Raw genomic sequence first — 57,671 nt, forward strand, 5'->3', positions numbered from 1 at the left:
GGGTCAGCGCGGGGGCAAAATGATGGATGACACGCCCTAGACCTCGGTGGAAGCTGCGCCCGGCAACCAGGCACGAAACCTGATCAGAGCCAGCTACCGGCCGTTCACTGTTTCATTTTGTCCTTGTTCCCTGTCTATTCTTCCTGGATGTGTCCCATGCGGTATCTCGCTGTTTTCTTGCTGGCTGCGGTGGCGCCTTTTGCCCAGGCGGCCAATTTCGTCTCGCTGCACCAGTCGGCGCTCAGGATTGCGCTGCCCCCGGCGGCCGGCTCCTACAACTACAAATTCGATACCAAGGTCGGCTTCAAGCAGCAGTACGCACCGCAAGGCGCCACTGGCTGCGTGATCGGCTATGCCACGGGCGGCTGCGCCTTTCCGGGCGGCGGATCGCTGGCGCTGCCCGAGTTCACCGGCTACCAGCTGCAGTACAAGGAATTCAAGATCTTCATCCCCGCAGGGACGCGTTCGTTCATGTTCTCGGGCTATGCGGCGCAGCGTACGCAATCGGCCTTCGTTCTGCGCTACGGCTCGGCGCCGGTGCGCGAGGCGGCCCTGAGTGGGGCGGAGTACCAGAAAGCCCAGAGCGGTGAGCGCATCGACAGCGCGTTCTCGCGCCTGGTCAATGAGCGCAGTACCGACCAGCTCGTGGTGCACGACGGCGGCGGCACCTTGCGCTTCGTGGGCGGCCAGCTCGGTGCCAACCGGGCAAGCACCAGCGAAGGCAACTGGCTCTACGTGCGCCAGCTGAGCGGTGCCCCTCTGTACGACGTGCAAGGAGCCATCGACGTGGACATGGCCCAGTACGCAGCCGGCTATGCAAAGATCGTCTGGACCACCAGCACCTATCCCGACCCCGTGGATGCAGCGAGCCCGGGTACAGGAACGGGCACGGGTACGGTCACCCCGCCGGGCAATGCGACGACCTTGCCGGTCCCGGCCACGGTGGCCACCTCGGTGGCGTCCGCTGCCGGCCAGCCGCTGCGGCTGGACATCACCCTGGCGCAGGCGGCATCCGATGTGGCTGCCAACCCGAAGATCAGCACCTGGGTGGCGGCGTTCGTGCCGGCCAATGGCCTGTCGTTCCCGGCGGATGCCTGGTTCTTCCGCCTGGCCAACGGCTCCTGGGCCAGCCAGGTACCGGCCGACGTGGAGGGCATCGCCTTCGCCAGCCAGGTGGCGAACGCCGCCAGCCTGAAGTTCACGCCCGCGCTGGACTTCACGGACGCCGAGCTGCGCGCGTTCAACGTGCAGGTGCACTTCGGCTACAAGACCAGCACCGGTGGCTTTGTGAGCAAGGGCAAGATCTGGCCGCAGTGATGACTCACGGGGCGATTTCGTCATGAACTCATGCGGAATGTGGCGTTGGAGGAGGGGCGGCTGGCCTTTAAGCTGGCGCCCTGTCTGTCCGCCGGATTCTCTTGCATGCCCCATCATTTCGACACCATCGTCATCGGCCTCGGCGCCGTAGGCTCCGCCACCCTGTACCAATTGGCCCAACGGGGCGCCAGCGTGCTCGGGCTGGACCAGTTCCAGCCGCCGCACAGCCTGGGCTCCTCGCATGGCCAGACCCGCATCACGCGGCTGGCCGTGGGCGAGGGCGATGAATACGTGCCCCTGGTGCGCCGCTCGCACGAGATCTGGCGCGAACTGGAGGCGGCCACAGGCCAATCCATCTACACCCGCACGCATGGCCTGGTGCTCGGGCCGCGCGACGGGGCGCCGCTGCACCAGGGGCGCCGCCTCGACTTCGTGCACAGCACCATCGAGATTGCGCGCCGCCATGGCATAGAGCACGAGGTGCTGGACCATGCCGACCTGCGCCGGCGCTACCCGCAGTTCCAGCTCAACGACAACGAGTTTGCCTACTGGGAGCGCGATGCCGGCTTCGTGCGGCCCGAGGCGGCCATCAGCGCCCAGCTGCAACAGGCCCAGGTGCACGGCGCCACCGTGCAGACAGGGGTGCGCGTGACGGGCCTCGCGCGCGAAGGCGACCATTGGCGCGTGGTGACCACCCAGGGCAACTACAGTGCAGGGCAGGTGGTGCTGGCCGCCGGCCCGTGGCTGCCGGGCCTGCTGGGCCAGGAGCTGCAGCATGCCTGGGCGCCCCAGCTCTCGGTGTACCGCCAGGTGATGTTCTGGTTCGACGTGGGCGCGGCCACGCCATCGTTCGGGCCCGGGGCGTTCCCGGTCTTCATCTGGACCTTCCGCGACGGGCCGGACGATTCGATCTATGGCTTTCCGGTCGCGGATGCGGGCGCACCAGCCTTCAAGGTGGCCACCGCGCAGTACCTTCAGACCACCACGCCCGATACGGTGGACCGCGCCGTGGCAGATGCCGAGAAGGATTCGATGCTCCAGCGCCATGTGCTGCCGCGCTTTCATGCGCCAGGTGCCCGCTGTACCGATGCGCGGGCCTGCCTGTACACGGTGACGCCGGACCATGGCTTCGTGGTGGACCGACTGCCAGGGTGGCCGGGCGTACACGTGGCCTCGGCCTGCTCGGGCCATGGGTTCAAGCACTCGGCCGCGGTGGGCGAGGCCCTGGCACAGCAGGTACTGCGCGAAGCGGGCGGTGTGGACCTGCGGCCCTTCGGCCATGCGGTGCGCGGGCTCGGTACTGCAGGGGACGGCGGGAATCCACGGCAGGAGCTGCAGACCCAAGCCTGAAGCGGCACCAGGAGCAGGGCGCGCCGGGCGGCCGTTGAACTTTGGGCGCTTGGGCCCCTCAGACCAGGGCACGCGCCAACGCGGGGACGTTGTTCAACGTCGCCATGGCGCACATTTCTCCGGTTCACCTGTGAGAAATCCTGTGCAACCCACCCTTTTTAAGATGGGCATCCATGGCGACGAAACAGCGGTCGAAGGCAAAGCCGGCGTTGGGCAGAAGGCCTGCGGCGGGCATCGAGATGAGTTCCGCCGACAGGGCGCTGGTGCTCCAGGGCGGCGGGGCGCTGGGCTCCTACCAGGCGGGCGTCTATGAAGCCTTGTTCGAGAAGTTCCAGCACCTCGACTGGGTGGCAGGCGTATCCATCGGGGCCATCAACGCGGCCCTGATCGCAGGCAACGCGCCGGAGCACCGCGTCGCGCGGCTGCGCGAGTTCTGGCACCAGGTCTCCTCGGGCTTTGGCCAGCAGGTGCCGGGCACGGCGGGCGAACGCACCGCGCTCAACCAGTGGAGCGCGGCGACGGCGGTGCTGTTCGGCATTCCGGGCTTCTTCAAGCCACGCCTGGATCCGGCCTTGTTGCTCGGTGCTGCGGCGCCCGTGATCAGCTACTACGACACGGCACCGCTCAAGCTCACGCTGGAGCGGCTGATCGACTTCGACCGCATCAACCACCGCAGCATGCGCCTGAGCGTGGGCGCGGTAAACGTGCGCACCGGCAATTCGGTCTATTTCGACAACATGACGGACACGATACGCGCCGAGCACATCATGGCCAGCGGGGCGCTGCCGCCCGGCTTTCCGGCCGTGCACATCGATGGCGAGGATTACTGGGACGGCGGCATCGTCTCCAACACGCCACTGCAGTACGTGCTCGACGTGCACCCACGCACGCGGCCCCTGGTGGTGCTGCAGGTCGACCTGTTCAGTGCGCGCGGCACCATGCCCCGCACCCTGTCGGAGGTGGCGCAGCGGCAAAAGGACATCACCTATTCCAGTCGCACGCGCATGAACACCGATGCGCTGTCGGCCAACGTCAACCTGCAGCAGGCGCTGGCCGATCTGATCGACAAGCTGCCGCCGCAACTGCGCGACGACCCGAGCGTGACCGCGCTGTGCGCGCAGATGACGCACAAGCCCATCGACATCGTGCACCTCATCTACCGCAACAAGCACTACGAACTCGATTCGAAGGACTACGAGTTCTCGCGCACCACGGTCAACGAGCACTGGGAGGCAGGCATGCGCGACATGCGCACCACGCTGTCGCACCCCGAATGGCTGCAGAGCGAAACCCAGTACGGCGTGACCACCTTCGACCTGAGCGAGCCCGGCGCCCTGCGCGTGCGCCGTCCGGCACTCGACATCCGGGGAAGCCAGCCACGCAGGGCCCAGCCGGTGCCGTGAGTTCTGCTCGTGCCAGGTCCGCTTAAGCGGGGCCTAAGTCTTGGCGCAAAGACTGGTATCTGCCTTCAACGGATTGCAAGGGAGTTCCACACCATGAAGATCGACGACGTCAGGCGCCAGGCCTTTGCCATGCCGCTCACCAGCCCGGCATTTGCGCCGGGGCCCTACCGCTTCATGCGCCGGGAGTTCATGGTCATCACCTACTGCACCGACCTCGATGCCCTGCGAGCCGTGGTGCCCGAGCCGCTTGAAGTGGTGGAGCCACTGGTCAAGTACGAGTTCATCCGCATGCCGGACTCCACCGGCTTCGGCGACTACACCGAATCCGGTCAGGTCATTCCCGTGCAACTGCGCACCGACAAGGGCGTGGAGCAGGGCGCCTATGTGCACGCCATGTACCTCAACGACCACCCGCCCATCGCCGGCGGGCGCGAACTCTGGGGCTTCCCGAAAAAGCTGGCGTCGCCGGTGTTCGACTATGAAACCGATGTGGTGGTCGGCACCTTGGACTACGGCAAGGTGCGCGTGGCCACGGCTACGATGGGTTTCAAGCACCAGGCGCTCCCGCCTGGCCCGGTTCTCGCGGGCATCGCCCAGCCCAACTTCTTGCTCAAGATCATTCCGCATGTGGACGGCACCACACGTATCTGCGAACTGGTGCGCTACCACATGGTCGACGTCACGCTGCATGGCGCGTGGACCGCGCCCGCCTCGCTGGAGCTGCATCCCCATGCGCTGGCGCCCGTGGCCGACCTGCCCGTGCTGAAGGTCGAATCGGCCGTGCACTTCATTGCAGACATGACATTGGCGCTCGGTACAGTCGAATACGACTATCTCGACGCGAAGTATTGATTCGCTCTCTCCCTCCATCTCCACACAAGGAAACTTCATGCAGCTCAAGGACAAGGTCGCTTTCATCACCGGCTCGGCCAGCGGTATCGGCAAGGAAATCGCCATCGTGTTCGCGAAGCAGGGCGCCAAGATCGTCATCGCCGACCTGAACAAGGAGGCCGCTGACGCGACGGCCGCCGAACTCAAGGCCACGGGCGCCCAGGCCATCGGCGTTGCCGTCGACGTGACGAGCGAAGACCAGGTCAACGCGGCGGTCGAGGAGGGGGTGGCCGCCTTTGGCGGCATCGACATCCTGGTCAGCAACGCCGGCATCCAGATCGTGCACCCCGTCGAGGAATTCAGCTTCGCCGACTGGAAGAAGATGCTGGCGATCCACCTGGACGGCGCCTTCCTCACCACCAAGGCCTGCTTGAAGCATATGTACGCCCAGGGCCGGGGCGGCAGCGTGATCTACATGGGCTCCGTGCACTCCAAGGAGGCCTCGATGCTCAAGGCGCCCTACGTCACCGCCAAGCACGGCCTGATCGGCCTGTGCAAGACGGTGGCCAAGGAAGGCGCCAAGCACGGCGTGCGCGCCAACGTCATCTGCCCAGGCTTCGTGCGAACCCCCCTGGTGGAAAAGCAGATCCCCGAGCAGGCCAAGACCCTGGGCATCACCGAAGAGGAGGTCGTGAAGAACGTGATGCTCAAGGAAACGGTGGATGGCGAGTTCACCACTACCGACGACGTGGCCCAGGTCGCGCTGATGTTCGCGGGCTTCCCGACGAACGCGCTGACCGGCCAGTCGCTGGTGGTGAGCCACGGCTGGTTCATGCAGTGATCCGTAGCGCGCACAGGCTGTGAAGATCAGCCTGCGTCGGCCGCAGGGGCGTGACAGGCGGCCGGAAGGCTCCCTGTCAGCCCACCCTAAGGATGATTTGGTTTTATAGAAACCAGTTTTTATTCTTTTGGGTTTTATGGGAAGGGTTTTAAAGTGGGTGCACGTTCATAGCAGCCCCACACAAGAGGGCTGCCAAACCTAGCCTCAAGGACCCCTCCATGTCTTCATCCGCCATCCGGGACACCCAGGGTACCCAGCTCGCACAGGAATTGGAATCCGCCCGCTCGGTCGCTCTGGCCTCTGGCCTGCCCTATGCGGGCGGTGTGTCGCCCACCGTGGCGTGGAAACTCGTGTCCGCTGGCGACGCCGTGCTGGTGGACGTGCGCTCCGCCGAAGAGCTGAAGTTCGTCGGCCACGTGCCAGACAGCCTGCATGTGCCATGGGCCACGGGCACGGCACTGCAACGCAACCCGCGTTTCGTGCGCGAGCTCGAGGCCCGCCTGGCCAGCCATGGCGGCAAGGAGGCCACGGCGCTGCTGCTGTGCCGCAGCGGCAAGCGCTCGGCCCTGGCAGCCGAAGCGGCGGCCAAGGCCGGCTTCACCCAGGTCTTCAACGTGCTCGAAGGCTTCGAGGGCGAAATCGACGAACGCCAGCAGCGCGGCGGCTCGGATGGCTGGCGCTTTCACGGCCTGCCCTGGATTCAGGATTAGCCTGACCCCTGCTGCCACGGCCGATCCCACGACTGAACCACTGCACCCCACACCCTCCATGGCCGTCTTCAACATCGAACCCATCGTGCAGTCGCTGCACGCCGTGCGCCGCGACTGGCGCAGCCTGCAAAAACGCTCGCAGGAGCCAGGCGGGCGCGAGTTCCCCTCGCGCGATGCACTGGCCGACATCGTGGAGCAGCTCAAGGGCGTGCTTTTTCCCATGCGCCTGGGCCCGCCCGACCTGCGCCAGGAGAGCGAGGACTTCTATGTGGGCCACACGCTGGACGCGGCCCTGCACGGCCTGCTGGCGCAGATCCGGCTGGAGCTGCGCTACGTGCACCGCCACCAGCCGGTGGAAGAGCAGAACATCGAAAAGCGCGCCGTGCAGGCGGCCCGCAGCTTCGCCGCATCGCTGCCCGACATCCGCAGCCTGCTCGACAGCGACGTGCTCGCCGCCTACCACGGCGACCCGGCCGCACGCAGCGTGGACGAGGTGCTGCTGTGCTACCCCGGCATCCTGGCCATGATCCACCACCGCCTGGCACACCGGCTGTACCAGCTGGAGCTGCCGCTGCTGGCGCGCATCGTGGCCGAGCAGGCCCATTCGCTCACCGGCATCGACATCCACCCAGGTGCGCAGATCGGCGCGGGCTTCTTCATCGACCATGGCACGGGCGTCGTGATTGGCGAGACGGCGGTGATCGGCGAGCGCGTGCGCGTGTACCAGGCCGTCACGCTGGGCGCCAAGCGCTTTCCCACCGACGATGACGGGCACCTGCAAAAGGGCCTGCCGCGCCACCCGGTGGTGGAAGATGACGTGGTCATCTATGCCGGTGCCACCGTGCTGGGCCGGGTGACCCTGGGGCGCGGCGCCACCATCGGTGGCAATGTGTGGATCACGCACGACGTGCCTGCAGGCGGCAACGTGACACAGGCCCTGTCGCGCCACGATGCCAGCCGCAATGGCGACTCTTCGGGAACGGTGGCGGCATGAGCGATGTGCTGGTACGCAGTTTCGGCACCGCCGTGCGGCGCCTGCGCGAGGCGCGCGGCTGGTCGCAGGAGCTGCTGGCCGAACATGCCGACCTGAACCGCTCGTACGTGGGCGAGATCGAGCGCGGCCGGGCGATTGCCTCGCTGGTCACCATCGACAAGCTCTCGCAGGCCCTGGGCGTGAGCAGCGCGACCTTGCTCGGGCATTGCGATCAACTGACCAGTGCGAATGTGCTGAAAGGGCAGCCATTGGCGGCTATAGCATGTTGAAGCGGTAGCGGGGGCATCCGACACTGGCTGGGAATCGATACCTGTTCGTTTACCAACCTTTCTGATACGGAGCCTCACATGACGGCAACAGTGGGCGGCACGACCGCCCTGGGCGACAACGCAGCACGGCAACTCGCCAATGCGACCAAGACCACCGCACAACTCTCGACCATCTCGCCACGCTGGCTCACGCACCTGCTGCAATGGGTGCCGGTCGAGGCGGGCATCTACCGCCTCAACACGGTCAAGAACCCCGAGCTGATCAAGGTCACCTGCACCGCCCGCGAGGAAGAGAACCAGCTGCCCCGCACCTTCGTCGATTACGAAGAGAACCCGCGCGAGTTCTTCCTGAACGCCGTGAGCACCGTGCTCGACGTGCACACCCGCATCTCCGACCTGTACAGCAGCCCGCACGACCAGATCAAGGAGCAGCTGCGCCTGACGATCGAGACGATCAAGGAAAACCAGGAGAGCGAGCTCATCAACAACCCCGACTACGGCCTGCTGGCCCAGGTGACCGAAGAGCAGCGCGTGTTCCCGCTCACGGGCGCGCCCACGCCGGACGACCTGGACGAGCTGCTCACCAAGGTCTGGAAGGAGCCCGCCTTCTTCCTGGCCCACCCGCTGGCGATTGCCGCCTTTGGCCGCGAAGCCACGCGCCGCGGCACGCCGCCGCCCACGGTGAGCCTGTTCGGCTCGCAGTTCATCACCTGGCGCGGCATTCCGCTGATCCCCTCGGACAAGGTGCCCGTGGCCGATGGCAAGAGCAAGATCTTGCTGCTGCGCGTGGGCGACAAGCGCCAGGGCGTGGTCGGCCTGTTCCAGCCCGGCCTCCCGGGCGAGCAGAGCCCGGGCCTGTCGGTGCGCTTCATGGGCATCAACAACCATGCCATCGCGTCCTACCTGATCTCGCTGTACTGCTCGCTGGCCGTGCTCACGCCCGACGCCCTGGCCGTGCTGGACGACGTGGAGATCAACAAGTACCACGACTACCCTGACACCTACAAATAAAGCGGCCGCGTGGTGACCACTCCTTCTTTCACCCCTGCCGGCGTGCCCGCCACGCTGCAGCCCCCCATCGACACGGCGCTGCTGGCCAGCCTGGCGACGGCGCTGTTTGCCGCCGCCCCTGGCGAGCAACCCCGCTTCGCGGGGCCGGCGGGTGCCTTGCCGTCCACGCCACCAGGCTCGCCACCAGGCTCGCTGCCTGGTGCAGGGCAGGGTACGCCCTGGCCGCCCGGCGTGCAGGCGCCCGTCAACATCGCGCCGGCCGGCTCGCCCCTGGTCAGCCCTGCGGGCTTCGGCCCTGGCGTGCCCGGTACGCCCATCCCGCAAGGGCTGGTGCCGGGTGCCAACCTGGTGCCTGCCTCGCCCACACCGCTGGCGCACCGCGCGCCGGCCCTGCTGCCGCATGCGGTGGCGGGCAATGGCGTGCCCGATTCGGTGATCAGCACCTTGCCGGCCTACGAGCCGCGCTTTGGCAGCGCCGTGCTGGGTGTGCCGCAGGCCGCGCACCCGCAAGCGGCCCTGCCTCCGAGTCCATCCGCGGCAGTACCAGCCCAGGGTGCATCGCCGTACTACTTTCTCGGCGATCGCCACGGCCATCCGCTGGCGGCAGACCGCGCGCCCAGGCTGACCCCGCCCGACGGGCATGGCGCCGCTCCTGGCGGGCTCGATGCCTTGGCACGCCTGCCGTTCGCGGCGCCCGAAGTGCCGCGCGTGGGCTCGCCCACGGCCGGTACCGGCGTGCCCAGCACCGTGCCATCGACCGAACCCCGGTTCTACTTTGCCGACGCCGTGGTGCTGCCCGGCGGCTACACCACGCCTGGCCGTGCCCCTGCGGCCAGCAGCAATGTCCCCCATGCCGACCGCAGCGCCCACCCGGCGTTCGACGTGCATGCGGTCCGCCGCGACTTCCCGGTGCTGCAGGAGCGGGTGAACGGCCGCCAGCTCGTCTGGTTCGACAACGCGGCCACCACGCACAAGCCGCAGTCGGTCATCGACCGCATCAGCCACTTCTACGCACACGAGAACTCCAACATCCACCGTGCGGCGCACGAGCTGGCTGCGCGCGCCACGGATGCCTATGAGGGTGCACGCCAGCGCGTGCAGCGCTTCATCAACGCGCCCGACGTGAACGAGGTGATCTTCGTGCGCGGCACCACCGAGGCCATCAACCTGGTGGCCAAGAGCTGGGGCGCGCAGCATGTGGGCGAGGGCGACGAGATCATCGTCAGCCACCTGGAGCACCATGCCAACATCGTGCCCTGGCAGCAGCTGGCGGCCGCCAAGGGCGCACGCCTGCGCGTGATCCCGGTGGACGACTCGGGCCAGGTGCTGCTCGATGAGTACCAGAAGCTGCTCAACGACCGCACCAAGATCGTCGCCGTCACCCAGGTCTCCAACGCCCTGGGCACCGTGGTGCCGGTCAAGGAGATCGTGGCGCTGGCCAAGCGGGCGGGCGCCACCACCCTGGTCGATGGTGCGCAGTCGGTCTCGCACATGCGGGTGGACGTGCAGGACCTGGGGGCCGATTTCTTCGTCTTCTCGGGCCACAAGGTCTTCGGGCCCACCGGCATCGGTGTGGTCTGGGGCAAGCGCGCGGTGCTCGAAGACATGCCGCCCTGGCAGGGCGGCGGCAACATGATTGCCGACGTGACTTTCGAGAAGACGGTGTTCCAGCCCATCCCGAACAAGTTCGAGGCCGGCACCGGCAACATCGCCGACGCCGTGGGCCTGGGCGCCGCCATCGACTATGTGAACCGCGTGGGCATCGAGAACATCGCGCGCTACGAGCACGAGCTGCTGGTCTACGGCATGCTTCACCTCTCCGCCATCCGTGGCGTGCGGCTCATCGGCACGGCCGACGACAAGGCCAGCGTGATGTCTTTCGTGCTCGCCGGCTACTCGACCGAAGAGGTGGGCAAGGCGCTCAACGAGGAAGGCATTGCCGTGCGTACCGGCCACCACTGCGCCCAGCCCATCCTGCGCCGTTTCGGCGTTGAGACGACGGTGCGGCCATCGCTGGCGTTCTACAACACCTTCGACGAGATCGACCGCCTGGCGGCCGTGGTGCAGCGCCTGGCGGGGCAAAGGCGGGCGGGGTAAGCAGGAGGTCTCAGCCCTTGGCGCAATTGCTATACAAAATATAGCAATTGCGCTGAGGCTGCTTCATCCTCAGGCCACGGTCTGTGGCTATCATGGCAAGCGCTTCGTGCTGCAGGGTTGGGAGACCCTGCAGTGCTTCTCTCCGTGTCGTCCCACTCACAAGGAGTTTCCATGAGCAATGTCCAGATCGCCGTCATCGTCGGCAGCCTCCGCAAGGATTCGTTCAACCGCAAGCTGGCCACCGCCATCGAGCGGCTGGCCCCGGCCGATTTCCAATTCACGCACCTGCGCATCGATGACCTGCCCCTGTACAACCAGGACGACGACGGTCAGCAGGCGGCATCCGTGCTGCGCCTCAAGGGCGAGCTCAAGGCGGCCCAGGGCCTGCTGTTCGTGACGCCCGAGTACAACCGCTCCATCCCCGGCGTGCTCAAGAACGCGCTGGACCACGCCTCGCGCCCCTACGGCCAGAGCGCCTGGGGCGGCAAGCCCGCCGGCGTGATCGGTGCCTCGGTGGGCGCCATCGGCACCGCGCTGGCGCAGCAGCACCTGCGCAACGTGCTGGCCTACCTCGACGTGCCCACCCTGGGCCAGCCCGAGGGCTTTATCCATGCCAAGGAAGGCCTGTTCGACGCCGACGGCAACGTGGGCGAAGGCAGCAAGAAGTTCCTGCAGGGCTGGGTGGATGCCTATGTTGGCTGGGTCAAGAAGCACATCTGAGCTTCTTCTGAACGCTCCATGAAAAACGCCGCCCTTGAAGGGCGGCGTTTTGCTGTGTGAACCGTTGGCCGGATCAGGCGGCCTGTGCCACTTGTGGCTGGTTGGCGGGCACGGCGGTCTGTGCTGCGATGTCCTTGTCGGCATTGGCAAAGGCCAGGGCCTTGGCGTCAGGGCCCATGCCCACGCCTTCGGCGCGCACAAAGCGCACGTCGGTGATGCCGAAGAAGCCGAACACCACCTTCAGGTAGCTTTCCTGGTGCTCCATGGCCTGGCCACCTTCGCTGGTGGAGTACACGCCGCCGCGGCTCGATGCCACGATCACCGTCTTGCCGCCGGCCAGGCCCACGGGGCCCTTGTCGGTGTACTTGAAGGTGCGGCCGATCTGGGCCACGCGGTCGATCCAGGCCTTGAGCTGGCTGGGGATGGTGAAGTTGTACAGCGGGGCGCCGATCACGATCACATCGGCCGCCAGGAACTGGCTCACCAGGGCTTCGGACAGGGCGTTTTCGCTGCGCTGCGCATCGGTCGAGGCTTCCTGGCCGGTGCGGAACCCCATGGCGTCGGCCGTGAAGTGGGCCGGGGCCTGCGCAGCCAGGTCCAGGTACTGCACCGTGGTGTTGGCGTGGCCGGCCTTCCAGGCGGCGACGATGCGGCGGGTGAGTTCGCGCGAAACGGATTGTTCGCCGGTGATGGCCGAGTCGATGTGAAGCAGTTGCATGAGGGAATCTCCTGTGGGTGGCAGCCACAGCGTGTGGCCATGGGTGAATTGTGGAGACGCACTCGTTTGTTGATAAGGCATTGAACTTGCGATAGATTGTCCTATCAGTAGAACGGTGTACTTTATGCAAGACCTCAACGACATGCTGTATTTCGCCGAGGTGGTCGAGCGCGGTGGCTTTGCCGCCGCCGGCCGCGCCCTGGGCATTCCCAAATCGCGCCTGTCGCGCCGCGTGTCGGACCTGGAGGCGCAGCTGGGCGTTCGCCTGCTGCAGCGCACCACGCGCAAGCTCTCGCTCACCGAGGTGGGCGAGGCCTACCTGCGCCACTGCCAGGCCATGCGCGAGTCGGCCCAGGCCGCGGCCGACACCGTGGCCCAAGTGCAGACCGTGCCGCGCGGCACCGTGCGGGTGAGCTGCCCGGTGACCCTGGCGCAGACGGTGCTGGCCGAGATGATGCCCCCCTTCCTGGCGCGCTACCCCGAGGTGCGGGTGGACATGATGGTCAGCAACCGCGCCGTGAACGTGGTGGAGGAGGGCATCGACGTGGCCCTGCGCGTGCGCCCTTCGCTGGAGGACAGCGGCAGCATGGTCGTCAAGCGCCTGGACATGACCAGTACCATCCTCGTGGCCAGCCCTGATTTGCTGATACGCCAGGGCACCCCCACCACGCTGGAAGACCTGTCCCGCATGGACAGCGTGGCCATGTCGGCCCCCGATGGCCGCGCCACCCTGAACCTGATGGGCCCCGGCGGCGCGCACCAGGTGGTGCACCACACGCCGCGCTACGTGGCCGACGACCTGCTCACCCTGAAGTTCGCCGTGCTGGCCGGCATCGGCATGGGCTGGATGCCCGACTACATGTGCCACGAGGAGATGCGCGAGCGCCGCCTGGTGCGCGTGCTGCCCGAGTGGGTGCCGCCGCCGGCCATCGTGCACGCGGTGTTCCCCTCGCGGCGCGGGCTGTCGCCAGCGGTGCGCAGTTTTCTCGACTACCTGGGCGAAGCCATGCCAGGGCGCAACAGCCTGACTGCGCGCGATGGTGGGGCAGGTCTGGATGGGGCCGGGATATAACACGCGCAATACGCCATGTGGCGAAGTCCGCCAAGCGCGCGGGTCTCTGCCGAGCGGGCGTTTTCAGGCCACAATGCAACCAGTTGCAACTGACCGGTTGCCTGCGCGCCACCCCTGCGCAGGTGCCCAGGGCGCGCCGTGAAAACCTCCCATCCCATCGACACCCACCTCCAGAAGGCCCGCGTCCACCCGTCCGTGCGGGCCATCGTGATACCGCCGTGCCCGGAATCCCTGGTGCGGCTGCAGCAGATCGTGGCCGCGCCCGAGCTCGACTCGGGCGCGCTGGAGCAACTGGCCTCGTCCGACGTGGCCATGGCCGCCGCCCTGATGCGCCAGGCCAACAGCCCCCTGTATGGCCTGGCCCAGCCGGTGCAGACCATCGGCATGGCGCTCACGGTGCTCGGGCTGAACCCGGCGGTGGAGCTGCTCTCGGCCTTCATCACGCGCAACGCGCTCATGGTGCGCTCGCCGCTGCTCGAGCATTTCTGGGAAAGCTCGCAGCGCCGCGCCATTGCCTGCGAGCACATCGGGCGCCAGCTCTACAGCTTCGACCCCGGCCTGGGCTACAGCTTCGGCCTGTTCTGCCACGTGGGCATGCCGGTGCTGGTCAAGGCCGTGCGCGGCTATGGCTCCACAGTGACCGAGGCCCTGGCCCGCAAGGACCGCACCTTCACCCAGACCGAAAACGCCAACCACCACACCGACCATGCGGTGATGGGCGCCATGGTGGCGCGCACCTGGCACCTGCCCGGCGACGTGGCCCAGGCCATCTGGCTGCACCACGATTTTGCGGCCCTGCAGGACGAGCGCTTCAACCCCACCGTGCGCCACCTCGTGGCCCTGGGCCTGCTGGCCGAGTACCTGGTCAACCACCATGACAACCTGCAACCCACCCGCGACTGGCTGCAGCACGGCCAGGCCTGCATGGACCACCTGGCGGTTTCGGAGGAGGAGCTGGACCACTGGGTGGACGAATTGCATCCTGCCTTCGAGGCCGTGCGATTCTGATCCGCACGCCGGCCCGTTAGCATGGCGGCACCATGCTTGCCGCCAAACCCTATCTCCAGAGCGTCTGCATCCGCCCCGATGCGGAGGTGGATTTCGACAGCTACCCGTACAACATCCCCGCCATCCGGGAAATGGGCCTGGTGGAGTTCCACCCGGACGTGACCTTCCTCGTGGGCGAAAACGGCTCGGGCAAGTCCACTCTTCTTGAAGCCATTGCGGTGGCCCTGGGCTACAGCCCGCAAGGCGGCACCCGAGATTTCATGGTGGGCACCACCAAGTCCGTATCTCCGCTGCATGAGTCACTCAGGCTGGCGCGGAGCTTTCGCCAACCCAAGGATGGGTACTTCCTGCGGGCCGAGAGCTTCTTCAATGTCGCCACCTTTGTGGACGACAACGGTGTTCCCGACGCCTACGGCACCCATTCGCTGCATGGCATCTCGCACGGCGAGGCCTTCATGTCCCTGCTCGCCCACAAGTTCCGCGGCAAGGGCCTGTACCTGCTGGACGAGCCCGAAGCCGCGCTGTCGCCCAACCGCCAGCTGGCCGCGCTCTCGGCCATCCACCAACTGGTGGAAGACAAGTCGCAGTTCATCATCGCCACCCACTCGCCCATCCTGCTGTCCTACCCGCACGCCAAGATCATCCAGTTCGACGGCACCGGCCTGTCGGAAGTGGCCTTCGAAGACACCGAGCACTACGCCGTGACCCACGACTTCCTCAACAACTACCGCGAACGGCTGGATCGGCTGCTGGGAGACGAAGACTGAGTTTGTCGCGCTTCGATAGACGTTTTTGCGATTAAGTCAGAACAATATATTCGTTTGGGTTTTAAAGACCGGCTCGCAGAATGGCTCCAACAGACATTGAAGGAGCATCTCCATGGCCACTTTGCGACTCGGCGACACCGCCCCCGACTTCACCCAGGAATCCACCGCCGGCCCCATCCATTTCCATGAGTGGGCGGGCGACTCGTGGGTGGTGCTGTTCTCGCACCCCGCCGATTTCACGCCCGTGTGCACCACCGAGCTGGGCAAGACGGCCGCCCTGGCCACCGAATTCGCCAAGCGCAAGGTCAAGCCCATAGCCGTGAGCGTGGACCCCGTCGATTCGCATAACCGCTGGGTGGGCGACATCAACGAGACGCAGAACACCACCGTCAACTTCCCCATCCTGGCCGATGCGGACAAGAAGGTGGCCGACCTGTACGACATGATCCACCCCAACGCATCGACCACGGTCACGGTGCGCAGCGTGTTCATCATCGACCCCAAGAAGGTCATCCGCACCACCTTCACCTACCCGGCGAGCACGGGCCGCAATTTCGACGAGATCCTGCGCGTGATCGACTCGCTGCAGCTGACCGACAGCCACAAGGTAGCCACGCCCGCCAACTGGAAGGACGGCGACGACGTGATCATCGTGCCCAGCCTGCAAGACCCGGCCGAGATCGCACAGCGCTTCCCCAAGGGCTTCAAGGCAGTGCGCCCCTACCTGCGCATCACGCCGCAGCCCAACAAGTAAGTAAGCAAGCCCGGCTGCGGCCCCTGCATGCCTGCCGATGCAGGCCATTGCAAGGGCCGCGCCAGGCGGTACACCTGTGAACCCCACTTCCATCATCATCGTCCCCGGCTGGCGCGACTCCGGCCCCGGCCACTGGCAAAGCCTGTGGACCGAGCGCTTGCCCGAGGCGCGCCGCGTGGTGCAGGACGACTGGATCACCCCCACCCGCAGCGCCTGGGTCGGCACGCTCGAAAAGACCGTGCTGGCCGCCCCGCACCCGGTGGTGATCGTGGCGCACAGCCTGGGCTGCATCGCCACCACGCACCTGGGGCCCGAGGCGGCGGCGCGCATCCACGGCGCGCTGCTGGTGGCGCCGGCCGACCCGGAGCGCCGCGCCATCCTCAACGACTTTGCACCCGTGCCCTACGCGCAACTGCCTTACCGCAGCGTGGTGGTGGCCAGCAGCAACGACCCGTACTGCCCCATCCGCCTGGCCGGCGCGTACGCCCGCGCCTGGGGCAGCGAGTTCGTTCGCATGCAGCAGGCTGGCCACATCAACGTGGAATCGGGCCATGGCGAATGGCCTTTGGGCTGGGCGCTGTTGCAGTCGCTGACGGGTGAGCAGGGCGGGGTGGGTGCCCCGGCCCCCGCACCCACGGCCTGGCAGGCCACAGCCTGAGGGGCTGCAGGGCTGCTGAAGGGCAGCCCTTGTCATTTCTATATTCCAAAAACAGCTTAATTAACAAGAATGTATTCTTTTGAGTTTTAAGGCGCTGTGTGGACAATGGGGCATCTTCTGCTTTTCCTTACAGGCTACGCCACATGACTTCTTTGAAACTCAAGACTCTTCTGGCCACTCTGGCGCTCACCGCCAGTGGCATGGCGCTGGCCCAGGACTCGCTGCTCAACGTGTCGTACGACGTGGCCCGTGAGTTCTACAAGGACTACAACGCCGCCTTTACCGCGCACTACAAGAAGACCACCGGCAAGGATGTGAAGATCGACCAGTCGCACGCCGGCTCCAGCGCCCAGGCGCGCGCCGTGAACGACGGCCTGGCGGCCGACGTGGTCACCATGAACACAACCACCGACGTGCAGTTCCTCGCCGACAGCGGCGTGGTGGCCAAGGACTGGTCCAAGAAATTCCCCAACGACGCTTCGCCCACCACCTCGACCATGCTGTTCCTGGTGCGCAACGGCAACCCCAAGGGCATCAAGGACTGGGACGACCTGATCAAGCCCGGCGTGCAGGTCATCGTGGTCAACCCCAAGACCGGCGGCAACGGCCGCTATGCCTACCTGGCCGCCTGGGGCGCCGTGCGCGAGAAGGGCGGCACCGAAGAGCAGGCCGCCGAGTTCGTGGGCAAGCTGTACAAGAACGTGCCCATCCTGGCCAAGGGCGGGCGCGATGCCACCGCCACCTTCCTGCAGCGCAACCAGGGCGACGTGCTGATCACCTTTGAATCCGAAGTGGTCTCCATCGACCGCGAGTTCGGCGCCGGCAAGGTCGATGCGATCTACCCATCGGTGAGCGTGGTGGCCGAAAACCCCGTGGCCGTGGTCGAGCGCACCGTGGCCAAGAAGGGCACGGCCGCGCTGGCCAAGGCCTACCTCGATTACCTGTACTCCGAAGAAGCCCAGGAAATCGCGGCCAAGCACGCCATCCGCCCGCGCTCTGAAACCGTGCTCAAGAAGTACGCCGCCACCTTCAAGCCCTTGAAGCAGTTCACCGTGGCCAAGTACTTCGGTTCGCTCAGCGATGCACAGAAGGTGCACTTCAACGACGGCGGCCAGTTCGACAAGCTCTACACGCCCGGCGCCAAGTAAGCCATGACCGCTGCGACCTCTGTGGCCGCGCGGGGTGCCATGACGGCCCCTGCGCAGGCCGGCCGGCGTGCGTCCAAACGGGTGCTGCCCGGCTTTGGCCTGACGCTGGGCTACACGCTCTTCTACCTGAGCATCATCGTGCTGATCCCGCTGTCGGCACTGATCTTCAAGACCTTCACCCTGACCTGGGAGCAGTTCTGGGCCGCCATCAGCGCACCGCGCGTGATGGCCTCGTACCGGCTGACCTTCGGCGCATCGTTCATCGCGGCCCTCGTCAACCTGTTCTTCGGCCTGCTCATCGCCTGGGTGCTGGTGCGCTACAAGTTTCCCGGCAAGAAGATCGTCGATGCGCTGGTGGACCTGCCGTTTGCGCTGCCCACCGCCGTGGCCGGCATCTCGCTGACCGCGCTGCTGGCCAGCAACGGCTGGGTGGGGCAGTACCTGGAACCGCTGGGCATTCAGCTGGCCTTCAAGCCCGCAGGCATTGTGATCGCGCTGATCTTCATCGGCCTGCCCTTTGTGGTGCGCACGGTGCAGCCGGTGCTCGAAGACGCCGAAAAAGAGCTTGAAGAAGCCGCCACCTGCCTGGGCGCCACACGCCTGCAGACCTTCACCAAGGTCATCCTGCCCTCCATCACCCCCGCGCTGCTCACCGGCTTTGCCATGGCGTTCGCGCGGGCGGTGGGCGAATACGGCTCGGTGATCTTCATCGCCGGCAACATGCCCATGATTTCCGAAATCACGCCCCTCATCATCATCGGCAAGCTCGAGCAGTATGACTATGCCGGCGCCACCGCCGTGGCGGTGGTCATGCTGGTGATTTCGTTCATCCTGCTGCTGGTCATCAACGCGCTGCAGGCCTGGCAGCGGCGCCACGCGGGGGCACCATCATGAGCGCAGCGCTGAACCGCTTCAAGCAAGCTCGCACCGCAGTGCGCAGCACGGAGGTTTCCCAATGAGCGGTGCGAACTCCCGCACGGTGCGCCGCGCCCGCGCCGGCACAACCGAGGCGCCCTGGGTGCGCTACACGCTGATCACCGTGGCGCTGCTGTTCATGCTGCTGTTCCTGGTGCTGCCGCTGGCTGCGGTGTTCGCCGAGGCGCTGCGCAAGGGCTTTGGCGCCTACCTCGATGGCCTGCGCGAACCCGATGCCTGGTCGGCCATCAAGCTCACGCTGATCACCGCGCTCATCGCCGTGCCGCTGAACCTGGTGTTCGGCGTGGCGGCGGCCTGGTGCATCGCCAAGTACGAGTTCAAGGGCAAGGCCTTTTTGACCACGCTGGTGGACCTGCCGTTCTCGGTATCGCCCGTGGTGGCAGGCCTGGTCTACGTGCTGATGTTCGGCGCGCAGGGCTGGTTCGGCCCCTGGCTGCAGGCGCACGATATCAAGATCATCTTCGCCGTGCCGGGCATCGTGCTGGCCACCGTGTTCGTGACCTTCCCCTTCATCGCGCGCGAGCTGATCCCGCTGATGCAGGCCCAGGGCAACGACGAGGAGCAGGCCGCCATCGTGCTCGGCGCCACCGGCTGGCAGACCTTTTGGTACGTCACGCTGCCCAACATCAAGTGGGGCCTGCTGTATGGGGTGATTTTGTGCAACGCCCGCGCCATGGGCGAGTTCGGCGCGGTGTCGGTGGTCTCGGGCCACATCCGCGGCCAGACCAACACCATTCCGCTGCACGTCGAAATCCTCTACAACGAATACCAGTCGGTCGCTGCGTTCGCAGCCGCCTCGCTGCTGGCGCTGCTGGCGCTGGTCACCCTGGTCATCAAGTCGATTGCCGAGTGGCGCAACGAGCAGCAAATGAAGGCCGCAGCCGAGCTGCCGCCCGAGCGCCCCGCGCCCGCCACCGCCCCCTCTGCGCGCTGAAGGAAGAAGAAAGCACACCATGAGTATCGAAATTCGCAACGTCAGCAAGCAGTTCGGCGACTTCCATGCCCTGCGCGACGTGAGCCTGGACATCGCCTCGGGCGAGCTGATCGCACTGCTCGGCCCCTCGGGCTGCGGCAAGACCACGCTGCTGCGCATCATCGCGGGGCTGGAAACGGCCGACGTGGGCACCATCCACTTCTCGGGCGAGGACACCACCGACGTGCACGTGCGCGAGCGCAACGTGGGCTTCGTGTTCCAGCACTACGCGCTGTTCCGCCACATGACGGTGTTCGAGAACGTGGCCTTCGGCCTGCGCGTCAAGCCGCGCAGCGAACGCCCGAGCGAGGCCCAGATCAAGAAGAAGGTCACCGACCTGCTCAAGCTGGTGCAGCTCGACTGGCTGGCCGAGCGCCACCCCTCGCAGCTGTCGGGCGGCCAGCGCCAGCGCATTGCGCTGGCCCGCGCCCTGGCCGTGGAGCCCAAGGTGCTGCTGCTCGACGAGCCCTTCGGCGCCCTCGATGCCAAGGTGCGCAAGGAGCTGCGCCGCTGGCTGCGCCGCCTGCACGACGAACTGCACGTGACCAGCATCTTCGTGACCCATGACCAGGAAGAGGCGCTGGAAGTGGCCGACCGCGTGGTCGTGATCAACCAGGGCCGCATCGAGCAGAGCGGCTCGCCCCAGCAGGTATGGGACAACCCGGCCAGCCCGTTTGTCTACGGCTTTTTGGGCGACGTGAACCTGTTCCAGGGCCGCGCGCACGAAGGCCTGGTGCACCTGGACGGCATGCAGCTCGACGCCCCTGAGCATGCCGATGCGCAGGACACCAAGGCCTTTGCCTATGTGCGCCCGCACGACCTGGACGTGCAACGCTACGCCCCGGGCGCCGGCATCGACGCCGCAGGCCGCCCCCGCGGTATCGTGGCGCAACTGAGCCGTGCCATCGTGGTCGGGCCCATCGCACGGCTGGAACTTATTCCTTCGGACGATCACAAACCAGCGGACAATTCGAATCCCGAAATGCTGATCGAGGCGCAGATCCCCGCGCAGCAGTTCCGGGAGATGGGTTTCAAGGAGGGCGAGACGCTGGTGGTGACGCCGCGGCGCGCCCGGGTTTTTCTGGACCACGCTGCCAACATCTGACGCTTGTCGCCCCGTGCCCCTTGCGGGCCGGCGCAAGCCGGATGCTGGGGCTCAAGGGATGATAAGAATATGGTGTTCAAGTGGATCGACAATGCGCCGCGCCGCATCCTCGGGCTGATCAGCCTGGCCTGCGTGGCCATGCTGGCCTTCGGCATGTACCTGCAGCATGCGGTGGGGCTGGAGCCATGCCCCATGTGCATCGTGCAGCGCTATGCGCTGATCGGCGTGGCCATCTTCACGGGCCTGGCTGCTGCGCGTGACTCGCGCGGCTGGTGGATGTCGCTGGCCGGCATCGCGGTCCTCATCGCTGGCTTTGGCGCCTTCGTGGCCGCGCGCCAGAGCTGGCTGCAGTGGTACCCGCCCGAGGTCGCCACCTGCGGGCGCGACTTCTACGGCATGATCGAAAACTACCCCATCAGCCGCGCCATCCCCATGATCTTCCGCGGCTCGGGCGACTGCGCGGCGATTGACTGGACCTTTCTGGGCGGCTCGATTGCCAATTGGTCGTTTGTCTGCTTTGTGGGCTTTGGCCTTGTGATGCTCGTGCTGCTGGCGCGGCATCTCAAGGGTGGGCGCCGGGGTGGTTCGGGCTACTCGATGGCTTGAGTTTTCTCTGCATGCATGACAAAGGCGCTCCTCGGAGCGCCTTTTGTTTTCTGGTCATGGCGGCTGTCCGAAAGAGCAGCTAACGCACGGATACAGCGGGCGGGCTCCACGCACTTCATTCTCACCTCACACACGCTCGCCATACTTTCGCGCACGGCCTCGCCTCGCTACTTCAGGATCGGCCGGGGTTCGCAGCCAAGCCGCCCAGGCGGCTTTTTCGAGGTACCCATTCGCGCGCGAGGAACCCCATGCTCCCAGCTTTGACGTTCGCCCTGCTGCTTGCCATGTCTTCAATCCCGGCACTGTTGCCACGCCGCAAGCACGCGGCAATTGGCCTTGTTATGGTTTTCGGGCTTTGGATCGCAGCCGGTGCCTATCTGCTCAATGACCTAAGAAAGAACCCAAGCGGTGGAGATGGACCTGCCTTCTTCGCCATTGCATTTTTGATTGGCCTGGGCAAGGGGGTGGTACTGTTGTCGCTCGCCGGGCGCGTCCTGGCAGAGTTGCTGGTGTCAAGGATCGCACAACCCGATGCCAGCCAGTGATCGGCGCTCTGCTGGGCATCGCGTCGGTGTCCGTGGCGATGGCGGTGCTGTTTTGGCACTACCCGTTGCTGCTGGGCCTGGCGACGGTTGCGAGTTTTCCGTTCATCTGGCTGAGTATGGCCATGGCACTGCTGGTCAACCGCGCTTCCAAGCAGAACCTGCTTCGTGCGTGAACGCACCGCGGCCACCCTGCAAGAGGCGCGCTTGGGAGCGCCTCTCGTTTTTGCGAGAGAGCGGCCAACAAAACTCAGCGAAGCGGTTCTGCCCAGGCGCTGCGTAGCAGGCAGTACGGCCCGTACGACAAGACGCAGCAACGACGCTAGAAGTGTCTCGTTGGCGGACCGTGCGCATCGCGCGGGGCAAGCTCGGTCGGCTGGATGTAACTAACTTCGCTTGACCCATCTTGATAGGCATGCGATATTCATACACCATAAAACCGATTTCAGCACATTTGGAATAATTATAGGTGCATTACGGCGAAAATCGCAAAATGGTTCAACACCGAGATCCTATGATAAAAAGTACGGAAAATAATGTTGAAAAATTGCCTGGAACGAGGATCCCAGATCTGGCGCCGGAATTTATTATCGGCGTAACTGGAACAAGCGGGAAGACGACGTCCACCTTTCTGATCAACAGCATTTTAATGGCCCATGGAAAAATGACGGCACTTGTTGGTACTATCGAAAATAGAATTGGGGCGACCAGATTCATAACCAACTACACAACGCCCCCTGCAGAAGTTTTTCGTCAACTTACTCGTCAGATGGTTAGTCAAGGCGTCACACACCTTGTTGCAGAGATTTCATCGCATGCCCTCGTCGAAGGCAGAGTCGACTGGCTAAATTTTGACGTTGCCGTATATCTCAATCTCTCGCATGAGCACCTCAGATTTCACAAATCCATGCAGGCGTATGCAGAGGCGAAAGCAAGGCTATTCAACCGATTGCTTCCTGTAAGCCAGAAGGAGCACAAGGTCGCAATCGTCTGTGTTGACGATGACTGGTCGTCGACGATGTTGGAAGGAATCCCAACCGGCGTCGAGTTGGTGACAATATCGACGAGGCGTTATGATAGTTCGGCGTTCGTCCGCGAGGTCTCGACAGCGTCAACGGGGATTTCGCTGCGGGCAAACGTGATGGGTGAGGATTATGTTGTGCGATCAAAGCTAGTTGGCCGTCATAACGCGGGAAACATCTTGGCTGCATTGACAGTTGCTCACATCATGGGTATTCCTCGGGCGATCATTTGCCAAGCGATTGAAGCAGCCGAGCTACCGCCAGGCCGATTGCAGTGCATCGGGCGTGGTCGACCAACTGTGTTCGTTGACTACGCGCAAACACCTGCAGCGCTGGCTGCAGCTTTGCAGACGATGCGAGAGCTTATTCCAACTGGAGGTAGGCTCATTACAGTGATCGGCTGTGGGGGTGATCGCGATCCCGGCAAGCGACCGATGATGGGGAGCCTTGCCGCAACTCGGTCGGATCTAGCCATTTTCACAGCCGACAATCCGCGATCAGAAAGCGTCCAGATGATCATTAACCATATGGCGAGTGAGCTTGATAGGAGCAGTAGCACTATAAAAATTCACAGTCGCTCGAGAGCCATCAGATGGGCAATAAAATCAGCAAAAAATGAGGACATTGTTTTGGTCGCTGGAAAGGGGCATGAGTGCGTGCAAGTGCTGCGCTCCAGCCAGCGGTTCTTCAGCGACGAGGTGGAAGTCCGTAGGCGCCTGATGCTCAGGGCTAGCCTACGAGTTCACTGCTACGATGTTCCCAATAGTTTGCAAATGGACTTGGGTGAATTGCAGCGGCTTGTTGGTGGTCATAGTCAAGCTATTGAGACAGACAAGATTTTTGATTCCATCGGTCTCGGACTTTCGGTGCAACCTCATCGTGTGGCAATCCTGTCTCCTCGCAGGCCGGCTAGCTACGCAGAGACCTTCATCGGACGTGCATTGCACCTCAACGCAGTTGCGGTGGTGGTGCCGCGCCAGCTAATGACTTGGTATCGGAGTGTAGGGAGCGGTGTCCCACAACTGTCGATCATAGAAGTCGCGGATGTCGTTATCGCAATTGAAAAAGTGGAGCGGCGATTTGGGCGAAGGTTGTGGAGTCAAGCAGGCTCCCATGCTCTTTCGGACAACTCCAATCTGGCGTTTTGAGGAGGGCACTGCTTTGGTCACGACAGAAACTGTGCGGCTTGTCGCTGGTGGCGATGTGGAATGGTCCGGGATGGTTAGTCGTAGCCCGTTCGTCTTTGACCGTCGCCGACCAGAAGGTGACACATGGCCGGCTATGCCGCGGCTGCGAACATCCATTCCCCGTCGAGAGATGACCGAGTTGGCCGACCGCACTGACGCGCACTATCACAGCTCGATTCTTAATAGAAAGGATTTTGGGCGGTCTGAGCGTATGGACCAAAACCCGTTAGAAGGGGTGGCAGCTGTCTTCCGCGCTGCAGACATTGGCTTTGTGAATTTGGAGATGCCTTTGGCTAGTGCCGTCCGTCGAGTCGGGGACTTTCAGGGGGATCCCCAATTTTCCGTCACCCTCGCAAAGGCTGGTGTGACTGTAGTGTCACTGGCCAACAATCATGCGTTAGATGCGGAAGGCGCCGGATTGGATAAGACTATCGCAGCACTTCGTGGAAGTGGCATCAATCCAATTGGCGCTGGTGTCGATTTGGAGCAGGCACGCCTCCCATCGATTATAGAGTGCAACGGGATTTCTATAGCGATTTTGGCTTATACGCAAATCCCTTGCGAACAGTCAGGCGCAAGCTTCGCGACTTCCTACCGATCAGGTATGGCACCCTTAGATCCAGTTCTTATCGCGGCAGACGTGCGTAAGTGGCGGAGGGCCGTCGACTTTATTGTGCTGTCTTTTCACTGGGGCATTGAGGGCTCATCTCAAGTACACCCGCGCGCTAGAGAGATAGCGAGGTCCGCGGTAGAAGCAGGTGCATCACTTATATTGGGGCATCATCCACATTTGCCGCAAGGAATCGAGCGAATTGGAGATGCCTTCATCGTTTATTCAATGGGGAATTTACTATTTGGACATTCGCATGACTATTGGAGCGATAATATTTTGATGGATGTTATTTTCAATAGAAATGGGATTTGCCACCTGCAGGTTTGGCCAATCGCTGGTGCGGGCCGAGAACTATTCAGACCAAGGGTCTTGGAGGGTGAGCGAGCTGTACGATTACTTCGGCATATTGCCAACTTGAGCCGTCCTCTGGGGGTGCGCTTCCGAATGCACAAGGGTTGCGGAGTTGCGGTCTGAACGCCACACAAATGCCTTGGTCCGATACTTACTGGAGGAACGAATGCAACACGCTGTCGAGAAAATACTGTTTGAGGTTTCGTCGCTCGCTGAGCCACTCTTGGAGGCCGTTGGCCAAGCCAAAGTTCGGCCCCTGACTGTGCGGCAATCGCACGATGCTGTGCTTGCGTACTTGGATCAGTTTCAAGACAACGCACTTATCGACGCTGTGCTGGAAGCTTCCAAAGTGCAGAAACTTCGGGATCGGCTCGTACAAGCCAATGCGCACTTCCACTCTAGTGTTGAAAAGGAAAAAGCTCGCTCGTTCTTGGCCAGTGAACGATTGGACCCTTTTGAGGGTTCATGGATAAATAAGGGCTTTACTGACTTGCTACAGGGCCAGTTAAGTCAGTGGGCGCGATGCGGAGTTAATTTCAGAAGCCCCGGATTCTCTATTGCCATAGTTGGAGGTGGCGCCCTGCCTCAGACGCAAGCGTTTTTACACCGTGCGCTGGGGTGTCGGGTGGTCGGAATCGATTGGGATCCAGAAGCCACCGAACTGTGTGCAGGTGTGTTAAGGAGGATCGGCATGGGCCACCTCGAAGCAGAGACTGCGGACGGCGCCACTTACGACTACGCGGAGTTTGACATGGTGATTGTGGCCACGTTGGTCACTGACAAGGCGAGCATCGGTCGGACGGTGGCCAGCGCAGTTAACGCAGCGGAATTCTGTCCTCGAATCCCAGTGCGGATGCATCGAATTTGGCGCGAATCAATTGATTTGGAAAAGCTCTGTTCAACTATGGACTTGCTCGACACCTTTGCGCCGGAGGGCTCTAGTGTGGGGTCGTTGCTGTTAAGGGCTCGCCGCGGGAGGCGCATGTGAGCTTAGTAGCGCAGTGTGTCTTCATCGACCCCGATGTACGGTGGATTTTGACGATAGCAAAGGCGCGGGAACGGGGCTTTTTGACAACTGCTGTTCACTCTGCACTCTTTGGCACAGTTTATCCGACGGCAACGCGAAGCGCTGACCGTGCAGCGCTGGCTCAAACAGACGACATCGAATCCCTAACAGAAGTATTTTGCATGCTCTTGAAGCAGGGGCCGATATGTGCAGTCTTGGTTGGACGGGATGCCGTCATCGAGCAAGTGGCACGCGTATGCGAACTACTTGGCATACCCTTCACACCGACCGCCTGCCTAGATGTGACTCGCGACAAGGTGGAGACGCGTAAATACTTGCAGGCGGCGGGGTTACCCAACGCTCAGTATGCCCATGCTCCTGATGTGGAGGCTTTGCACAATGCTGTCGAACGACTGGGATATCCCTGCGTCATAAAGCCGGTCAAAGGACACGCTAGCATTTTGGCTTTTCGAGTTCGCAACGAGTCCGAGCTGTTAGGCGCAGTGCGAAAAATTCGCTTGTGGGTAAAATCGGCCGATCCTTCGGAGCTTTGGATTCTTTCGCGAGGGTTTATTTGTGAAGAATGGCTACGCGGCCCAGTTATCTCTGCGGAAATATGCTGCTCACCCAGTGGGCATGTGCCAGTGACTTTGGCGATCGGAACTACCTATCGGCAAAATATATGTTCCGGCTACGGTAACATTATTCCATTTGTGCCGGACTACCATCTCCAAGAGGCTTGCTTCGACTACGCCATCGCAGCATGTGGCGCAGTTGGTGCGACATTTGGCATGTGTGACGTTGAGATGGTCTACACGACGAGCGGCCCCATACTTCTTGAGATCAATGCTAGAAAAATGGGAGGCGAGATGGTGGATGCCTATGAATTAGCCACGAAGTGCGACTTCAGCGACATATTGCTCGATGCCTATCTAGGACATGCCGCGCGAATTCCTTGTAGCGATGGGAGCCGTTCTACCGTTATAAGGAAAGTAATAGCTCGACGAGGTGGGACAGTTGTTGGGCTGCCTACCCGTTGGCTTCGGAGTTTGCGCGATAGGTATCCTAATGTATTGTTCCGAAACTATAGTCTGGTGCCAGGCAGGACCGTGCGCCGTGGGCAGGTAGTAGCTCGCTTCCTTGTTGCACACCATGATCCGAAGGAGGCATTTAAGTTTGCCGATTGGGCGCTGGAGCGGCTAGAGAAGGCTTCACAGATCCCGATGATACGTGGTAAGCTCCCTACGCTGGCGCGCCGCCAGTGCAATTCACCAAATGGAGGCGAGATGAGTACACCCGATCCAACCCCTGTTATGTCACCAGCCAAGAAGAAGGCAAAAACCCCAACTAAGCGAGCTGCAACCTCGCCAACGAAGAAGAAGTAACAGCCGTTCAGCACAATTGTGACTTGGGGAGCGTCATCAATGGCCTTTGGATTGTAAACCTAACGCCTAGGCGCTCAACTCTTTGCCTAGTCAATCAATTTACATGGAACTGCAAATTCCACTCGCGACCCGCTTTCCGTCGGATCGGGCTGCGATTTATTCTATAGACAACTTCTTGAGTGTTGGGGAATGTTCGCGGCTCTGCCGGATTGCATTCGCGCATCTTTCTCCTTCGGCTACTACATCGGGTGAGACTGGTATCCAATACAGACGTAGTAAGACAGCGCACCTCGGTCTTATAGACTCGGTTCTCGTCGCTGATGTTGATCGACGCGTAAGCGAGTTGCTCGGATTAAGTGGGTCTCCGTCGGAACCGCTTCAGGCCCACGTTTATCAACCCGGAGATGAATTCAAGCCGCATACGGACTACTTCAAGTCGATTGAATTGAAGCGTTTTCGGCTCACTCCAGGACAGCGTGTGCTGACCGTCCTTATCTACGTTCAGGAGCCCGATGAGGGTGGGGAAACTGTCTTCACAGAGATCGGCTTGTCGATTCGTCCAAGGCAAGGGAGTGTCCTCATTTGGTCCAATCTAGCATTGGACGGAGAACTAAACCCGTATACGAGGCATGCCTCTGCCCCTGTTATTAGGGGTCAAAAGGTTGTATTGACCAAATGGTTCAATCAACGCGAGGAACCTTTAGTTGTATCCAAGGATCCGGGTGAGGAGCTTCTGCCGCTTACCCGTTCTGGATTTGTAAAGCGTTCGATTCCTAACGGTTTATGGCGGTCAATTATTGACTGGTACACGCTGAGTTGCCATTTGGCCAAGCCTGAGCGCGCTGCGCGACGTTACCTGCAGCAGACGCCCGGTGGTGAAAGGTTGCCAAGCAAACTTCTTGAGTTGCCGGGCCACCTTCGAGAGAGAATTAAGCTAGAATTGACCCCGATTGTGGAGGATTGGTGCTCTTCAAGCGTTAGGCCTACTTGGGTGTATGGAGCTCGAATCTATCGCCGTGGGGTGAAATTGCTTGCCCATCGAGACAGGCTAGATTCTCACATTCTGGGTGTGACGATGAACATCTGTCAGTCAGACAGCTCCAAATGGCCCATCAGAATTCAGGATCACGTATATCGATGGCACTCAATATCTTTGAGTCCAGGACAAATGATCCTCTTCGAGAGCGCTAAGTTGCTGCATGAACGCTCTCAGCCACTTAGCAGCGATCATTATGTTAGTGTTTTTTGTCATTTTCTACCAGTTCCCAAGAGTTAATTGGCGGACTCTAATTGATGCAAATTTGCAACAAAATTTTGAGGGCCTCTTGAGGGCACGTTATGTTAAATCAAGCTACGCCAAGCTACCATCAGTTAGCTACGCCTCAGGCTAGGAGTTCAACGTGTGGTCGCCACTGACCGCCCCCCGCTGCGAAGCAGTCGCTCTGCCCGGGTCGCAAAAGGTCCGGTTGGGCCGAGGCTGCGTGAAACGCACGTTACACTCTGGAATTGACCCACTCATAAGTCAACTGCCCAGATCGTCCTACACGTAGGATCTCGATGCAAGCGAATGGTTGAAATAACCTCGCAAAAGTCCTCCATCGACGTTTTCACAAAGCATAGGCCCGACGCAGACGTAAACGCCACCTGTAAAAAAACGCTCTTCGGAACGACTTTTTTGCAAACCGGCAACTTTACCGATCAAACGCCGCCTGCAACTCCGCCTTGCTGACCTTGCCCTGGTGCAGCATCAGCATGAGCAACAGCCGCGCCTTCTGAGGATTCAGGTCACCGGCCATCACCGCTCCCGCCTCGAACGTGGTTTTGCCGCCGCCCGGGAATCCATACAGCGGATAGGTGCGGCCGTTGTGCACGCGGGTAGAGATAACCACCGGCACACCCTTGGACAGCGCGTACTTCACCGCCTCGAACATCGAGACGTTCATGTTGCCCATGCCCACGGCCTGCACCACGATGCCCTTGGCGCCCTGGTCCACGGCGTAGCGCATCAACCCACCGTCGGCGCCGCCGAACATGGCCAAAATTTCGACGCGGGGCATCTCGGCAGTGCCGATGTCGATGTGCTGGCGGCGCAGCGGTGCGCGCGAGAACACGACCTTGTCGTCCCACACCTCACCGAGGAAGCCGAAGTCGCCCGATTTGAAGGTCTCCACGTTGCCGGTGTGCGTCTTGGTCACACTGCGCGCGGCGTTGATCTGGTTGTTCATGGCGACCATCACACCCTTGCCCGTGGCCTCGGGGGTGGTGGCGATGCGGATCGCGTTGAGCAGGTTGCGCGGGCCGTCGAAGTCGGGGGACGATGCATTGCGCTGTGCGCCGATCATGACCACGGGCTTGTTGGACTTGACGGTCAGGTCCAGCCAGAAGGCCGTTTCTTCCATCGTATCGGTGCCCTGGGCGATCACCACGCCGCTGACTTCGGGCCGGGCCAGCGCGTCGTCCACGGCCTTGGTCAGGCGCGTCCACCACTTGGCCTCGACGTAGTTGGCCGACATGGCGGAGAAGTTGTTCACCTCGATGGTGGCGTACTTGCCGGCATCGGGCACGGTCTGCATCAGGTCGTCACCGGAGATCGCGGGCACCACGCCCTTGGTGACCGGGTCGACCTTCATGGCGATGGTGCCGCCGGTGGCGATGAACTGCACCACCGGTTTGGCGGGGGTCTGCGCAAATGCCGCGCCGCAGGCGAGGCACAAGGCGGCGAGGGTGGCGATGGAAGGGCTCAGTGTCATGGTCGTTGTCTCCAGTCTGTTGTGGAAAGCGAGGGGGGGCCGGGGCTGGGCACCTGCGCAGCAGGGGGCTGCTGCGATTGTGCCGGGGCAAGGCTTCGTCGCAATCGCCGTGCCAGCAGGCGCATTGCTGCGGTGCGCCGCCGGGCGCAGAGGGCCGCGCAGGCGGCTTCCGGGAGAAAGGCCGGTATTTCCGCCGGAACGCGCTGCCCTGGCATGCACCCAAGGCGACTGCATTGGCCGGAAAACCGGAACCGGGCGGCGAACCTGTGCGGAATTCCGCAACGCCGGCTGCCCGGTTCCGGTTCCGGTGCCCTCAGCGCTTGGCAGAGAGCGGGGCGCTGCAGATGCCGCCCTGGCGCGGCGGCGCCTTGCACAAAAGCACCATGCGGGCCGAAAAGCTGCCGTTGCCCACCCCGCTGGACGAGGCGCGCAGCCACGGCGCCTGCTGGCCGATGCGGGCGAGTGCGGCCTTGGCATCGACCTCACCGGCGCGGCCTTCCAGCAGCACCTCGCCGCCTTCGCGCAGCTGCAGCCGGGTCAGCTCTACCTGCGCACCCAGCAGGGGCAGCAGCTCGCCGCGGATCTGCTCTTCGGTGTAGGCACTGCTGCCACCGTTGCCTGGCAGGCAGACGCTGGGCTCGCCCGGCGCCTGGCAAGCCAGGTCGACCAGCACCCGAAAAGTCACTTGCGCACCCTGGGGGCGGGTGTAGGCCACCTGGGCATAGATCACATCGGGAGAGCGGCCCAGCGACTGCACCAGCGTGCGCACGGCCGCCACGTCGGGTGCGGTGCCTTCCATCGCGCCGCCGGCCTTGTGCAACTGCACCGAGGCCAGTTCCACGCCGGGCGGCAGATAGGCCTTGAAACCGTCGGCCACCAGCTGGCGCGGTGCGGTGGCTACCGGCGCACCGGGCGCCAGCGCGGCTGGTTCGGGTGACGGCAGCACCGGCGGTGGGCCGGCACGGCCCAGCACCTCGTCGCGCAGAGCCTGCGCCTCGTGGCGGATGTCCGGCGTCAGCGCCATGGGGTGCACGCGGCTGGCGGGTACGTCCAGCGCCTCCAGCGCGCCGTCGATCCAGATCGGGTACAGCTCGGCCAGCTTGCCGGGTGCGCGGGCGGGCTGGTAGTAGCCCGCCTTGGTCTCCGGGCCGATGCGGATGGAGTAGCGCGCCCTGGTGGTCAGGCTGCTCACGCCGATGTGCCGGGCATTCACCTCGTGGAACAGCATCGCGGTGCTGCTTTGGGTACTGCTCAACTGCAGCCACTGCACCTGGCCGGTGCCGCCCGCCAGTGCACCGGCGTTCGACTTCAGGCTGAGCAAGCCCATCTTCACGTCTTCAAACCACACGCGCAGTTGCGAACTGGGGTTGAAGTAGATGCGCATCGCCGGCTGCTCCACCCGGTCGAACAGGTAGGCCGCGTGGTCGCCGCTGAGAATGAGGTCGTCGGCCGTGGCCAGCTGGAGCGTGAGGCAGGGCGTGCCACGGGGCTGCTGCGCACCGCCGCGCACGCGCAGCACCACATCGCGCGGTACGGCCTTGTCGCCCGGGTTGTAGCGGTCCTCGCCCACCTCCACCTTGTCGCGGGGGCCGATCAGCCGGTTTTCCGGCCCCGATACCACGCGCACCGTGCAGCCGTCGGCCACGATGCGCAGCTGCCTCAGGTTGCCCAGCCGCCCCGAGGTGGGGTCCCACACCCGGTCGCGCGATTCGCGCAGCAGGCGGGACTTCTCGATCAGGGTATCTGGCATGTCAGGCAGCGGCGCCGCGATGGCGGCCAAGCCGCTGCCCAGGGCCAGTGCCGCCAGGCCGGCGCGCGTGAAGGAAAGGAGAGGCATGCCGGCATTGTGTGCCGTTGCCGGGTGTTCAGGCGCCGCCGGTGGGCGGCTCGGTGCCCTCGGGGTGCGGAAACACCACACCCTTGGTGCCATCCACCCAGGCGGGCAGCTTGGGCATCACACGTTCGAACAAAGTACCGGCCTGCCATTGCACAAGCCAGGCCTGCAGCCGGGGCCAGGTTTGCGCGGCCCACCAGTCGGCATCGATGCCGGCGAACTGCCGCACAAAGGGCGCAATCGCCATGTCGGCCAGCGCAGCGTGGTCGCCCAACAGAAACGGCTGGCCGGCCAGCCGCGCCTCCAATCCCTGCAGCCATTCCACAGCCTGCGCATGTGCCTGGACCGCATCCGCCTCGGGATACCGGCTCGGGTACTTGCAGCGGTCCAGCGCCTGCTTGAAGGGACCATCGCATTCGGCGATCAGCGCCAGCATGGCTGCCTCGGTGCCGTGGCTGGGCGTGAGCCAGCCGGCGGGGTCGTTGCGGGCCAGCGCCCAGCGCATGATGTCCAGGCTCTGCTCCAGCACCTGGCCATCGGGCAGCACCAGCACGGGCACCGTCGCCTTGGGCGATGCCTGCAGCAGGCCCTGGGGCTTGGCGCGCAGCACCACCTCACGCAGTTCGCAGGCCTGGCCGCTCACGGCCAGGGCCAGCCGGGCGCGCATGGCGTATGGGCAGCGGCGAAAGGAATAGAGGACGGGCAGGGCGCTCATGCAGGCCCGCCTTCGTCCCCGCTGCCGCCCCCGCCGCGAGGCGGCGTACCGGGCTGGCGCGCGCCGATATGCTCTTCGCCGCGCGCCTTGGCCAGCTGCATCTGGCGCTCGCGTTCGGCCAGGGCCTGCTCCTGCTCGGGCGTGCGCGTGCCGTGGCAATAGGGGCAGCTCACGCCGGCCACGTAGTGGGGCGAAGCCAGCTCGGCCTCGCCCAGGGGCATGCGGCAGGATCGGCACAGCTGGTGGTGGCCGGGCGCGAGGCCATGGCCCACCGAGACGCGCTCGTCGAAGACGAAACAGTCGCCATGCCAGAGGCTGTCTTCCTCGGGCACGGTCTCCAGGTACTTGAGGATGCCGCCTTCGAGGTGGTAGACCTCGCCGAAGCCTTGGGACTTGAGCAGTGCGGTCGATTTTTCGCAGCGGATGCCGCCGGTGCAGAACATGGCCACGCGCGGCTTGCCTTCGAGCACGCCGCCGGGGGCGGACTGCTCGGCCACCCAGGCTGGAAACTCGGCGAAGCTCTTGGTGTGCGGGTTGATGGCACGCTCGAAGCTGCCGATGCCCACCTCGTAGTCGTTGCGCGTGTCCACCACGACCACGGCGGGGTCGGCGATCAGGGCGTTCCAGTCCTCGGGCTTGACATAGGTGCCGGCGTTGCGCGCCGGGTTCAGGCCGGGCACGCCCAGGGTCACGATCTCGCGCTTGAGGCGCACGCGCATGCGGTAGAAGGGCTGGCGCTCGCCCAGGGCCTCCTTGTGCTGCAGGGCGGCAAAGCGGGCATCGCTGCGCAGCCAGGCCAGCACCATGTGCACGCCTTCGGGCGGGCCGGCAATGGTGCCGTTGATGCCCTCGGGCGCCAGCAGCAGCATGCCGCGCACGCCGTGGGCGTCGCACAAGGCCTGCAGCGGGTCGCGCAGGTCCGTAAAGTCGGGCAGGTCGACGAACTGGTACAGGGCGGCGGTGAGGATGGATGGCGTGACAGACTGCACGGAGGCGGGTGTAAAACAGGACAGAAGGCCTGATGATAGCGGTCACTTTTGGTTACGATGGGTGGTCGCCAACGCCGCAGCCAAGGTCGCCATGAGCAAGGAATCCACCGTCCATCTTTTTCGCCGGCTCGAGCAGCTCAACGGCATCGGTGCCGCGCTCTCGCGCGAGCGCGACATCGACCGGCTGCTGGAGAACATTCTGGAGGCCGCCAAGGCCATCACCGGGGCCGATGGCGGCACGCTCTACAGCGTGACCGAGGACCAGACGGCCCTGCGCTTCGAGATCGTGCGCACCGATTCGCTCGATATCCGCCTGGGCGGCACCACGGGCCGGCCCATCGATTTTCCGCAGTTGCCGCTGCGCAATGCCGATGGCTCGCCCAACGATACGCTGGTGGCGGCCTATGCGGCCATCCACGACCGCACGGTGAACGTGGCCGATGCCTACAGCGAAGAGGGCTTCGACTTTTCGGGCACGCGGCTGTTCGACCAGCGCACGGGCTACCGCTCGCAGTCCTTCCTCACGGTGCCCATGCGCAACCATGACCGCGAGCTCATCGGCGTGCTGCAGCTCATCAATGCGCGCGACCCCGTGAGCGGGGAGGTCACCGAGTTCTCGACGGCCGACCAGAGCCTGGCCGAGTCGCTGGCCTCGCAGGCCGCCATTGCGCTGACCAACCGGCTGCTGATCACCCAGCTCGAACGCCTGTTCGAGTCGTTCGTGAACCTGATCAACCTGGCCATCGACGAAAAGTCACCCTACACCGGCGGCCACTGCCAGCGCGTGCCGGCCCTGACCATGATGCTGGCCGAGGCGGTGAACACCACGCAGGAGGGGCCGCTGGCATCCTTCACCATGACCGAGCGTGACCGCTACGAGCTCAAGATGGCCGGCCTGCTGCACGACTGCGGCAAGATCACCACGCCCGTGCACGTGGTGGACAAGGCCACCAAGCTGCAGACCCTGTACGACCGCATCGGCCTGGTGGACACGCGCTTCGAGGTGCTCAAGCGCGATGCTGAACTGGCGGCTCTGCGCCGCCAGCTGGCGCTGCGCCCGGTGGTGGACGCTGCCGCCGAGGCGCAGGAGCTGCAGGGCCTGCAGCACAGCATCCACACGCTGGAGGAGGAGCGCGAGTTCATGCGCCGCTGCAACCAGGGCGCCGAGGCCATGCGCGCCGAGGACCAGCAGCGCGTGCGCGACATCTCGGCCGCGCGCCAGTGGCGCAACCCGCAGGGCGTGCAGACCAGCTTTCTCACGGCCGAGGAGGTGGAGAACCTGACCATCCGCTCGGGCACGCTCACCCAGGCCGAGCGCGACACCGTGAACTACCACATCGTTGCCACCATCAAGATGCTGGAGACGCTGCCCTGGCCGCGCCACCTGAAGAACGTGCCCGAGTACGCGGGCGGCCACCACGAGCGCATGGACGGCAAGGGCTACCCGCGCGGCCTCACGCGCGATCAGATGTCGGTGCAGGCGCGCATGATGGGCATTGCCGACATCTTCGAGGCGCTCACGGCCGCCGACCGGCCCTACAAGAGCGGCATGACGCTGTCGCAGGCGCTGGCCATCATGTGCAAGATGCGCGACAACGGCCACATCGACCCCGACCTGTTCCAGGTGTTTGTGCGCGAAGGAGTCTATGCGCGCTACGGCAAGGAATTTCTGGAGCCAGCGCAGGTGGACGAGATTCCCCCTGAGGTGATTGCCAGGGCGCTGGTTGCCTGAGGCCTCACGCCACTTGCGCCATCAGCCATTGGTGGAAGGCCTCCATCGCCGGGCTGGGCACGCGTGATTTCAGCCGCGTGAGCCAGTAGGCGCCGCGCTGCAGCTCCAGCGCAAACGGGCGCACCAGCCGGCCCTGCTGCAGCTCGCGCGTGAACATGCTCACGGGCAGCAAGGCCACACCCGCGCCCTGCACGGCCGCCTCGGCCAGGGTCAGGGACGAGTCGAACACGGCGCCGCGCACCACGGGGCAGGGCGCGCCGGCCGCCTCGAACCAGGCCACCCATTCGTCCACGCGGTAGGTGCGCAGCAGCGGCTGGCGCGCGAGGTCTGCCGGGTGGCGCAGGTGGTGGGCCAGGGCCGGGGCGCACATGGCCGTCATGGGGGCGTGCAATATGCACTGCGCCTCGGTGCCGTGCCAGGCACCGTCGCCAAAGCGGATCGCATAGTCCAGGCCCTCGCCGGCCATGTCCACCCGGTTGTTGTGCGTGAGCAGGCGCAGGTCCACAAAGGGGCAGGCCTGCTGAAAGTCGCGCAGCCGCGGCAGCAGCCAGCCCACGGCAAAGGTGCCGACCACGCCCACGGTAAGCACCTCGCGCGGGCGGGCGTCGCTCATGTGCTCCAGCGCGGCCGCGATGCGCTCGAAGGCATCGCTGAGCACTGGCAGCAGCGCCTGGCCTTCGTCCGTGAGGGCCAGGCCCCGGGGCAGGCGGCGAAACAGCGGCTTGCCCAACCGGTCCTCCAGGTTGCGGATGTGCTGGCTCACGGCCGTCTGGCTCACATTGAGCTCGTCGGCGGCGCGCGTCAGGTTCAGGTGGCGTGCAGACACCTCGAAGGCGCGCAGGGCGTTGAGCGGCAGGTGCATAAGTTTTTCTTGGGTCTCGGGTCGATTATTGTCGATGGTGCGCTGTGCGTCGAATCGGTATCGTTGCGGCTATTCCGTTCAACGACAGAGGTAAATGATGATTCGACGAGATTTCGTAGCTGCTTTCGGCCTGATCCCCCTGGCCAGCTTGGCCCAGACCAGCCCGCAGAAAAACAGTGGCCCTGAGGCCGACGCCGCCTGGCTGGCAGACCTGAAACGCATCGAGGCCAGCGTGGGCGGCCGCGTGGGCGTGGCTGCGCTCGATACCCACACCGGCCGGCAGATTGCGCACCGGGGGGGAGAGCGCTTTCCCATGGCCAGCACCTTCAAGCTGCTGCTGGCCGCGCAGACCCTGCGCCGCGTGGACCAGGGCCACGACAAGCTGGACCGCCGCGTGACCTATACCAAAAAAGACCTGGTGACCTACTCGCCCGTGACCGAACCGCACGCCGATGGCGCCGGCCTCACCGTGGAAGAGCTGTGCGCCGGCACCATGACCCTGAGCGACAACACCGCCGCCAACCTGCTCCTGGCCAGCAACGGCGGCCCACCCGCGCTCACGGCCTATGTGCGCTCGCTGGGCGACAGCATCACGCGGCTGGACCGCAACGAGCCTTCGCTCAACGAGGCAAAACCCGGCGACCCGCGCGACACCACGACGTCCGTGGCCATGGTGCACTGCATCCAGGCGCTGGCATTGGGCCAGGCCCTGTCACCGGCCTCGCGCGAGAAGCTGCAGGGCTGGCTGCTGGGCAACAAAACGGGCGACAAGCGCCTGCGCGCCCGCCTGCCCGAGGGCTGGAAGGCCGGGGAGAAGACCGGCACCGCATCGCGCGGCACCAGCAATGACGCGGGCGTGTTCTGGCCGCCAGCGCGCAAGCCCATCGTGGTGAGCTGCTACCTGACCGGCGGCGAGGCGCCGCCCGAGCAGCGCGATGCCGCCATGGCTGAAATTGGCGCGCTGGTGGCCCAGTGGGCCCTGGCAGCTTAGGGGATGGGTCAGCCCTGCAGTGCCAGCAGGCGCTGGGCATGCAGGGCCATCATCTTCTCTTCGTTGGCGGGGATGACCAGGGTTTCGAAAACGCCCAGCATCTGCAGGCGCGCCAGCACCGCGGCACGCACCGGCTCGGCGTTCTCGCCGATGCCACCGGTGAACACCAGGGCATCGAGCCCGCCCATGGACACGGCCAGCATGGCCGTGTACTGCGCCACCTTCAGCGCAAAGTAGTCGACCGCAAAGGCCGCCTGCGGGTCGGCGCTGGCCAGCAGGGCCTGCATGTCACTGCTGACGCCGGACAGGCCCTTGAGGCCCGATTCCTGGTACAGGGTGTGCTCTACCTGCGCGGAATCCATCCCCAGTTCTCGCTGCAGGTAGATGACGGCACCCGCATCGATGGCGCCGCTGCGCGTGCCCATGGGCAGGCCATCGAGCGCGGTCATGCCCATGGTGGTGTCCACGCTGCGGCCTGCGTGCATGGCGCACAGGCTGGCACCGTTGCCCAGGTGCGCGGCCACCACGCGGGCCTGCTGCAGGTCAGGGCGCGTGCGGGCGATCTCGTGCGCCAGCCATTCGTACGATAGGCCATGGAAGCCGTAGCGGCGCACGCCCTGGGCGCGCAGTGCCTCGGGCAGCGCAAAGGTCTGGAACAGCGGGTCCATGCGCGCATGGAAGGCGGTGTCGAAGCAGGCGATGTCCAGCGCATGGCTGGCCAGGCGCTCCGATGCGGCAATGCCGGCCAGGTTGTGCGGCTGGTGCAGGGGCGCCAGCGGGGCGAGGGTCTGGAGACGGGCCACGATGTCGGGCGTGACGGCCACCGGCTCTCGAAAGTCCGCACCGCCATGCACCACCCGGTGCACCACGGCTGCCAGGTGCCAGCCGTCGTCGTGCTGGTCGATCAGCGCGATCACGGCCGCCATGGCAGTGTCGTGGTCGGCAGCGGGCAGGGGCGTGCGCAGCGGGGCCTCGGCCCCGGCCAGTTTTGCAGACAACTGCGCGCTGGTGCCGATGCCAGTCACCTTGCCCGCCATCAGCACGGCGAGCGACTCGCGCTCGAACACCTGGAACTTGATGCTGGACGAGCCGACGTTCAGCACCAGCAGCACGGGCGTGGCCTTCTTCATTTGATCAGCCCCTGGCTGCGGGCATGGGCCAGCAGCAGCGCCACGGCGCACGACAGCAGGCGGGCCCGCTGGCTATCGGCCCGGCTGGTGAGGATGATGGGCACGCGCGCGCCCAGCACGATGCCGGCGGCCTCGGCACCACTCAGAAAGATGAGCTGCTTGGCCAGCATGTTGCCCGCTTCGATGTTGGGCACCAGCAGGATGTCGGCGTTGCCCGCTACCGCCGAGACGATGCCCTTGGTGCGGGCCGCCTCCACGCTGATGGCATTGTCGAAGGCCAGCGGCCCGTCGATCAGGCAACCCGTGATCTGGCCCCGGTCGGCCATCTTGCACAGGGCGGCGGCATCGAGCGTGGCGATCATCTTCGGGCTCACGGTCTCCACCGCCGCCAGTACCGCCACCTTGGGCAGCACGTCGGCACCGAACAGCGCATGCCAGAGATCGACGGCGTTCTGCACGATGTCGACCTTGGTGGCCAGGTCGGGCGCGATGTTCACCGCCGCGTCGGTGATGATGAAGGCCTTGGAATAGCTCTCCTGGTCGATCAGGAAGGCGTGGGAGATGCGCCGCTCGGTGCGCAGGCCGGCGTCGCTCTTCACCACCGCGCCCATCAGCTCGTCGGAGTGCAGCGAGCCTTTCATCAGCGCATCGACCTCGCGGGCGGCGGCCAGGGCCACGGCCTTCGCAGCCGCGTCGTGGCTGTGCTCGGCATCGATCACCTGCCAGGCCGAGATGTCCACGCCCGCCGCTTCGGCCGCCTCGCGCGTGCGCGCGGCGGGCCCCACCAGCACGGGGGTGATCAGCCCGGCCTCGTGGGCCTCGCGCGCTGCCTGCAGCACATTGGCGCTGACCGCGTGGACGATGGCAGTGCGCGCAGGGGCCAGCGTGCGGCAACGGGTCAGCAGGGTGTCGGCATCAAAGCTGTTCATCGGGGGATCACCAGGGTTGGTTGGAAAACAAACAGGACGCCGGACCGGGTCATATATTGGTGCTCATACGAATTTGCATTCAATCGGATAACTAGGCGGGGAGCCGCAGACAGTGCTGTAGCACGGCAAGGCTCCCCAACGACGTTAGCCGGTTGAAGGCAAATTCGTCAGAGCTTCTTGACCAGCACCTGGCTGCGCCGGTCCCAGTTGTACTTGCGCTTGCGCGCCTCGGGCAGCCAGTCGGGGTCGGCCGGCTGAAAGCCGCGTTTGATGAACCAGTGCATGGTGCGCGTGGTCAGCACGAAGATGCTGTCCAGGCCTGCGGCGCGCGCGCGCTGCTCAATGCGCTTGAGCAGCTTTTCGCCATCGCCCGTGCCCTGGCTTTGCGGCGACACGGTGACGGCGGCCATCTCGGCCGTCTTCGCCTCGGGGTAGGGGTAGAGCGCCGCGCAGCCGAAGATCACGCCGTCGTGGTCGATGATGGTGTAGGCGGAGATGTCGCGCTCGATCTCGGTGCGGTCGCGCTTGACCAGGGTGCCGTCCTTCTCGAATGGCTCGATCAGCTGCAGGATGCCGCCCACGTCATCGATGGTGGCCTCGCGCAGCTCTTCGAGCTTTTCATCGATCACCATGGTGCCGATGCCGTCGTGCACGTAGACCTCCAGCAGCAGCGAGCCATCCACCGCGAACGGCAGGATGTGGCTGCGCTCCACGCCGGCCTTGCACGCCTTGACGCAGTGCTGCAGGTAAAAGCCGGTGTCGGTGGGCTGCTGCGCGGTGGGCAGCGTGGCCAGCAGGGCCTGGGCTGCGGCCAGCGGCAGCTCGGTGTCGATGGGGTTGTCATCGCCCTCGGGCTCGCCGGGCAGCATGCGAATGCCGGGCACCTCGGTCAGAAAGATCAGTTTGTCGGCGCGCAGCTCGATGGCCACGCTGGTGGCCACTTCTTCCATGCTCAGGTTGAAGGCCTCGCCGGTGGGCGAGAAGCCGAACGGCGAGAGCAGCACCAGCGCGCCCATGTCCAGCGTGCGCTGGATGCCAGCCACATCCACCTTGCGCACCAGGCCCGAGTGCTGAAAGTCCACCCCATCCATGATGCCCACCGGCCGTGCCGTGAGGAAGTTGCCCGAGATCACGCGCACCGTGGCACCGGCCATGGGCGTGTTGGGCAGGCCCTGGCTGAAGGCGGCCTCGATCTCGTAGCGCAACTGGCCGGCGGCCTCCTGCGCGCAGTCGAGCGCCACCGAGTCGGTGATGCGGATGCCGTGCGAGTATTTGGCCTCATGCCCCTTGGCCGCCAGTTGCTCGTTGACCTGCGGGCGAAAGCCGTGCACCAGCACGATCTTCACACCCATGGCCTGGATCAGCGCCAGATCCTGCGCGATGTTGTGCAGCTTGCCGGCCGCGATGCCCTCACCCGTCAGCCCGATCACGAAGGTCTGGTTGCGAAACTTGTGGATGTAGGGCGCCACCGAGCGGAACCAGGGGACGAAGGTGAAGTTGAAAACGGCGGACATGGGCAGCGAGGGGTGGGGCGACCGAACAATAAGAATGCGTTGGCAGGCCGGCATCATAAGGGCGTACCCCGCCCCACGCTGCAGGCCGGATCACACGGCCTGGCGGAACGCCCCCAGTTTGGCCGCAAACGGCTCCAGCACCAGGCCTTCGTCGGGCAGGCCACCCTGCACCGGGGCCGCCAGCGCAATGCCGCAGTCTTTGAGCAAGGCCACCATCTCCACCGGGGCGATGGTGCCCTGGTGCAGGAGCGCGTCCACCGTGCGGCCCAGGGCCTCGCCATGCGTCTGCAGCAGTTCCTGGGCGCGCCGGTACTGCTGCTGCATCAGCGCCTCGATGGCCTCGTTGCTTGGGGCCACGTCGGTGTTGACGTGGTTGTCCATCTCCACCGTCACGTCGGTGCGCGCCAGGCGCGCACCGAAGCCGTGGTGGCGGATGTAGCGTGCCGCCTCGGCCGTCACCTGCTTGTAGTCCTGCTCGGCGCCGGTGGTGCAGGCCATTTCGCCGAACACCAGTTCCTCGGCCACGCGGCCGGCCAGGCCCACGCACATCATGTCCAGCGCGTTCTGCCGGGTGGTGGCCTTGAGGCTGGAAAAGCTGTTGTACCCGCCCTCGAACGAGGCGATGTTGATCTTCACCTCCTGCGGGGCATGGCCGAACAGCACGCAGTACGCCAGGCCGTGGCCGGCCTCGTGCACCGCCAGCAAAGCGCGAAAGTCGGCGTTGGCGCGCTGCTTGAGGCGGTTCAATTCCAGCACCACCGGGAAGGTAGTTTCTGCCGGCCCCTGCGGACCCAGGCCCTGCACCAGCAGGTGGCGCTTGCCAGGCGCGAGGCTGATGGGGAATTCCTGCCCCAGCGGCAATTGCTCCTGCATGACCCACAGCGCCGCGTTGACCAGGTTGGCGCTCAGGATGGCGTGCACCGACGAGAACAGCGGCCGCGTGCCCTGCGCCGGAAAGACGGCATTGGCATACAGCTCATCGAGCACGTCCTGCCCGATGGCAAAGCGCACGCCGCACTGCGCAGCGATGTCGTCCACATAGCGCGTGCACAGGTTGCGGATGAGCTGCTCGTAGGTCGCCTTGCTGAACGAGGGGTAGATCACATGCTCGTTGCCCAGGCGCGCGATCTGCTCGGGCTTGAAGCGTTCGCCCAGCGCCTTCTTCACGTCGATCAGCGACAGCTTGCGCGTGAGGCGGTGGAAGATGTCGGCGTCGGTATCGCAATCCTCCACGCGCTGGGCGGTCTCGTGGTACATCTCGTCGAGGTTGCCGCAGACGAAGACCAGCAGCTTGCTGTAGTCGGTCTCCCAGGAGTGGTGCGACTGCTGAAAGCGCGTGAACAGCGCCTGCACTTTGGCGGGCGGCCACTGCATGATCTCGGCCAGCGGCTCCTGCAGCTTGAGCATGCGCTTGAGCTCCTGCCCGTCCCAGGCGTCGAGCTGGAAGCGGTAGGGGGCCTTGCCCGCACGCGCGTCATCGTCGGTTTCGGCGCGCTCGGCCTCGTAGTGGGCATCGGCCAGCTTGCGCTCGATGTTGGACAGCGCGCTCAGCGCAGGCGGCAGGCGCCCGTCGGAGAGCAGCGTCCACACGTCCTGGTAGCGCTCGACCTTCACGTCCTCGCCCTTGCGGTCCATGGTGCGAAAGCGCTGGAACTCGTCCAGCACCAGCACGCCCGGTGCGCCTTCGTGGATGCCCGAGTCGCCCAGCATGCCCGAGATGGTGGAGCTGCGGTAGCTGGCGCCGTGGCTGAAGCCGTCCATCTGCACTTCCACGAAGCGGTCATAAAAGCCCAGCAGCTGCGCCAGGCGCCGCGTGAGCTGCGTCTTGCCGGTGCCGGTCAGGCCCCACAGGCAGACGATGACCGGGCGGCTGATGAGCTGGGGCAGCACGTACCAGGCGCGCACGGCATCGATCACGCGGTCGATCACGTCGTCGATGCCGAAGAGCTCGGCCTTGAGCTGCGCGGCTGCCTGGGCCAGCGCCTGCTGGCGCACGGCCAGCTCGGCTGCAGTCACGGCGCCCGCAGGGGCAGCCCCCCCATGCGCATGCACGGGTGCCGGTGCTGCCTGCGCTGCGGTGGTGGGCGCCCCGCCCGCGGCCAGGGCCACGGTGGGGTGCAGGGGGTGCCGCAGGTGCGGCGGCACGTCGTTGGTGAATGGATTCATATCGTCAATCAATCAATCGTTCTGTAGCTTGCCTTGGGTCGCCTTGCGCAGGGCGACGTTGTCCGCGCGGCGCTGGGCCCCGCGGCTGCGTATGTGCTTGCCTGCCGCGCTGGACAGGCTGCGCCGGGCCAGCGCGGTGGCCACAGGGTTTCGGGGCGGGCCCGAGGGTTCGAGCTTCAGCACCAGGGGCTGCTTCATGCGGCGCAGCTTTTTGATTTCACCCTGGGCGTAGGCGCGGGACAATTTTTGGGCACTCATGTGCACTCCACAAACAAAAAACCCCGGCAAGGTAGCCAGGGCTTGTGGAGCGCTGCACTGGGTGCAAGGTGCGCTTGTTTGCCGTGGCTGGACTCGTGAATGCACAGTCCAGCCGGGGCGGTGGACTGTGGTCAGGCAGGAGCGAACAAGGGAACAAACATAGCGGTGACCTCCAGGGCTTTCAGCGGTGGCCGACATGGCCAAGCGTTGCGGAAAGAAGGCGCAATTGTGGCGAGCCGCGCAGCGTGTGGCAAGCCGGGGGTGTTGCAAAAAACGCTGACTGTCGCGTGAAAGGAACAGTGACGGCGCGCGCCGGTCAATCGCCCTGGCGATAGACCCAGCCCGCAGCGTGCAGCCACTCCTGCTGGTCCTGCGTCCGTACGACCAGTTCGACCAGGTCGCGGCCTTCGTGCAGCGGTACCTGCACCGCCATGCCCGCGCGGTCTGCCGATAGGGGGAGCAAGAACTGGCGGTCATCCCAGAACAGGTAGCCGCGCAGCTCGGGCAACTCCCTCAGGGTGGCGGTGGCCATGCTGCCGGCTGCCAGCAGGATCGATTCCGGCGCTTCGTTGGCCTGGATCCAGGTGGTGTCCAGGCGGTCGGCCCAGGCGGCGGGCAGCGGGGCGCTTGCGCGGGGCATCTGCTGTGCCATCGGCGTGGTGACCCAGTAGTGCCCGGCGCGGGCCGGCTCGCGCGACAGCAGGTAGCGGCGGCCATCGGCCTCTTCCCAGCGGTAGTGCGTGCCGGGCTTGGCATCCGCCCACCACCAGCCATCGCTGCGCAGGCGCAGGCCGTCGCACAGCGGCTCCCAGTCCTTGAGCGCTGCGGACCACACCGAGATATCGACTTGCTGGCTGTCGGGCGAAACCACCTTCAACGGCTTGGACGCACGCCCATAGATGCCGAGCACGGCATCGACGTCGGCGGTGGATGACGTGGCCACCGAAGGCACGGTGGTGCTGACCTTGGCAGGCAGGGCCTGCAGCTGGCCGGTCTCCTGCAGGGCCCGCAGCAAGATGCCTTCGGCGATGGGGCCGGGGCGAAAGCCCGGTGCGTTGCCCGTGAGCAGCAAGGCCATGCCGGCCTGGGGCAGCACGTAGAAGTCGCTTGCGCAGAACACCGTGCTGCCGCTCTTTTGCCAGGCCCGCACGCCGGCGGCGTCCAGGCCCGGCTGCTGCGTGCTGTCCCAGCCCAGGCCCCAGTGCCAGTCGGGGGCCAGGTCGATGCGCATGCCCTGGTTCTGGTCGCGGCCCATCTCCGCCACGCCGGCCTTCGAGACCACGCGCTGGCCATCCTGCTCGCCACCCTGTATCAGCAGTGCGGCAAGCCGCATCATGTCGCCGGGCGTGGTGCACAGCCCGCTCGTGGCGTAGCCCATCACGAACTCCTGGCCTTGCCGCGCCTGGCCGATGTAGCCCGGCGCGAAGCTGCCTTCGGGCAGGGGCCGCAGCGTGAAGCCTGAGCGGCCCATGCTGAGCGGTGTGAGGATGGCAGACTGCACGAACGCGGGGTAGCTCTGGCCCGTGACCGCCTGCACGATGCGCTCGATCAGGGTGAAGCCATCGTTGCAGTAGACCGCCATGGCCCCGGGGGCATGCTTGAGGTGCATGTCGGCCAGCGCGGCCTCCACCCCGGCTGCATACCCTGGAATCGGGGCAAACGCGAACATGTTGTGCAGGTAGGTGCCGGGCAGGCCCGAGGCGTGGCTGAGCAAATGCCGCACCGTGATGTCGCGGTAGCCGGACGACAGCATGCTGAACTGCGGCAGGTAGCGCACCACCGGCGCATCGAGCTGCACCAACTGGCGGTCCACGAGGACCATCACGGCCAGCGCCGCGACCACCTTGCTGACCGAGCCGACGTTGAACCGCGTTTCCGGCGTGGCGGGGGCGGCCGGGCTGGCCGGGTTGGCAGAGGTGTCGCGCAGCACCCCGAAGGCCTCCTGCCAGACGATGCGGTCACCGTACATCACCGCAATCGAGGCGGCCCGTGTCTCGCTGGCCTGCATGGCCTGACGGATCTGGCGGCGACCCCAGGCCATGGTGGCATCCAGGTTGGGCGCGGGGGCGCCGCTGCCACCGCAGCCGGGCAACCAGGGGGCAAGGGCCGCCGTGCCGGTCCATGCCAGCCAGTCGCGGCGCGATGGGGTGGGGTGGCGTTCGTCCAGGGGAGGCTTGGAAGCAGATGTCTGCGGGGGCATTCGGGATATTCTGGGGTGCGCGCAGCGTGACGACATTGCCGGTGGGTGATGGGGTGATTACATCCTGAAAATCGCCTGCTCCGGCCGTTGTTGCGCACCGAAAAGCTTACCCGGTGGCGCGGCCACGTGCCCCCTGGCCGCTCGCTCATGGCCGGTGTTGCACAAGGCCAACGCCCAGCCTCGGATAATGCGGGCTTCATGACCGACTCCACGCTTCCCCTTTCCCAGCCCGTCCAGCCCGTCGCGCCTGCCAGGCCCCCCGCCAAGCTGCACATCGAGTTCCCCGAATCCCTGCCCGTCTCGGGCAAGCGCGAGGAGATCATGGCGGCCATCCGCCAGCACCAGGTTGTCATCGTCTGCGGCGAAACCGGTTCGGGCAAGACCACGCAGCTGCCCAAGATCGCGCTGGCCCTGGGCCGGGGCAAGTGCAATGCGCCGGCAGGGCACAAGGGCCAGATGATCGGCCACACCCAGCCGCGCCGCATTGCGGCCAGCAGCGTGGCCAAGCGCATCGCCGAAGAGCTCAAGACGCCGCTGGGCGACGTGGTGGGCTTCAAGGTGCGCTTTCAGGACCGGCTCTCGCGCGACGCCTCGGTCAAGCTCATGACGGACGGCATTTTGCTGGCCGAGACGCAGACCGACCCGCTGCTCAAGGCCTACGACACCATCATCATCGACGAGGCGCACGAGCGCAGCCTGAACATTGACTTCCTGCTGGGCTACATCCGCCAGATCCTGCCGCGCCGGCCGGACCTGAAGGTGGTGGTGACCTCGGCCACCATCGATGCGGACCGGTTTGCCAAGCACTTCGAGTCGGCCAAGGGGCCGGCGCCCATCATCTATGTATCGGGGCGCACCTTTCCGGTGGAGCAGCGCTGGCGGCCCTTCGAGGACACGCGCGACTATGGCCTCAACGAAGCCATCGCCGATGGCGTGGACGAACTCTGGCAGGGCAATGCGGCCGGTGACATCCTGATCTTTCTGCCCGGCGAGCGCGAGATCCGCGAGGCCGCCGACCACCTGCGCAAGCACCTGGCCCACCAGCCAGTGATGCGCAATGCCGAGGTGCTGCCCTTGTTCGCCCGCCTGTCGCAGGCCGAGCAGGACCGCATTTTCGACGGCCACACCGGCCGCCGCCTGGTGCTGGCCACCAATGTGGCCGAGACCTCGCTCACGGTGCCCGGCATCCGCTACGTGATCGATGCGGGCACGGCCCGCGTCAAGCGCTACAGCTTTCGCAGCAAGGTGGAGCAGTTGCTGGTGGAGCCCATCAGCCAGGCGGCGGCCAACCAGCGCGCCGGCCGTTGCGGCCGGGTGGCCAACGGCATCTGCATCCGCCTGTACGACGAGGCGGACTTCAACGCCCGCCCGCGCTTCACCGACCCGGAAATCCTGCGCAGCTCGCTGGCGGGCGTGATCCTGCGCATGAAGTCGCTGCACCTCGGTGACGTGGTTCAGTTCCCCTTCATCGAAGCGCCCTCGGGCCGCGCCATTGCCGACGGCTACCAGCTGCTGGGCGAGCTGGGCGCGGTGGACGAGGCCAATGAGCTCACTCCCATGGGCGTGGAGCTGTCGCGCCTGCCGCTCGACCCGCGCGTGGGCCGCATGATTCTGGAGGCACGCGACCGCAAGGCGCTCGACGAGGTGCTGGTGATCGCCAGCGCCCTGAGCGTTCAGGACGTGCGCGACCGCCCCCTGGAGGCGCAGCAGCAGGCCGACCAGGCCCACGCCAAGTTCGACGACGAGAAAAGCGAGTTCAGCGGCTACCTCAAGCTGTGGAAGTGGATCAACGAGGCCCGGGGCGGGGCGCCCACCTTGCCATCGGCCCGCGCGCAAAAGGCCATGGCCAACCAGCGTGCGCCCTCGCAGGCCTTTTTGCCTGTAGCGCAGCGCATGGTGGCCGCTGCAGCCCCCGCGCCCGCCGTGGCCAGTGCCGAGGCACCTGCGCCCACGCACAAGCTGAGCAACCGCCAGTACGAGCAGTTGCTGCGGCAGAACTTCATCAGCATCCGCCGCCTGCGCGAGTGGCGCGACATCCATACCCAGTTGCTCACCGTGGTGGCCGAGCACAAGTGGGCCATCAACAGCCAGCCCGCAAGCTACGAGCAGCTGCACCTGTCGATGCTGGCGGGCCTGCTGGGCAACGTCGGCGCCAAGGGCGAAGAGGAAGACTGGTACCTGGGCGCGCGCGGCATCAAGTTCTACAAGCACCCCGGCGCCCACCTGTCCAAGAAGCCCGGCCGCTGGATCGTGGCGGCCGAACTGGTGGAGACCACACGCCTCTTCGGGCGGGGCATTGCCGCCATCGAGCCGCAGTGGCTCGAAGAGGTGGGTAGCCACCTGCTCAAGAAGCAGTTGCTCGACCCGCATTGGGAAAAGAAGTCGGCCGAGGTCACGGCGCTGGAGCGAGCCACGCTCTACGGCCTGGTGGTCTACAACGGCCGGCGCATCAACTTCGGCAAGATCGACCCGCATGCGGCGCGCGAGATCTTCATCCGCGAAGCGCTGGTGGGCGGCAACTGGGAGAGCAAGCTGCCCTTCCTGGCCGCCAACCAGAAGCTGATCGCCAAGGTGGCGGAGCTCGAGCACAAGTCCCGCCGCCAGGACGTGCTGGTGGACGACGAGCTGATCTACGCCTTCTACGACCAGCAGCTGCCGCCCGACGTGTGCAGCGGCCACGGCTTCGAGTCCTGGTACCGCGAGGCCTCGCGCCAGCAGCCCGAGCTGCTCAAGCTCACGCGCGAGGAGCTCATGCGCCACGAGGCGGCGGGCATCACCAGCAACGCGTTTCCCAAGACGGTGCGCCTGGGCGGGGTGGACTGCGCCGCCACCTATCTGCACGAGCCGGGCGACGCGCGCGACGGCATCACCGTGACCATCCCGCTGTTCGTGCTCAACCAGGTGAACGACGAGCGCTGCGAATGGCTGGTGCCCGGCATGCTCAAGGACAAGATCCAGGCCCTGCTCAAGAGCCTGCACCAGCGCCCGCGCAGCCGCTTCGTGCCGCTGCCCGAGAACGCGACCCGCCTGGCCGGCCTGCTGGGCACACCCGAGCGCTTCGGCATGGGCAGCCTGACCGACGTGCTGCTCAAGCAGGTGCGCGACGAGACCTCGCTCGATGTGAAGCGCGCCGACTTCAAGCTCGACATGCTCAGCCCGCACCTGTTCATGAACTTCCGCGTGGTGGACGAGCACGGCCGCCAGCTCGGCCATGGCCGCAACCTGGGGGCCTTGAAGGCCGAATGGGGTGCCAAGGCGCGGGGTGCCTTCCAGGCGCTGGCCGGGCTCAAGCTGGCCGCAGGCGTACCGCCGCAGCCAGAAGTTCCGGCGCCTGCAGCCAAAAGCGGGTCTGCTGCGGCCCCGGCATCGGGCAAAGGGCAGCCCCCGGCGCCGGCACAGCCGACAGCCAAGCCCGCTGCACCTGCTGGTCAGCGCTATACCGCCTGGACCTTTGGTGAGCTGCCCGAGCTGATGGAGATCAAGAAGGCCGGGCAGACGCTGATCGGCTTTCCGGCCCTGATCGATGGCGGCGACGCCGTGAGCATCGAGGTCTTCGACGAGCCCGAGGTGGCCGCTGCCAAGCACCGCGCCGGCCTGCGCCGCCTGTTCGCGCTGCAGATCAAGGACGCGCTCAAGTACCTCGAGAAGAACATCCCCGACCTGCAGAAGATGGCCGTGGCCTACATGCAGGTGGGCCGCAACGCCGACGGCACCGGCGGCGGCACCCAGGAGGAGCTGCGCAGCCAGGTCATCGACGTGGCGCTGGACCGTGCCTTTCTGCTCGACCCGCTGCCCACCGACGAGTACGCCTTCAAGCGCCGGCTGGAAGAGGGCAGGGGCCGCCTGACCCTGATCGCCAACGAGGTGGCGCGCCTGGCAAGCACCATTCTCATCGAGTTTGCCGCCGCAGCGCGCAAGATCAAGGACACCAAGAACGCACCCGAGGCCACGCAGGACGCCCAGCAGCAACTGGCGCGCCTGATGCCCAAGAACTTTATCGCCATCGCGCCCTGGACGCAGCTGGCCCACTACGCGCGCTACCTCAAGGCCATCACCCTGCGCCTGGACAAATACCGCGCCGACCCCGCGCGCGACGCCGCCAAGCTGGCGGAGGTCCGCCCGCAGGAGCAGCGCTACTGGCGGCTGGTAGCCGAACGCAAGGGCCAGGTGGACAGCCGCATGCAGGAGCTGCGCTGGCTGCTGGAGGAGCTGCGCGTGAGCTTCTTCGCGCAGGAGCTGCGCACGCCGCAGCCGGTGAGCGTCAAGCGCCTGGAGAAGCTGTGGGCGCAGGTGAACAGTTGACCTGTCCTTGCAGGCGCGCGCAGGTTTTCATCGCCGGGTCTCGCTGCCACCACTCAGACCGAGAGCCCATTGCCGACGCGCGGGCTCGCTGAATCTGTCTTTTCTGCCGGGGCGGAGTGCCCACAATGGCCTGTCTCGTCGCGTGGCACCCGGCCCTGGCGCGCCCGGATCTGGAAGTCTGATCAGGGCGCTGCACGTCTTTGCGGGCATAGGTGGGCCGCAGATTGCGCAGGGACTGGCAAAAATGGGTTAGGCTGATTCGCTCCATTGCGCAAGCGCCCACTCTTTCAAAAGGAGACTCCATGGACATCAAGGCCATCGCTGTCGACACGGGGGGAACCGTGCTGGACTGGCACAGCGGTGTTCGCGCTGCATTCCGCCGGACAGGCGGTGCGCACCGCCTGCAAAGAGACTGGCATTCCATCACCAACGACTACCGGCGCCGGGCCATGAACCGCATCGTGGGGCAGGTGGGGCCGAAATTCAACATGGACGACGTGCACCGCTCGTGCCTGTCGCAGGTCGTCGCCGACCATGGCCTGCAGGCGTTCAGTGAACAGGAGCGCGGGCAGCTCGCCGATAGCTGGCACCGCCTGCATGCATGGCCTGATTTTCCAGACGCACTGGCACGCATGCGCACCCGCTTTCCCGTGGTCTCGTTCTCCATGCTCCCTGTCGCCTTGCTGGTCACTGTCTCCCGTCGCAACGACATCGCCTGGGATGCCGTGATCTCGTGCGAGATGATCGGTGCATACAAGCCCAACCCAGAGGCCTACCTGCAAGCGGCCGAATGGATGAACCTGCTGCCTGCCGATATTCTGATGGTGGCCTGTCACAACTTCGACTTGAACGCTGCCCGCGCCTGCGGCTTCAAAACCGCTTTTGTCCGACGCCCCGATGAATGGAGGCCTGAGGGTCCTCCCGATCCAACGGCGCATCCCGACTGCGACATCGTGGTCGACGAATTCACTGCGCTTGCGCAGGCCCTGGTTCCCTGGCGTGCCTGTCTGGCGCCGCTTTGGACCGTGATTGCCACCTTCACGAGAGTACTTATGCCCATTTCAGACCCTTTGCGATGTGGATTCCGCGCGGCATCCGGCGCTCACAATCCATGAAGGCGCGCTTTCGCCAATTTCTGAGTGCGCTCGGTGACTCCTTCTGGCTGCTGCCCGCAGCGCTGGTGGTGCTCGGGATTGTGCTGGCGTTCGGGCTGCTGCGCCTGGACCGGAGCGACCTTCTGCCAGCATGGCTCATCGGCAGCACCTGGATCTACAACGGCGGGGGAACCGGTGCGAGAACGCTGCTGGGCGTCATTGCCTCATCCGCCATTGGCGTTGCCGGGACCGTCTTTTCCATCACCATCGCTGCGCTTTCGCTGGCAGCGGGGCAAATGGGGCCGCGCCTGCTACACAACTTCACCCGTGACCGCGGCGTTCAGATCACGCTGGGTGCATTCCTGGGCACATTTTCCTATGCGCTGATGGTTCTGCGCAGTGTTCGCACCCAGGAAGAAGGTCCCTTCACGCCCCACCTGGCATTGACGTTCGGCATTGTCCTGGCCTTGGCCTGCGTCGGCACACTCGTCTACTTTGTTGCGCACATGGCTGGCCGCATCAATGTCGACACCGTGGTGAACCTGGTCAGCGAAGATGTGCGCTCGGCAGTGCAGGGTGTGCTGGCCGATGAGCCGCCAGCGCAGGTTCCACCTGGCGACTTCTGGGCACAGGCGACGCCGGTGGTGGATGCCCGGCAGGGCTATCTGCAGCAACTCGATGAAACCAAACTCGCCGACTGGGCCTCGCAGCATGGCACTGCCATCAGGTTGCTCGTGCGGCCAGGGGACTACGTTTTTCCGGGCGCACCGATTGCCCTGATGACGGTCCATGTTCCGGGCGCCGAAGCCGCCATACGCGATGCCACGGCCCTGGGCAACACCCGCAGTGGAGGCAATGCAGAGTATGCGATCCGACAACTGGTCGAGGTGGCGGTGAGGGCCCTTTCACCGGGCATCAATGACCCCAATACCGCCATGAGTGTGCTGGATCGCCTGGGAGCTGCGCTGTGCGATATCGCCGGGCACCATTTGCCCAGCGGGGTGTCTACGCGCGGCGACAGCGTGGTGTTGGTGGTGCCGGATATCGGATATGCCGGCCTGGTGAATGTGATGTTTCACATGATCCGGCAAAGCGCGGCCGCCAATGCGGCCGTGCTGATCAAGCTCCTGGACGTATTGACTGCGGTGGTCGTCTGCGAATCTGCCACTGATCGCAAGGAGTCGCTGGCCCACCACGCCGAGTTGGTGTGGGCGGACGCGCGGCGCCAGTTGGGCAACCGATCCGATCGTCAGGACGTGCACCGCCGCTATCGCAGTTTTCGAAGTGCTGCGGCCTACGGTGTACTCGGTGCCGTCGGCGTGAAAACGGAACACTCGGAGATACGGATTTAAAACATGCTTGATATTGCCGCGATCTGCCTCGTCATCACTGCGCTCCTCGCGTACCTCAACCACCGCCTGACCCGGCTTCCCACCACCATTGGTGTGATGGCGATTGCGCTGGCACTTTCCCTGGCCATGGTGGGGCTTGACGCAGCCGGGTTGGACCATGGCCTGCGCCGGTACGAAGAGTCGTTCATCCGGTCCATCGATTTTTCCGACGTACTCATGCAGGGCATGCTGTCGTTTCTGCTGTTCGCAGGCGCGCTGCACGTGGACCTCGGCGCCTTGAAGAAATTCCGCTGGCAGGTGGCGGCGCTTGCGCTGGTGGGAACGGTCGTGTCCACCGTCGTTGTGGGAGGGTTGATGTGGCTGGCTCTGCCGCACATCGGTCTTCCTTTGCCCTTGCTGTATTGCCTTCTGTTTGGCGCCCTGATCTCGCCAACCGATCCCATCGCGGTCATGGGCATTCTCAAGTCCGCTGGCGCACCCAAGGAGCTTGAACTGGTCATCGCAGGGGAATCTCTGTTCAACGATGGCGTCGGCGTGGTCGTCTTTGCACTTTTGCTGGGTGTGCTGTCCAGCGGAGAGACGCCAACGTTTGCAGCCGCCGGCACGTTGCTGCTGCGCGAGGCAGGGGGAGGCATTGCCTTTGGCCTGGTGCTGGGCTACGTGGTCTTTCGCATGCTCAAGAGCATCGACCAGTACCAGGTCGAGGTGCTGCTGACCTTGGCGGCGGTCATGGGCGGGTACGCGTTTGCCAGCCACCTGCATGTATCGGGGCCGCTGGCCATGGTGGTGTGCGGCCTGATCATCGGCAACGGTGGACGGGCGCGGGCAATGTCCGATAGCACGCGGCGCTACATCGACATGTTCTGGGAGCTCGTGGACGAGATCCTGAATGCAGTGCTCTTCGTGCTGATCGGGCTTGAGGTGATTCTTATCGCTTTTTCGGCACCATTGGTGTTTGGCGGCATGTTGGCCATTGGGATCACCCTCTGCGCCCGGTGGCTCACCGTAGGCCTGCCTGTCGCCCTCGGGCGCGGGTGGTTCGCGCTTCCTCCAGGTGCGGCCCATGTCATGACCTGGGGCGGGCTGCGCGGCGGCATTTCTGTCGCGCTGGCACTTTCCCTGCCGGGTGGTGCGCAGCGTGAGATCGTGCTGGCACTGACTTATTGCGTGGTGGTCTTTTCCATTCTGGTGCAGGGCTTGACGATTGGCCGGGTCACCCAGAAGGCTGTCGGAACGCCTGCGGTCACCCGCTTGCCATAGCAACGACCGGTCAGGCCCGCGCGCACGGCCACGGGCAGCACTGCGGCATGCTGCCCAGGCGATGCCGTCTGAAGTGATGGGGCGCAAGGAGGACGCGGCCGCATTCCTCCTTGCGCAGCGGACGGTGGGCGGCCCCAACTTCTCCGCTATGGGGTACATTTAACATTCCATCCAGATGGTTTGTTTTAATGACCGAAGCCCACCGACGCCAGAAGCACCCCGAACTGGTGCGCAGCCAGTTGCTGGCCGTGGTGCGTACGCTGCTGGTCGAGCAGGGGCCCCATGCGGTCACGCTCGATGCAGTGTCGGCCCGCGCCGGCGTGACCAAGGGTGGGCTGCAGCACCACTTTCGCAGCAAGCAGGCATTGCTTGATGCGCTGAGCGACCAGTTGTTCGAGGAATTCCAGCAGGGCTATGCCCAGGCGCTGGCCATGGAAGAGGAGGGCCGGCCGGGCCGGCATGCCCGCGCCTATGTCCGCACGGCGTTCGACGAGGGCACAGATTGCAACCGGGTGGAGGCCCAGCGCGCCATCGGCCTGCTGGCGCTGACCTTGCCGCACTGTCGGGAGCAGTGGAGCGCCACGATGCAGGCCGCCCTCGCTGAGGATGGCGATGACCCGCAGGTGGCCGACCGCCTGCTGGCCTGCCGCATGGCGGCCGACGGCTACTGGTTCAGCCAGATGCTCGACGTGTACCCGATGGACGAAGCGCGCAAGGCCCGCATCCTGAAAACCCTGCTCGATCTGTGCAACTGATTTCAAAAAGCGAGTACCCATGAATCTCACCGCTGCCTACCTGTTGCTGGGCATTGCCATCGTCTCCGAAGTGATCGGCACCTCGGCGCTCAAGGCCTCCGAGGGCTTCACCCGCCTGGGGCCCAGCGCCATCACGGTGGTCACCTACAGCCTGTCTTTCTACCTGCTGTCGCTCACGCTCAAGACCCTGCCTGTCGGCATTGCCTATGCGATCTGGTCGGGCGTGGGCATCGTGCTGATCTCGGCCGTGGGCTGGGTGGTCTACGGGCAGAAACTCGACCTGCCGGCGGTGATCGGCCTGGGCATGATCATTGCCGGGGTGCTGGTCGTGAACCTCTTTTCCAAGAGCGTGGGCCACTGAGCCCGCTCTTTCTTTTCTGATTTATGGTGATGCCATGACCGCTTCGTTCGCCTGCTCCTCCTCCGCTGCCACCTCGCCTGCGGTCGCGCCCATCATGGGCCAGACCCTGGCGCGGGCCGACGTGTTGGCCCTGTTGGAGCGCGGTGCCGGCCCACTGCACTTCGAGCAATGCGACTTCGAAAGGGCAGACCTGTCGCGGCTGGAGCTGCGCGGGGTGCAGTTCACCGAGTGCGTGCTGGCCGAGGCGTCTTTTGAAAAGTCGAACCTCACCGACAGCCGCTGGCTGGGCTGCCGCGCCGGGCTGGCCAACTTCCACCTGGCGGACTTGACCGATGCGCGCTGGTACCGCTGCGACCTGAACAACACCAGCTGGGCACGCAGCAAGCTGGGCTCGGCCGTGTTTGCCGAGGTCAAGCTCACCGGGGCGGGCTTTGGCGAGGCGCACACGCTGGGCCTCGCGTTTCACGATTCGCTGCTGGTGGGGGCGGACCTGCGCGGCATGTCGTTTCGCAAGCAGACCATTGGCCAGTTGGACATGAGTGACGCCGACCTGGGCGCCTGCGACTTCCGCGATGCCGTGTTCGAGGGCGGCAGCCTGCGCGATGCCAACCTCAAGAACGCCCGCTTCGACGGCGCCGACCTGCGGGCCGTGGATCTGGGCGGGCTGCGCATCGCCAATGTCGCGCAGTTCTTCAAGGGCGCCGTGATCTCGCAGGACCAGGCGGCGGCGCTGGTCAGCGAGTTAGGGGTGCGGGTGATGTGATACGGATTTGCCTTTGACCGTCTAGCGTCGTTGGTTCGCCTTGCCGTGCTACAGCACTGCCTGCGGCTTCCCGCCTAGCCATACGGTCAAATGCAAATCCGTACGGGTCTCCCCGCGGCAGCGGTCAGCTCGGATCGCGTTGGATCTGGTCCGGCTCCGGCGAGAACAGATCCCAGGTCGCCATGAACAGCGCCGCGATCACCGGGCCGATGACGAAGCCCGTCAGGCCGAACAAGCCCAGACCGCCCAGGGTGGAGATGAGCACCACGTAATCGGGCATCTTGGTGTCCTTGCCGACCAGGATGGGGCGCAGGACGTTGTCCACCAGGCCGATGACGCCGATGCCGAAGGCGATCAGCACAACGCCCTGCCACACGGCGCCGGTGGCCAGGAAGTAGATGGCCACGGGCAGCCAGATCAGGCCGGCGCCCACGGCGGGCAGCAGCGACAGAAAGGCCATGAGCACGCCCCAGAGCACGGGGCCCTGGATGCCCAGGATCCAGAAGATCAGCCCGCCCAGGGCACCCTGCGAGGCGGCGACCACGATGTTGCCCTTGACGGTGGCGCGGATCACGGTGGTGAACTTGGTGACCAATTGGCGCTTGTGCTCGGTCTCGAGCGGGATGGCGCGGCCGATGCGCGCGCCCAACGCCGCGCCGTCGCGCAGCAAAAAGAACAGCAGGTACAGCATGATGCCGAAGCCCACCAGAAACTCCAGCGTGTTCTGGCCAATGCTGACCGCCTGGGTGGCGATGAACTGGCTGGCCTGCACGGCCACGGACGACAGCCGCTCCTGGAGCTGCGCCACCGAGGTCAGGTTGAAGCGGTCCAGCAGGTTCACGGCCCACTGGGGCAGGGCGGCGATGACCTGCTGGAAGTACAGGCCGAAGTTGAGCTGCCCCGTGCGCGTGCGCTCATAGATGGCCGTGGCCTCCTGGACCAGCGAGACGGTGAGGAAGGCCACCGGCAGGATCACGATCACCAGGCACAGCCCCAGCGTGATCAACGCGGCCAGGTTGGTGCGCGGGCGCAGGCGCCGCAGCACCTTGCGGTGCAGCGGTGCGAACAGGATGGCCAGCACCATGCCCCAGAACACTGCGCCGTGGAACTGCCAGAGGATGGCGCCGAAGGCCACGGTGACCAGCACCAGTAGCAGCAGGAAAGTCTTGTCTTGGAGTGTGTTGGGGCTCATTGGAACCTGTTGAGAACGTATACCCGCCCTATCGCGTGTACCCGCAATGTACGCGAGGTGCCAGTCGGCCCTGCATGTCCACGGTGCATGAATACATATGGGCTGCGCTTAGAACCTGTTTGCGATCTCCCAGGGGTCGCGCAGCGGCCTTGGCGGGTGGGGTGCTAGGCGCGGTGCGCAGCCAATAGCTCGGCTATTGGCAAGCGCCGCAACGCCGCAGACCGCCCGCCAAGGCCGCTGCCCGAAGGGTTGGGGCGAAATCGGGCGATTGAATGCCCCTGCTGCTTGCATGGGCATGAGCCCATACTGCGCATCCGAAGCATCCACTCATCCCGATTGCGCTCCACCGCGATCCCCTGCGAGATCGTAAACAGGTTCTTTGGGCTTGATGCAGATCAGTGGCACAATGCAGCCCGTACCAAGGCCCTTCCCCAGCCACAGTCGCATCCGCCAACCGGTCCAGCCGTGTCGCGGAAGGTTTCTCAACCAGCTAATGCTTCCCTCAGGGAAGCGGAGGTCAGCGGAATATGAGCGATACGACATCCGTCTATCAAGCCTACCAAGGCAACACCTACCTCTTCGGCGGCAATGCGCCCTATGTCGAAGAGATGTACGAGAACTACCTCGCCAACCCCGGCAGCGTGCCTGACACCTGGCGCGAGTATTTCGACGCACTGCAGCACGTGCCTGCCGTCGATGGCTCCAATGCCAAGGACGTCCCCCACCTTCCCGTCGTCAACGCCTTCGCCGAGCGCGCAAAGCAGGGCGGCACCAAGGTCGTCGTCGCCACCGGTGCCGATTCGGAACTGGGCCGCAAGCGCACCGCCGTACAGCAGCTGATTGCCGCCTACCGCAACGTGGGCCAGCGCTGGGCCGACCTCGATCCCCTGAAGCGCACCGAGCGCCCTGCGATCCCCGAACTCGAAGCCTCGTTCTACGGCTTCAGCGACGCGGACCAGGAAACCGTCTTCAACATCAGCAACACCTTCTTCGGCAAGGAATCCCTGCCGCTGCGCGAGCTGATCAACGCCCTGCGCGAGACCTACTGCGGCTCCATCGGTGCCGAGTACATGTACGCCACCGACCAGAACCAGAAGCGCTGGTGGCAGGAAAAGCTGGAAACCATCC

51 protein-coding genes (1 of these 51 only partly in view) are annotated in these 57,671 nt (G+C 65.0%); 38 read left to right on the plus strand and 13 right to left on the minus strand.

All coding sequences use genetic code 11. The features are described 5' to 3' along the window. Positions 1–156: 156 nt before the first annotated feature. From ASE31_RS23450 to ASE31_RS23500, 11 genes are all read left to right on the plus strand, one after another. Positions 157–1,317 carry a hypothetical protein gene (locus ASE31_RS23450; protein ID WP_082604327.1) on the plus strand — a complete coding sequence of 387 codons (1,161 nt, stop codon included), beginning with the start codon at positions 157–159 and terminating at the stop codon, positions 1,315–1,317. A gap of 105 nt (positions 1,318–1,422) precedes the next feature. Further along, positions 1,423–2,667, plus strand: coding sequence for an N-methyl-L-tryptophan oxidase (gene solA / locus ASE31_RS23455; RefSeq protein WP_057204229.1), 1,245 nt, complete (start codon positions 1,423–1,425; stop codon positions 2,665–2,667). A gap of 239 nt (positions 2,668–2,906) precedes the next feature. Continuing rightward, positions 2,907–4,070: a patatin-like phospholipase family protein gene (locus tag ASE31_RS23460; protein ID WP_200961159.1), complete on the plus strand. Its 1,164-nt coding sequence runs from the start codon at positions 2,907–2,909 to the stop codon at positions 4,068–4,070. Between the two features lie 93 nt (positions 4,071–4,163). Beyond that, positions 4,164–4,922, plus strand: a complete 759-nt coding sequence (locus ASE31_RS23465) for an acetoacetate decarboxylase (RefSeq protein WP_057204232.1) — start codon at positions 4,164–4,166, stop codon at positions 4,920–4,922. 37 nt (positions 4,923–4,959) lie between these two features. After that, positions 4,960–5,742, plus strand: a complete 783-nt coding sequence (locus ASE31_RS23470; RefSeq protein WP_057204234.1) for a 3-hydroxybutyrate dehydrogenase — start codon at positions 4,960–4,962, stop codon at positions 5,740–5,742. 218 nt (positions 5,743–5,960) lie between these two features. Further along, positions 5,961–6,452: a rhodanese-like domain-containing protein gene (locus ASE31_RS23475; RefSeq protein ID WP_057204237.1), complete on the plus strand. Its 492-nt coding sequence runs from the start codon at positions 5,961–5,963 to the stop codon at positions 6,450–6,452. 58 nt (positions 6,453–6,510) lie between these two features. Beyond that, the gene (epsC, locus tag ASE31_RS23480; protein WP_057204239.1) at positions 6,511–7,446 is read left to right on the plus strand and encodes a serine O-acetyltransferase EpsC; all 936 of its coding nucleotides are present in this window, start codon (positions 6,511–6,513) and stop codon (positions 7,444–7,446) included. Continuing rightward, positions 7,443–7,715 (plus strand): helix-turn-helix transcriptional regulator, encoded by a 273-nt coding sequence (locus ASE31_RS23485; RefSeq protein ID WP_057204240.1) that lies wholly within the window; start codon positions 7,443–7,445, stop codon positions 7,713–7,715. Before epsC ends, ASE31_RS23485 begins: the two co-directional genes overlap by 4 nt. A 78-nt stretch (positions 7,716–7,793) precedes the next feature. Beyond that, positions 7,794–8,726 (plus strand): family 2A encapsulin nanocompartment shell protein, encoded by a 933-nt coding sequence (locus ASE31_RS23490; protein ID WP_057204241.1) that lies wholly within the window; start codon positions 7,794–7,796, stop codon positions 8,724–8,726. Positions 8,727–8,735: 9 nt separating this feature from the next. After that, positions 8,736–10,823 (plus strand): family 2A encapsulin nanocompartment cargo protein cysteine desulfurase, encoded by a 2,088-nt coding sequence (locus ASE31_RS23495; protein ID WP_200961160.1) that lies wholly within the window; start codon positions 8,736–8,738, stop codon positions 10,821–10,823. A gap of 171 nt (positions 10,824–10,994) precedes the next feature. Next, a complete protein-coding gene (locus tag ASE31_RS23500; RefSeq protein ID WP_057204243.1) occupies positions 10,995–11,543 on the plus strand; it encodes an NADPH-dependent FMN reductase in 549 nt (182 codons plus the stop codon). Between the two features lie 73 nt (positions 11,544–11,616). Here the strand turns inward: ASE31_RS23500 and ASE31_RS23505 are convergent, their stop codons facing one another. Further along, the gene (locus ASE31_RS23505) at positions 11,617–12,261 is read right to left on the minus strand and encodes an FMN-dependent NADH-azoreductase (RefSeq protein WP_057204245.1); all 645 of its coding nucleotides are present in this window, start codon (positions 12,259–12,261) and stop codon (positions 11,617–11,619) included. Between the two features lie 124 nt (positions 12,262–12,385). On the opposite strand from ASE31_RS23505, the gene ASE31_RS23510 reads away from it, so the two are divergent. The 17 genes from ASE31_RS23510 (at position 12,386) to ASE31_RS33170 (ending at position 28,670) form a co-directional block, all read left to right on the plus strand. Continuing rightward, the gene (locus ASE31_RS23510; protein ID WP_057204247.1) at positions 12,386–13,333 is read left to right on the plus strand and encodes a LysR substrate-binding domain-containing protein; all 948 of its coding nucleotides are present in this window, start codon (positions 12,386–12,388) and stop codon (positions 13,331–13,333) included. A 138-nt stretch (positions 13,334–13,471) separates the two neighbouring features. After that, a complete protein-coding gene (locus ASE31_RS23515; RefSeq protein WP_057204249.1) occupies positions 13,472–14,341 on the plus strand; it encodes an HDOD domain-containing protein in 870 nt (289 codons plus the stop codon). Between the two features lie 32 nt (positions 14,342–14,373). Then, the gene (locus ASE31_RS23520; protein ID WP_057204251.1) at positions 14,374–15,108 is read left to right on the plus strand and encodes an AAA family ATPase; all 735 of its coding nucleotides are present in this window, start codon (positions 14,374–14,376) and stop codon (positions 15,106–15,108) included. Positions 15,109–15,220: 112 nt separating this feature from the next. After that, positions 15,221–15,862 carry a peroxiredoxin gene (locus tag ASE31_RS23525; RefSeq protein ID WP_007857275.1) on the plus strand — a complete coding sequence of 214 codons (642 nt, stop codon included), beginning with the start codon at positions 15,221–15,223 and terminating at the stop codon, positions 15,860–15,862. Positions 15,863–15,899: 37 nt separating this feature from the next. Further along, complete coding sequence (locus tag ASE31_RS23530) at positions 15,900–16,520, plus strand: alpha/beta hydrolase (protein ID WP_057204253.1); 621 nt, start codon at positions 15,900–15,902, stop codon at positions 16,518–16,520. A gap of 143 nt (positions 16,521–16,663) precedes the next feature. Then, complete coding sequence (locus tag ASE31_RS23535) at positions 16,664–17,668, plus strand: sulfate ABC transporter substrate-binding protein (protein WP_057204255.1); 1,005 nt, start codon at positions 16,664–16,666, stop codon at positions 17,666–17,668. 3 nt (positions 17,669–17,671) lie between these two features. Further along, positions 17,672–18,562 (plus strand): sulfate ABC transporter permease subunit CysT, encoded by an 891-nt coding sequence (gene cysT / locus ASE31_RS23540; protein ID WP_057204257.1) that lies wholly within the window; start codon positions 17,672–17,674, stop codon positions 18,560–18,562. A gap of 61 nt (positions 18,563–18,623) precedes the next feature. Further along, positions 18,624–19,538, plus strand: coding sequence for a sulfate ABC transporter permease subunit CysW (gene cysW / locus ASE31_RS23545; RefSeq protein ID WP_057204259.1), 915 nt, complete (start codon positions 18,624–18,626; stop codon positions 19,536–19,538). A 19-nt stretch (positions 19,539–19,557) separates the two neighbouring features. Next, the gene (locus tag ASE31_RS23550) at positions 19,558–20,682 is read left to right on the plus strand and encodes a sulfate/molybdate ABC transporter ATP-binding protein (protein ID WP_057204261.1); all 1,125 of its coding nucleotides are present in this window, start codon (positions 19,558–19,560) and stop codon (positions 20,680–20,682) included. A 69-nt stretch (positions 20,683–20,751) separates the two neighbouring features. Further along, positions 20,752–21,288, plus strand: a complete 537-nt coding sequence (locus tag ASE31_RS23555) for a disulfide bond formation protein B (protein WP_057204263.1) — start codon at positions 20,752–20,754, stop codon at positions 21,286–21,288. Between the two features lie 248 nt (positions 21,289–21,536). Then, positions 21,537–21,833, plus strand: coding sequence for a hypothetical protein (locus ASE31_RS23560; RefSeq protein WP_057204265.1), 297 nt, complete (start codon positions 21,537–21,539; stop codon positions 21,831–21,833). After that, positions 21,830–22,006 carry a hypothetical protein gene (locus tag ASE31_RS31890; protein ID WP_157412627.1) on the plus strand — a complete coding sequence of 59 codons (177 nt, stop codon included), beginning with the start codon at positions 21,830–21,832 and terminating at the stop codon, positions 22,004–22,006. Before ASE31_RS23560 ends, ASE31_RS31890 begins: the two co-directional genes overlap by 4 nt. A gap of 338 nt (positions 22,007–22,344) precedes the next feature. Next, positions 22,345–24,000 (plus strand): Mur ligase family protein, encoded by a 1,656-nt coding sequence (locus ASE31_RS31210; RefSeq protein WP_162261429.1) that lies wholly within the window; start codon positions 22,345–22,347, stop codon positions 23,998–24,000. 169 nt (positions 24,001–24,169) lie between these two features. Continuing rightward, positions 24,170–25,126 (plus strand): CapA family protein, encoded by a 957-nt coding sequence (locus ASE31_RS31215; RefSeq protein WP_162261430.1) that lies wholly within the window; start codon positions 24,170–24,172, stop codon positions 25,124–25,126. A gap of 43 nt (positions 25,127–25,169) precedes the next feature. Further along, on the plus strand, positions 25,170–25,991 hold the full coding sequence (locus ASE31_RS31895; RefSeq protein WP_157412629.1) for a hypothetical protein: 822 nt from the start codon (positions 25,170–25,172) through the stop codon (positions 25,989–25,991). After that, positions 25,988–27,394 carry an acetyl-CoA carboxylase biotin carboxylase subunit family protein gene (locus ASE31_RS31220; protein WP_157412630.1) on the plus strand — a complete coding sequence of 469 codons (1,407 nt, stop codon included), beginning with the start codon at positions 25,988–25,990 and terminating at the stop codon, positions 27,392–27,394. Before ASE31_RS31895 ends, ASE31_RS31220 begins: the two co-directional genes overlap by 4 nt. A gap of 103 nt (positions 27,395–27,497) precedes the next feature. Further along, positions 27,498–28,670, plus strand: coding sequence for a 2OG-Fe(II) oxygenase (locus tag ASE31_RS33170; RefSeq protein WP_082604331.1), 1,173 nt, complete (start codon positions 27,498–27,500; stop codon positions 28,668–28,670). Between the two features lie 415 nt (positions 28,671–29,085). Here the strand turns inward: ASE31_RS33170 and ASE31_RS23575 are convergent, their stop codons facing one another. The 4 genes from ASE31_RS23575 to ASE31_RS23590 form a co-directional block, all read right to left on the minus strand. Beyond that, the gene (locus ASE31_RS23575; protein WP_057204272.1) at positions 29,086–30,144 is read right to left on the minus strand and encodes an asparaginase; all 1,059 of its coding nucleotides are present in this window, start codon (positions 30,142–30,144) and stop codon (positions 29,086–29,088) included. Between the two features lie 313 nt (positions 30,145–30,457). Next, positions 30,458–31,981, minus strand: coding sequence for a hypothetical protein (locus ASE31_RS23580; RefSeq protein ID WP_057204274.1), 1,524 nt, complete (start codon positions 31,979–31,981; stop codon positions 30,458–30,460). 28 nt (positions 31,982–32,009) lie between these two features. Beyond that, entirely contained in the window at positions 32,010–32,693 is a 684-nt protein-coding gene (locus tag ASE31_RS23585) for a glutathione S-transferase (protein ID WP_057204276.1), read from the minus strand. Next, positions 32,690–33,682, minus strand: coding sequence for a rhodanese-related sulfurtransferase (locus tag ASE31_RS23590; RefSeq protein WP_057204277.1), 993 nt, complete (start codon positions 33,680–33,682; stop codon positions 32,690–32,692). Before ASE31_RS23590 ends, ASE31_RS23585 begins: the two co-directional genes overlap by 4 nt. 91 nt (positions 33,683–33,773) lie before the next feature. On the opposite strand from ASE31_RS23590, the gene ASE31_RS23595 reads away from it, so the two are divergent. Then, positions 33,774–35,414, plus strand: coding sequence for an HD family phosphohydrolase (locus tag ASE31_RS23595; protein WP_057204425.1), 1,641 nt, complete (start codon positions 33,774–33,776; stop codon positions 35,412–35,414). 4 nt (positions 35,415–35,418) lie between these two features. Here ASE31_RS23595 and ASE31_RS23600 read toward each other — a convergent pair whose 3' ends face one another. Next, positions 35,419–36,276, minus strand: coding sequence for a LysR family transcriptional regulator (locus ASE31_RS23600; protein ID WP_057204279.1), 858 nt, complete (start codon positions 36,274–36,276; stop codon positions 35,419–35,421). 97 nt (positions 36,277–36,373) lie between these two features. Between ASE31_RS23600 and bla the strand changes: the two genes are divergently transcribed. Further along, positions 36,374–37,267 carry a class A beta-lactamase gene (gene bla / locus ASE31_RS23605; RefSeq protein ID WP_057204427.1) on the plus strand — a complete coding sequence of 298 codons (894 nt, stop codon included), beginning with the start codon at positions 36,374–36,376 and terminating at the stop codon, positions 37,265–37,267. An 8-nt stretch (positions 37,268–37,275) separates the two neighbouring features. On the opposite strand, the gene ASE31_RS23610 is transcribed toward bla, so the two are convergent. From ASE31_RS23610 to ASE31_RS23635, 6 genes are all read right to left on the minus strand, one after another. Continuing rightward, positions 37,276–38,397, minus strand: coding sequence for an acetate/propionate family kinase (locus ASE31_RS23610; protein WP_057204281.1), 1,122 nt, complete (start codon positions 38,395–38,397; stop codon positions 37,276–37,278). Next, positions 38,394–39,326, minus strand: a complete 933-nt coding sequence (locus ASE31_RS23615) for a bifunctional enoyl-CoA hydratase/phosphate acetyltransferase (protein WP_057204283.1) — start codon at positions 39,324–39,326, stop codon at positions 38,394–38,396. Before ASE31_RS23615 ends, ASE31_RS23610 begins: the two co-directional genes overlap by 4 nt. 167 nt (positions 39,327–39,493) lie before the next feature. Continuing rightward, positions 39,494–40,840, minus strand: a complete 1,347-nt coding sequence (gene argA / locus ASE31_RS23620; RefSeq protein ID WP_057204284.1) for an amino-acid N-acetyltransferase — start codon at positions 40,838–40,840, stop codon at positions 39,494–39,496. Between the two features lie 90 nt (positions 40,841–40,930). Next, positions 40,931–43,006 carry an AAA family ATPase gene (locus ASE31_RS23625; protein ID WP_057204287.1) on the minus strand — a complete coding sequence of 692 codons (2,076 nt, stop codon included), beginning with the start codon at positions 43,004–43,006 and terminating at the stop codon, positions 40,931–40,933. Positions 43,007–43,018: 12 nt separating this feature from the next. Further along, positions 43,019–43,264, minus strand: a complete 246-nt coding sequence (locus tag ASE31_RS23630) for a hypothetical protein (RefSeq protein WP_057204289.1) — start codon at positions 43,262–43,264, stop codon at positions 43,019–43,021. 316 nt (positions 43,265–43,580) lie between these two features. Then, the gene (locus tag ASE31_RS23635; RefSeq protein WP_057204291.1) at positions 43,581–45,464 is read right to left on the minus strand and encodes a serine hydrolase; all 1,884 of its coding nucleotides are present in this window, start codon (positions 45,462–45,464) and stop codon (positions 43,581–43,583) included. Between the two features lie 198 nt (positions 45,465–45,662). On the opposite strand from ASE31_RS23635, the gene hrpA reads away from it, so the two are divergent. The 7 genes from hrpA (at position 45,663) to ASE31_RS23670 (ending at position 55,351) form a co-directional block, all read left to right on the plus strand. Next, a complete protein-coding gene (hrpA, locus tag ASE31_RS23640; RefSeq protein ID WP_057204293.1) occupies positions 45,663–49,766 on the plus strand; it encodes an ATP-dependent RNA helicase HrpA in 4,104 nt (1,367 codons plus the stop codon). A gap of 302 nt (positions 49,767–50,068) precedes the next feature. Further along, complete coding sequence (locus tag ASE31_RS23645; protein WP_057204295.1) at positions 50,069–50,881, plus strand: haloacid dehalogenase type II; 813 nt, start codon at positions 50,069–50,071, stop codon at positions 50,879–50,881. Further along, the gene (locus tag ASE31_RS23650) at positions 50,878–52,212 is read left to right on the plus strand and encodes a DUF2254 domain-containing protein (RefSeq protein WP_057204297.1); all 1,335 of its coding nucleotides are present in this window, start codon (positions 50,878–50,880) and stop codon (positions 52,210–52,212) included. The genes ASE31_RS23645 and ASE31_RS23650 overlap by 4 nt, the downstream gene beginning before the upstream one ends. A 3-nt stretch (positions 52,213–52,215) precedes the next feature. After that, a complete protein-coding gene (locus tag ASE31_RS23655) occupies positions 52,216–53,472 on the plus strand; it encodes a sodium:proton antiporter (RefSeq protein ID WP_057204299.1) in 1,257 nt (418 codons plus the stop codon). 188 nt (positions 53,473–53,660) lie between these two features. Continuing rightward, positions 53,661–54,227, plus strand: a complete 567-nt coding sequence (locus tag ASE31_RS23660) for a TetR/AcrR family transcriptional regulator (protein WP_057204301.1) — start codon at positions 53,661–53,663, stop codon at positions 54,225–54,227. A 19-nt stretch (positions 54,228–54,246) separates the two neighbouring features. Further along, positions 54,247–54,588 (plus strand): SMR family transporter, encoded by a 342-nt coding sequence (locus ASE31_RS23665; RefSeq protein WP_057204304.1) that lies wholly within the window; start codon positions 54,247–54,249, stop codon positions 54,586–54,588. Positions 54,589–54,622: 34 nt separating this feature from the next. Continuing rightward, positions 54,623–55,351: a pentapeptide repeat-containing protein gene (locus ASE31_RS23670; protein ID WP_082604332.1), complete on the plus strand. Its 729-nt coding sequence runs from the start codon at positions 54,623–54,625 to the stop codon at positions 55,349–55,351. A gap of 124 nt (positions 55,352–55,475) precedes the next feature. Here the strand turns inward: ASE31_RS23670 and ASE31_RS23675 are convergent, their stop codons facing one another. Beyond that, positions 55,476–56,543 (minus strand): AI-2E family transporter, encoded by a 1,068-nt coding sequence (locus ASE31_RS23675; protein ID WP_057204305.1) that lies wholly within the window; start codon positions 56,541–56,543, stop codon positions 55,476–55,478. A gap of 527 nt (positions 56,544–57,070) precedes the next feature. On the opposite strand from ASE31_RS23675, the gene ASE31_RS23680 reads away from it, so the two are divergent. After that, on the plus strand, positions 57,071–57,671 hold the beginning of the coding sequence (locus ASE31_RS23680) for a 2-oxoglutarate dehydrogenase E1 component (RefSeq protein WP_057204307.1). It continues 2,279 nt past the right edge of the window; the window shows 601 of its 2,880 coding nt (coding positions 1–601); the start codon lies at positions 57,071–57,073; the stop codon falls past the right edge of the window.

Source organism: Acidovorax sp. Root217, assembly GCF_001428645.1.
In the GTDB taxonomy this organism is placed as follows: domain Bacteria; phylum Pseudomonadota; class Gammaproteobacteria; order Burkholderiales; family Burkholderiaceae_C; genus Acidovorax.

Coding starts and splice junctions, on each gene's coding strand:
- ASE31_RS23655 (WP_057204299.1), top strand. CDS start 52,216: ATGCTTGATATTGCCGCGATCTGCCTCGTCATCACTGCGCTCCTCGCG.
- ASE31_RS23530 (WP_057204253.1), top strand. CDS start 15,900: ATGCAGGCCATTGCAAGGGCCGCGCCAGGCGGTACACCTGTGAACCCC.
- ASE31_RS23550 (WP_057204261.1), top strand. CDS start 19,558: ATGAGTATCGAAATTCGCAACGTCAGCAAGCAGTTCGGCGACTTCCAT.
- ASE31_RS23670 (WP_082604332.1), top strand. CDS start 54,623: ATGACCGCTTCGTTCGCCTGCTCCTCCTCCGCTGCCACCTCGCCTGCG.
- solA (WP_057204229.1), top strand. CDS start 1,423: ATGCCCCATCATTTCGACACCATCGTCATCGGCCTCGGCGCCGTAGGC.
- ASE31_RS31210 (WP_162261429.1), top strand. CDS start 22,345: ATGATAAAAAGTACGGAAAATAATGTTGAAAAATTGCCTGGAACGAGG.
- ASE31_RS23580 (WP_057204274.1), bottom strand. CDS start 31,981: ATGCCTCTCCTTTCCTTCACGCGCGCCGGCCTGGCGGCACTGGCCCTG.
- ASE31_RS23600 (WP_057204279.1), bottom strand. CDS start 36,276: ATGCACCTGCCGCTCAACGCCCTGCGCGCCTTCGAGGTGTCTGCACGC.
- ASE31_RS31895 (WP_157412629.1), top strand. CDS start 25,170: ATGCAACACGCTGTCGAGAAAATACTGTTTGAGGTTTCGTCGCTCGCT.
- ASE31_RS23665 (WP_057204304.1), top strand. CDS start 54,247: ATGAATCTCACCGCTGCCTACCTGTTGCTGGGCATTGCCATCGTCTCC.
- ASE31_RS23585 (WP_057204276.1), bottom strand. CDS start 32,693: ATGAGCGCCCTGCCCGTCCTCTATTCCTTTCGCCGCTGCCCATACGCC.
- ASE31_RS23500 (WP_057204243.1), top strand. CDS start 10,995: ATGAGCAATGTCCAGATCGCCGTCATCGTCGGCAGCCTCCGCAAGGAT.
- argA (WP_057204284.1), bottom strand. CDS start 40,840: ATGTCCGCCGTTTTCAACTTCACCTTCGTCCCCTGGTTCCGCTCGGTG.
- ASE31_RS33170 (WP_082604331.1), top strand. CDS start 27,498: ATGGAACTGCAAATTCCACTCGCGACCCGCTTTCCGTCGGATCGGGCT.
- ASE31_RS23625 (WP_057204287.1), bottom strand. CDS start 43,006: ATGAATCCATTCACCAACGACGTGCCGCCGCACCTGCGGCACCCCCTG.
- ASE31_RS23475 (WP_057204237.1), top strand. CDS start 5,961: ATGTCTTCATCCGCCATCCGGGACACCCAGGGTACCCAGCTCGCACAG.
- ASE31_RS23525 (WP_007857275.1), top strand. CDS start 15,221: ATGGCCACTTTGCGACTCGGCGACACCGCCCCCGACTTCACCCAGGAA.
- bla (WP_057204427.1), top strand. CDS start 36,374: ATGATTCGACGAGATTTCGTAGCTGCTTTCGGCCTGATCCCCCTGGCC.
- cysT (WP_057204257.1), top strand. CDS start 17,672: ATGACCGCTGCGACCTCTGTGGCCGCGCGGGGTGCCATGACGGCCCCT.
- ASE31_RS23460 (WP_200961159.1), top strand. CDS start 2,907: ATGAGTTCCGCCGACAGGGCGCTGGTGCTCCAGGGCGGCGGGGCGCTG.
- ASE31_RS23505 (WP_057204245.1), bottom strand. CDS start 12,261: ATGCAACTGCTTCACATCGACTCGGCCATCACCGGCGAACAATCCGTT.
- ASE31_RS23635 (WP_057204291.1), bottom strand. CDS start 45,464: ATGCCCCCGCAGACATCTGCTTCCAAGCCTCCCCTGGACGAACGCCAC.
- ASE31_RS23535 (WP_057204255.1), top strand. CDS start 16,664: ATGACTTCTTTGAAACTCAAGACTCTTCTGGCCACTCTGGCGCTCACC.
- epsC (WP_057204239.1), top strand. CDS start 6,511: ATGGCCGTCTTCAACATCGAACCCATCGTGCAGTCGCTGCACGCCGTG.
- ASE31_RS23675 (WP_057204305.1), bottom strand. CDS start 56,543: ATGAGCCCCAACACACTCCAAGACAAGACTTTCCTGCTGCTACTGGTG.
- ASE31_RS23510 (WP_057204247.1), top strand. CDS start 12,386: ATGCAAGACCTCAACGACATGCTGTATTTCGCCGAGGTGGTCGAGCGC.
- ASE31_RS23560 (WP_057204265.1), top strand. CDS start 21,537: ATGCTCCCAGCTTTGACGTTCGCCCTGCTGCTTGCCATGTCTTCAATC.
- ASE31_RS23465 (WP_057204232.1), top strand. CDS start 4,164: ATGAAGATCGACGACGTCAGGCGCCAGGCCTTTGCCATGCCGCTCACC.
- ASE31_RS23630 (WP_057204289.1), bottom strand. CDS start 43,264: ATGAGTGCCCAAAAATTGTCCCGCGCCTACGCCCAGGGTGAAATCAAA.
- ASE31_RS23575 (WP_057204272.1), bottom strand. CDS start 30,144: ATGACACTGAGCCCTTCCATCGCCACCCTCGCCGCCTTGTGCCTCGCC.
- ASE31_RS31215 (WP_162261430.1), top strand. CDS start 24,170: ATGACCGAGTTGGCCGACCGCACTGACGCGCACTATCACAGCTCGATT.
- ASE31_RS23450 (WP_082604327.1), top strand. CDS start 157: ATGCGGTATCTCGCTGTTTTCTTGCTGGCTGCGGTGGCGCCTTTTGCC.
- ASE31_RS23610 (WP_057204281.1), bottom strand. CDS start 38,397: ATGAAGAAGGCCACGCCCGTGCTGCTGGTGCTGAACGTCGGCTCGTCC.
- ASE31_RS23485 (WP_057204240.1), top strand. CDS start 7,443: ATGAGCGATGTGCTGGTACGCAGTTTCGGCACCGCCGTGCGGCGCCTG.
- ASE31_RS23660 (WP_057204301.1), top strand. CDS start 53,661: ATGACCGAAGCCCACCGACGCCAGAAGCACCCCGAACTGGTGCGCAGC.
- ASE31_RS23555 (WP_057204263.1), top strand. CDS start 20,752: ATGGTGTTCAAGTGGATCGACAATGCGCCGCGCCGCATCCTCGGGCTG.
- cysW (WP_057204259.1), top strand. CDS start 18,624: ATGAGCGGTGCGAACTCCCGCACGGTGCGCCGCGCCCGCGCCGGCACA.
- ASE31_RS23490 (WP_057204241.1), top strand. CDS start 7,794: ATGACGGCAACAGTGGGCGGCACGACCGCCCTGGGCGACAACGCAGCA.
- ASE31_RS23520 (WP_057204251.1), top strand. CDS start 14,374: ATGCTTGCCGCCAAACCCTATCTCCAGAGCGTCTGCATCCGCCCCGAT.
- hrpA (WP_057204293.1), top strand. CDS start 45,663: ATGACCGACTCCACGCTTCCCCTTTCCCAGCCCGTCCAGCCCGTCGCG.
- ASE31_RS23615 (WP_057204283.1), bottom strand. CDS start 39,326: ATGAACAGCTTTGATGCCGACACCCTGCTGACCCGTTGCCGCACGCTG.
- ASE31_RS23595 (WP_057204425.1), top strand. CDS start 33,774: ATGAGCAAGGAATCCACCGTCCATCTTTTTCGCCGGCTCGAGCAGCTC.
- ASE31_RS23470 (WP_057204234.1), top strand. CDS start 4,960: ATGCAGCTCAAGGACAAGGTCGCTTTCATCACCGGCTCGGCCAGCGGT.
- ASE31_RS23650 (WP_057204297.1), top strand. CDS start 50,878: ATGAAGGCGCGCTTTCGCCAATTTCTGAGTGCGCTCGGTGACTCCTTC.
- ASE31_RS23645 (WP_057204295.1), top strand. CDS start 50,069: ATGGACATCAAGGCCATCGCTGTCGACACGGGGGGAACCGTGCTGGAC.